Below are 57,671 nucleotides of genomic sequence, written 5' to 3'. Positions count from 1 at the left end.
CCGCGCCGAGGGCGTCTACCACGACTTCGTCGCGGCCGCGTACGCGATGACGGTGGTCGGCGCATGGCTCTCCGACCGCTTCTTCGGGCGCTATCGAACGATCCTCTGGCTCTCCTACGGATACGTCGCCGGCCACGCGACGTTGGCGGCGATGGACCTCGCTCCGGGGGCGCGCGCGAGCCTGCTGTTCCTCGGCATGACGTTGATCGTGGTGGGGCAGGCCGGCATCAAGCCCAATCTCTCCGCGTTCGTGGGAGATCAGTTCCGCCAGGAGCAGCGCGGCCTGCTCGACCGGGTCTACTCGCTCTTCTACGTCGCCATCAACATCGGCTCGGCGACGTCCCAGATCGCTACGCCCTGGCTGCTGGCGGGGTGCGCCTTCGGCGCGATCAAGCTCTGCGAGCGCAGCGCGGTGGCGTGGGCCTTCGGCGTGCCGGGCGTCCTGATGGCGCTCGCGCTCGTCATCTATCTCGCCGGCAAACGCCTGTACGTGAAGGTTCCGCCGGCGGGCCGCGATCCCAACTCCTTCGTCGCCGTGCTTCGCACCCGGTTCCGCGAAGGCGAGGACGCGGCGCGCCGCAAACACGGCGAGGAGGCGGTGACAGGAACGCGCTCGGTCTTCCGCATCGCGATGGTCTTCGCGCCGACGATCACCTTCTGGGCGCTCTATTTCCAGTACGGCTCGTCGTGGTTCAACCAGGCCGAGCAGATGAACCGCGACGTATTCGGCTGGCACATGGAGTCGGCGCAGATGGAGGCGCTCAACGCCATCCTCATCCTGATCATGGTGCCGCTCTTTGCGTACGCCGTGTATCCCGCCCTCGAGCGCGCCGGGCTGCGGCCGACGATGCTGCGGCGCATGACGACGGGGATGTTCATCGCGGTCCCCGCCTTCCTCTCCGCGGCGATGATCCAGCGCTGGATCGATGGGGGCGATCACCCGCACATCGCCTGGCAGTCGATCCAGTACGTGATCATCGCCGTGGCGGAGACCCTCGTCAGCGTGACCGGCCTGGAGTTCGCATACACGCAGGCGCCCAGGCGGATGAAGGGCGCGATCATGAGCATGTACACGCTGAGCATCGGCGGCGGCTCCTTCGTCACCAGCCTGGTGACGCGCAACGTGGAGTTCGCCTCGCGCGCGAACTACTTCCTCTTCTGGGCAGCCTTCATGACCGCCGGCGCCATCCTCTTTGCCGTCATCGCCGCGCTCTACAAGCCGGTCGCCTTCGTCGCCGCGAATCAGGAAAGCGTTCCCGCGTAACGTCTCAGATGAAGTTCTTCAGGCTTGCCCGCCGCCGACCGGCAGGACTTCGCGGGTGAGGTTGCGGATCCCCTGGTCCTGCACCACGACGTCGTCCTCGATGCGGATCCCGCCGAAAGCCGTGAGCGCGTCGACCAGCTTCCAGTCGATGTCGGGCGATTTGCGCAACGGCGCGAGCAGCGCCTCGATGAAGTAGAGCCCCGGCTCGATGGTGAAGACCTGTCCCGGCGCAATGTCGGTCGTATTGCGCAGGAAAGGATTGTCCTCGCGCGGCGGCCGCAGGGCGCAGCCGACGTCATGGCATTGCAGCCCGAGGGAATGCCCGAGGCCGTGCGGATAGAACGCGCGAGTGATCCCGCGCGAGACCAGCTCGTCCGCCGGCAGCGGCGAGATTCCGACCTCGCGCAGGATGGCGGCGACCTGCCGGTGCGACTCGTCGTGGAGCTGCTCGTAGGGCATCCCCACCCGCACCTGCGCGCAGAGTCTCTGCTGCATCGCTTCCATGGCGCTGACGAGTTGCGCGAAAGCGGTCGCGCCCGCTCCGCCACCCTTCACCCAGGTGCGGGTGATGTCGGAGCAGTAGCCGGCAAAACAGGCGCCGGCGTCGACGAGCAATGACTGCGCCGGCTGGGCGCGCTTCGCGTAGCTGACGTGGTGGAGCGTCGCCGCGTGCTTTCCCAGCGCCACGATGTTCTTGTAAGGCGTTTCCGCATCGTCCTGCCGGGTGGCGCCGAGGAACGCGAGATGCAGCTGGAGCTCGCTCGGATCCGCGCCCTGGAACAGGCGCCGCAGCTCCTCGTGCCCGCGCGCCGCTCTGCGATTCGCCTCGGCGAGGCATTCCACCTCGTATGGAGTCTTGTAGACGCGCAGCGCATCGAGCGCGCGCACCAGCGCCGGTGGATTGACGTCGGCGATCTTCAGCGCGGCCGCCGCGGCCGCATCGTCGCCGACGAAAGCCACGCGCCCTTTGGGAAAGGCGGGCGCCGCGTCCATGACCTCGAACGAATCCCAGAAGTGATCCGTTTCCGGCGGAGCCAGCGCTTCCCAGAAGCTCTGCGGATGGGGACGGACGAGGACGGGCTTTCGTCCCGGCACGACGATCAGCAGGCACCCCGGGTCGGCGAGGGGAAGCCAGTGCTGGAAGTGCGGCGTGGGTCGCAGCGGCCAGTACTGATCGTCCGCGTCGGTGCGCTTGAGCGGCGTCCCTGAGTGGACGACCAGCGCCGAAAAACCGCCGTTCTCCAGCAGGGGAGCAACTTGTCGCAACAGTTGCCCGACGTGCGCCCGATGTAGATTACCAAGCTCCATGGTACTCGCTTAAGACGTTGGTTCTAGCAATCCATTGTCGAATCGGCTAGAGAATGAGCCCCACCGGCCAGCTTTCAAGCCGCGTTTCTTGGCGGACGAACATGCCCAAACCCATCCACGGCCTGCTGGACAATTTCATCGAGCAGTTCGCCTCCGCAATCGCAGCGCGCGCAGAGCAGATGTTCGCGCGCTCCGCCTTTGCACGCGGCGGCCGGCGGACCGGCATCCGCATGTGCCCGTTTCCGGGTTGCAAGAACGCCGGCGCAGGTCCCCGCAACCGCTGGTTCTGCCGTGAGCATGCACGGAGCGTTCCCGTCCGGGAGCAGAAGAGGATCCTCGCCGAACGCGCCAAGGAAAACCAGGAGGCGGCCCGTATTGCCCGCGCCAGCCGCGGTGGCGGCGGGCGCCGGCTCGACATGCACTGCCGGGTCGAAGGCTGCAAGAACATGTCGCGCGGCCCGCGGTTCGGCTACATCTGCGACAAGCACCGCAAGGAGCTCTCCGCCAAGGCGCAGCGCGAGGCGCGCGAGAAGTGGAACGCGGCGCACGCAAAGGCGGCGTAAGCTCGGCGAATGCCGTTCCTCCATGAAGTCGAGGTGCTCGAGGCCGACATCGACAACCTCGGGCATGCCTCGAACCTCGTCTACCTGCGCTGGGTCCAGGACGCGGCGCTGGCGCACTCGACAGCGCTGGGATTTTCCGAGCAGGCGTACATCTCGCGCGGCGAAGCGTGGGTCGTGCGCAGGCACGAGATCGAGTACCTGCGCGCGGCGGTCCTGCGCGACCGGTTGCGCATCGAGACGCGCGTCGAGTCGATGAAGGTCGCAAACAGCGTGCGGCGGACCGAGATCTTCCGCGGAAGCGAGTTGCTTTGCCGCGCGGCGACCGACTGGGTGTACGTCGACCTGGCTCGCGGACGGCCTACGCGGATTCCTGGGGACGTGCGCAGGGTGTTCCCGTTGGAGCCCGAGAATGCTCTGACCTGAGTCTGATGCGTCTCTGTACGACTCGACCAGCTTCTGATCGATCGTCCACACCCTGCACAATTCACATCGCGCTACCGACACGCTCGCACCCCTTGTTCACAACCCGACCACAGGCTCCCCCGGAAAATCCCCAATCCGCGCACAGAAATGTGTCCAGATCGTGCGCGTCAGCCTGATCCAGACTTTCAACAATTCCGAGTAGTTACGCCGCGCGCGGCATGGCACGACGCGTGCTCTATGGGTCTGCGTGTCCGGCGGCTCGGTGGGCCGCCTGAAACGAGGCCTCGAACCCGACTTTCGAAAGGAGGACGGGGGTTCAGGCCAGAAAGCTCGAGCGGGTCGGCAGCCTGAATCCAGGCAAGCCAATCCATGCAACGGCGAGACGCCGGGGATCAGCCGGGAGGGGTTCCTCCTGGTCAAGGTCGAGGGCGGAGGGGACGTGAAGGCGTTCCCACGTTGCGCGGGGAGAGAACCCGGAGGAGCTCAAGCCCAGGAGGGGCGCGGATCGGTCGAGGCCCAACCCGTCTAGACCGACACCGCATTCGGAGCGGGGAGCAAAGCCCTGAAGTCGAGGGCGCGGTCGCTGGTCACAGGCGGCTGCGTCCAACGGCAGGAGGGCATGAATCGGCCGGGTAAACCCGGTACGGCTCCGCGGCGAGGGACAAACCCCTGAAGGGCAAACCCTGGACGTGGCAGCGGGATGAAACAAGCCCGCGAAGGCAGTTGGCGGAGGAAACCGTCGAGGACGTGAGAAACGTCGAGGACGGAACGTGACCGCTGGGTCGGGAATCCCCGCGGAATGGTAGACGCCGGCTGCTGAAGTCGCGATGAGGGAAGGGAACCCCAAGGAAGGCGCTCTTCGGCTGTTCGGTTGGGTCGCGAGGTTCAACCAGGCACGAAGGGCGGCGCGCAGGCCGTAGAACTCTGAAGGAGGCGGAAAGCTCGAGGGAGGATGAAACCTCATCGGAAGATGGGGTGGACGGCGGACGAAGAGAGACCGCGTGGGCCCGGGTGAAAATCCGAGGCCGTGGCGGGAGCGGGGAACCCAATGATCCCGCAATTCGTCCGCATACAAGACTCCGGGGAGCGACGAACTTCACGAGAGGCGGCGTAGTTCGGGGTCAACCCGGGCTGCGCGGCGGCAGGCGAGGCTGGAACCTTCGAAGGGGACCATCGTTTCGGTCGGCTTCTGGGTCGCTGGGCACACTCAAAGGGCGCGAACAGCTGTCGGGTTCGCGCCACTTGAATTTGGTTTGCAGCCTGCAGCTCGCGGCCGCCGAAAGGCGGCGAGAACGTTACCGGTGTTTAGTCAGCTTTGGAGCTTGGGGTTCGAGGCGCAAGGTTCCGGGCAGGTCCACCCCCCGGATCAGATTCGGAACCCGCCATCCCAAGCTCCAAAGCACTTTATCCTGGCACTACCGCGCGCTGGTCTCCCGGTACCCCTGGCACTCGTCGCCGTCATGGATGCAAGCCGACGCCATCCGCGGCACGAAAAGAACAGGCCGAAGCTCCAGATGCATCGCCTGAATCTGCGGCTGCACCGCATCGAACTCCGCGCGCACGTCCGCGAGCTCCCTGCGCAACGCCTCCGTCCGCTCCAGCAGATACCGCGCCGGCTTCCCCTCCCACGACAGGAGCGCCGAATAGAGATGGTCTGTGTGCTCCCGGATCCTCTCTTCTCCGGTGATCGCGCCCCCCTCCTTCGTCGCCACGATCTTCTTCTTCATCGCCTCCAGCTTCGCGCCAAGCGGCGGAAGCCGCGCATCCTGCGGCTGCGCCTTCACCTTCTGCGCCACCGCCACGGTGGCGGAATCGATCCCGTCCACCAGGTCGCTCATCTCCCCGAACAGCGCATGCGCCTTCATCGACGCCTCGAAGTGCTGCCGCCGGTCGGCGACCGTCCAGGGCGCCCGCCGGTCGAGTCCGATGTCGAGCCTCGTCTGGTAGACCTGCGTGCCCTTGGTGAGCCGCACCGTATACGTCCCGGGCACGACGCGCGGACCCTGCGAGCCGCCGAACGCCACCGCCGCGGCGCGCGGCACCCGCGGCGGCTTGACCTGCATCGTCCAGGAGACCCGGTTGATCCCCCGCCGCTTCGACGCGGGAATCGTGTCAACGACGTTGCCTTGCGCGTCCAGAACCTCCAGCTTGATCGGCCCGAACAGGTGGCGGGTCCGCTGGTAGTAGCTGATCACCGCCCCGGTCGCCGGGTTCTGGCCGGTGAACGTGGCGTCGCCCTCCGCCCATCCCCCCTGCCCCGCGATCCGCTGTTGCGTAGTTCGCCAAGGCAGGAACGCCGCCTCTTGCGCAAGCGTCTGCTGGGAGAATGCGCGCAGCGGAGCGAGATCGTCGATGATCCAGATCCCGCGCCCGTGCGTGGCAATGATCAGGTCGCCGTCGCGGGGATGGATCTGCAGATCGCGGACCGCTACCGCCGGGAAGTCCGATCCCTTGAACTCGGCCCAGCTCCTCGCTCCATCGACCGAGATCCAGAGCCCGAGCTCGGTGCCGACGAAGAGGAGGTCCTTGCGGATCAGGTCCTCCTTCACCACGTGCGCGTAGCCCCTGACGCCCTGCTCCGGCGCGACAATACGCGTCCAGCTCTTCCCGAAGTCGGTCGTCCGGTACACCCAGGGATCCATGTCGCCGAACGTGTGCCTGTCGAACGCGGCGTACGCGGTAGCCGCATCGTGGCGGCTCGCCTCCACCCAGCTCACCCACGACGCGGGCGGCAGCCCCTTCACGTTGCGCACCAGGTTGTTCCAGGTCTTTCCGCCGTCGCGCGTCAACTGCACGTTGCCATCGTCCGTGCCGACCCAGATGGTGTTCGCGTCGAACCGCGACTCGCTGATCGAGTAGATCGTGGTGTGCTCCTCTTCTCCGGATCGTTGGAGGTCAGATCCGGCGAGATGCGCTCCCAGCTGTCGCCGCGATCGCGCGAGCGGAAGAGGACCTGCGCGCCGATGTAGAGCGTCGCCTTCTGGGTGGGGCTCGCGTAGATGGGCGTGTTCCAGTTGTAGCGGAGCCGTTCCTTGTAGTTCGCCTTCGGCTGGATGTCGCGAGCGATCTGCAGTCGTCGATCGACGCGACCGATGTACCCGCCCTGCGCCTCGGCATAGACCGCTTCCGGATCGGTGGGATCGGGGACCGTCCAGAACCCGTCGCCGCCGTACAGGTTCTCCCAGACGGCGTTCGAGATGCCGCCGCCGTACGCCGTCGGCGCTACCCAGCTCGAGTTGTCCTGGAGGCCGCCGTACACCCGGTACGGATCCCGGTCGTCGATGGCCACATGGTAGAACTGCGAGACCGGCAGGTTGTTGTTCTTCCACCACCGGTTTCCGCCGTCGAAGGAGATGAACACTCCGCCGTCGTTGCCGCCGACGATGTGCTTGGGGTTCTGCGGGTCGATCCAGAGGTCGTGCCAGTCGCCATGCGTGGCGCCGAAGCCGCCCACCTGCGTGAAGCTCTTGCCGCCGTCGTCGCTGGCGATGAGCGCGCCGTCGGTCTTGAACACGCGCTCTGGATTCGCGGGGTCGATGATCAGCCGGGCGAAGTAGAAGGGGCGCCAGACCATCCATTGGCTGTTGTCGCGCTTGTCCCAGGTGTTGCCGCCGTCGGAAGAGCGCCACAGCGCGGACGCGGTGGACTCCACGAACGCGTACACGGCACTCGAGTTGGAAGGCGCGATCGCAACCTCGACCCGGCCCCAAGGCTTCGGGCCGAGACCCTTGACCTCCGTCCAGTTCCTCCCGCCGTCGGTCGACTTGAAGAGCGCGCTGGCACTCGCCGCGGTCGCCCCGTTGCCACCGGAGCGGAAGGTCCACCCCTTGCGCCGGAAGTCCCAGAGGGCGGCGAAGAGCACGTCCGGGTTGCGGGGATCCATGGCGACCGAGCTGCAGCCGGTGGAGAGATTCGGCCCGGTCAGGATCAGGTCCCAGGTCTTTCCCCCGTCGGTGGACTTGTAGAGGCCGCGATCCGGGCTGTCGCTCCACAGCTTCCCGGGCGCGCAGGCGTAGACGGTATCGGTGTTGCGCGGATCGATGACGATGCGCGTGATCCGCTCCGTCTTCCCGAGCCCCATGTTCTTCCAGCTCTCGCCGCCGTCGACGGACTTGTAGATGCCATCGCCGATGGAGACGGAATTGCGCGTCCACGATTCACCCGTTCCCACCCAGATGACCTGCGTATTCTTGGGATCGATCTGCACCTCGCCGATCGACTGCACCGGCTGCTTGTCGAAGACGGGCTTGAAGGTGGTGCCGCCGTCCTGGCTCTTCCAGACCCCGCCGCTGGCCGCTCCCACGAACAGCAAGGTCTTTCCCCCGACGTTTCTCCCGGCGACGGCGGAGATGCGGCCGCTCATCGTCGCCGACCCGATGTTGCGGGCGTTCAATCCGGAGATGACGCCGGAATCGATCGCCGGCGCCTTCGCCGCACTCCTGGGCGCGGGCGCCTGGGCGAGCAGCGGCGCCGGCTTCTTCGGCGGAACGATGGCGCGCGCTCCCGGCCCGGCGGGAAAGCGGAAGATCCCGTCCTCGACGGGGACGTTGACCTCCACGCTGTCGAGCGTGAACCGCTGCGTCTTCGGCGCGCCCTTGCGGCCCGACTCCACCGAGGTGGGAAACCAGACGCCGTTGACCTGCGCGTACGCGCCATAGTCGGTCTCGGTGACCCGCTCCGAGCCGCGCACCAGGCGCTCGCTCACGCGGCGGATCTCGAGGAAATAGTCGGGGTCGAGGTAGACGTACTGCACGTCGCCGTCCTTGAGCGCGATGCGGAGCTTGTGCGCCGGCGTCCCGTCGACGTCCTCGGTTCCGAGATAGCTGACCTGGTTTCCCTTCTCGCGCCAGCCGATCAGCGCGCCGTCGAGGTCGGCGTCCTGCGCGAGCCCGCGCGCTTCGTCGGCGGTGGTGCGGAAGGGATCCTTGCGTCCCTGGAAGGGGTCCACGCTCCAGCTTTGCTGGCCGTCGTACGCGTCGATACCCGTCAGTCCCTGGAGGGTGACCTCGGTGCGGATCTGATTGGCCCGCTTGCGCACCTGGGCGAACTCGGCGGTGATGGTGAAGTCGTCGCCGCCGAAGAACGCCTTGCCGCTGACCTTGAGGTTCTGCACGGCCGCGAGCTTCTGGGCCCCACCGCGCGCCTCGAGATGGCGGGCGACGATTTCGTCGACGGTCATGGGGGTTGCGGCTGCGGACATCGCGACGGCGAGAAGGAGCGCAGGGAGCATGTCGTCTCCGGAAGGGCGCGCATCTTACGCTCCACGACACCCTGCATTTCAAGGGTGTAGAGTCGCGGATCCCGGACGGGAGGCGCCATGGACGGACTGATGATGCAGGACCCGCTCACGCTGGTGCACTTCTTCGATCGCGCGCGCAAGTACTTCGCCGCCACCGAGATCGTCTCGCGCAGGCCGGACAAGTCGATCCAGCGCAGCACCTACGGGGACTTCCACCGCCGCGCCCAGAAGCTCGCCAATGCGCTCACGCGCCTGGGCGTGAAACCCGGCGAGCGCGTCGCCACCCTCGCCTGGAATCACGGCCGCCATCTGGAGGCCTACTTCGCGATTCCGCTCTGCGGCGGGGTGCTGCACACGCTCAACCCGCGGCTTTCCGTGCAGGACATCGCGTACATCATCAATCACGCCGACGATTCGGTGGTGATCGTCGACGACGTGCTGTGGGGACTGTGGGAGCGCATCCGTCCGGAGGTGAAGCCGCGCCACGTCATCGTCTGGGGACACGGCCAGCCGGCGCCGGAGGGCGCCATCGACTACGAACAGCTGATCGAATCGGAGCGGCCGGACTTTTCCCCTCCTCGCATCGACGAGAACGACGCCGCCGGCCTCTGCTACACCTCCGGGACGACCGGACATCCCAAGGGCGTGCTCTACAGCCATCGGGCGCTGGTGGTGCACTCGCTGATGTCGGCGCTGCAGGACTCGATCGGGCTTGCGAAGTCGGATGTGGTGCTGCCGGTCGTGCCAATGTTCCATGTCAATGCCTGGGGCCTTCCGTTCACGGCGACCATGGTCGGCGCGAAGCAGGTCTTCCCGGGGCCGCATCTCGATCCGGTCAGCGTCCTGAACCTTCTCGCGGACGAGGGAGTGACGCTGACCGCCGGCGTGCCCACCGTCTGGCTCGCCATCCTGGATCAGCTCGACTGCAATCCGGGCAAGTGGGACCTGAAGGCGCTGCACACGATGATCGTCGGCGGATCGGCCGCTCCGCAGGCGATGATCGAGGGCTTCGAGAAGCGGCATGGCCTCCGGGTCATCCACGCCTGGGGCATGAGCGAGATGTCGCCCATCGGCACCATCTGCAAGCCGGGTCCCCGCGCGGCCCGGCTGCCCGATTCCGAGCGGTTCCGCCTCCGGGCCACGCAGGGGACGGCGGTGCCGTTCGTCGACATTCGCGCCGTCGGCGATCGCGGCGAAGTGCCCTGGGACGGCAAATCGATGGGCGAGTTGCACGTCCGCGGCCCGTGCGTAGCGCGCTCCTACTTCCGGAACCCGGCGGAGGAAGACAAATTCACGACGGACGGCTGGTTCCGCACCGGCGACGTGGTGACCATCGATCCCGAGGGATACGTGCGCATCACCGACCGCTCGAAAGACCTGATCAAGAGCGGCGGGGAGTGGATCAGCTCGGTCGACGTCGAGAACGCCCTGATGGGTCATCCGGCCGTCAAGGAGGCGGCGGTGGTGGCGGTACCGCACGAGAAATGGTCGGAGCGTCCCGTGGCCTGCGTCGTCCTCAAGGACGGAGCGAAGGCGAGCGACGAAGAGTTGCGCGCCTGGCTCGAGCCGCGCTTCGCGAAGTTCTGGCTGCCGGACGCGTTCGTGTTCCTGCAGCAGATCCCGCGCACGGCGACGGGAAAGTTCCTCAAGGCGGCGCTGCGCGACCAGCTCAGGGACTTCCGGCTGCCTCACGCAGAGAAAGCGCCCTGCTGAAGGCGTCGCGCTGCTCCGGCGTGAGCTCCACCAGCGGTGGCCGGACCGCGCGCCAGGACGGATCGCCCGTGCGCGCGGCCAAGGCTTCCTTGAGACCGGCGATCAGCGGGAAGCGCTCGAACGCAGCGCGGACGGCGTCGATCTCGCGCTGCTGCTCCTCGGTCCGCTCGCGGAAGGCCTGCGCGATGGCCCTGGCATTCAGGTTGGCGGTGGCCGTGATGCACCCTGCTCCCCCTTCGCGCAGGTTGGCGAGGAGGAACTTCTCGCTTCCGACGAACACCTCGAATCCGGGGAAGGCGCGCAGGATCGCGCGCGTGTTCTCGAAGTCGCCGGAACTGTCCTTGATCCCCACGACGATGCCCGGATACGCCTTCAGCAGGCGCCCGATCACCGGCAGCGGGATGCCGGCGTGGGAGACCTGCGGGATGTGGTACAGGTACACGCGCAGCTTCGGCTCTGCGGCGCGGTCGATGGCTTGCGCGAAGCTCCGGAAGAGTCCCTCTTCGGTGAGGTTCTTGTAATAGAACGGCGGAAGCATCAGCACACCGGCGCAACCAGCGCGCGCCGCCTTGCGCGACAGGCGCGCGGTGTCCGGCAGGGCGCAGCAGCCGGTGCCTGCAATCAGCTTCTCCGCCGGAATGCCCGCATCGAGAAGGGCGTCGAGCAGCCGCTCCCGCTCGTCCAGCGAGAGCGAATTCGCCTCGCTGGTGGTGCCGAACGGCGCCAGCCCGGCGCAGCCCTCTTCGAGCAGAGACCGGCAGAAGCGCGCAAACCGCGGCGCATCCGGGTTCAGATCGCGATCGAACGGCGTGAGGACCGGTGCGAGGACGCCCTGCATAGGTCACGAGGTGTGGATCGAATCGATCCACTTCACTTCTTCCGGCGGCTCCGCCGGCGCGATGTCCAGATTCACCACCACGGGCTCCTGTCCCGAGCGCACGACGACGCAATCGAGCGGCTGATCGCGGCTGGCGTTGATCTCCTGGTGCGGAACGTAAGGCGGCACGTAGATGAAGTCGCCCGGTCCGGCTTCGGCGGTGTACTCGAGCTTCTCTCCCCAGCGCATTCGGGCCCGGCCGCGAACCACGTAGATCACCGACTCGAGGGGCCCGTGATGGTGCGCGCCGGTCTTCGCGTTCGCATGGATGGTCACGGTGCCCGCCCAGATCTTTTCGGCCCCTGCCCGGGCACGGTCGATCGCTGCCGCCCTCGACATGCCCTCGGTCTGCGCCGTGTTGGGATCCAGCTCGCTGCCCTTCACCACCCGCACGCCCTGGTCGCGCCAGATGGCTGCCGCGAGCTCGGCCAGCGAATGCACGTGCAGGTCGGGCGCCACCGCCGGCGGTGGCGTCCCGCGGTCGATCCAGGCGACGCTCAGCCCGCTGCGCTTGGCGCCTTCGGCGTCCCAGCCGTTGGCGCTGACGAACAGCGACCGCTCCCGATCGAGAAGCCCGTAGACCGCCGGCTTCGGCTTGTACGCGCGCACGTCGTCCGCGCTGAGCACCTCGTCGACGTCGAGATCCGCGGCTGCCAGCGCTGAGCGGATCATCGCCGGCGTCCCGTTGGAGAGGATGGCGCGCCGGACGCGCGCCCGGTGCAGCGATTCGAGGGCGGCGCCCGCGTCGGGAAAGGCCGGCAGCGACAGCCAGGTCTCGCACATGCGCCGCCGGGTGCTCGCATCGAGGCGGGGCGCGACTTCTTCCAGCGCTCGCGCGGTGACCGCATCGAACGGTTCGTACGACTTCTCCCGCCAGGTCCGCTCGAGCTGGGCGCTTCGCCAGCTTGCGAGCAGATCGGCGGCACCGGGTCCGGCGAACGGCTCCAGCCGCTTCGCAAGACCGCTCACGTCGAGGAGCGTCCCGTACAGATCGAAGGCCACGATCGCGAAGCGCATTTTGGCCTCACACCACGTCGAGCACGCCTCCCTGGAGCAGCGTGCGCGTCTTCGCCGGATCGAGCGGCGGGCTGAAGAAGAAGCCCTGGGCCAGCGAGCAACCCACCTCGCGCACCAGGCGCGCCTGCTCCTTCGTCTCCACTCCCTCGGCGATCACCGTCTTTCCCAGATCGCGCGCGATCTGGACGATGCGTCCGAGCACTTGCCGGTCGCGATCCCCGCCGCCGGCGAGGAAGGAGCGGTCCATCTTGATCGTGTCGACCTCGATCTTGTGCAGGTGGCGCAGCCAGCCCTGCCCGACGCCGAAGTCGTCCATGTGCAACTTGAGGCCACGCTGGTGGAGATCGGCGAGGTTGTCGATGCCGTTGTCGGGCGCCAGCACGCTCTCGTTGATGTCCATGTTCAGATCGGCCGGCACCAGATGGGATTCGCGCAGGACCCGATCGATGTGCGCGCCCACGTCGGCCTGCTCGAGGATATCGCGGGAGAAGTTCACCGAGATGGACAGCCGGTTGGCGGTGGCGATGTCCCGGCGCCAGTCCTGGAGCTGCCGCGACGCGGTCTGCAGCACCCACTGATCGATGGACACGATCAGGCCCGCCTCTTGCGCCAGCCCGAGAAACTTGGAGGGAGGCACGAGCCCGAGCCGCGGATGCTGCCAGCGCGCGAGCGCCTCGACCGCCCGGACCTTGCCCGTCATCACGTCGACGATGGGCATGTAGTGGACGCAGAGCTCGTTGCGCACCAGCGCGCTGCGCAAGTCGCTCTCCATCTGCACATGGGCAGGCGCGCCCTCGATGGCTTCCCGCTGAAACACCGCGGTCCGCGCCTTGCCCAATGCCTTGGCCCGGTACATGGCCACGTCCGCGTCGCGCAGGACGTCCTCGGCCTTCTGGTACTGCGACGATCCCACCGCCACGCCGATGCTCGCGCTGGACTGGACCCGCTGCCCGCCGACCTCGAAGGGCTCCCGCATCACCTCGTGCACGCGGTCCGCCACCCGCACGGCGTCCGCCGATCCGCGCACGTCGTCGAGCCACATGGTGAACTCGTCGCCGCCGTGCCGCGCGAGGGTATCGCCTTCGCGCAGGCAGGACTCCAGCCGCCGTCCGATCTGCTGCAGGAGCTGATCGCCGGCCTCGTGGCCGAAGGCGTCGTTCACCATCTTGAAGCGGTCGATGTCGATGAACAGCACCGCGAAGCGGTAATCCTCGTGGCGCCGGGTGCGATAGAACGAGTGGCGCAGCAGATCGAGGAACAACGTCCGGTTCGGCAACCCGGTGAGCGCGTCGTGCCGGGCGTCGTGCGCCATCCGCTCCACCAGCGTGCGGTGGCGGGTGATGTCGTTCATCAGCCCGGCGGCGCGAACGGCTGTTCCCTTCTCGTCGCGTCGGGCGGCCCCGCGCGCCAGCACCCAGCGCCAGTCGCCGTCGGCGTGGCGGACGCGGTGCTCGTGCTCGAACGAGTCGGTATGCCCTTCGATGTGGGCGGTGAGCGCCGCCCGCAGCGGTGCGGCGTCCTCGGGATGAACGCGGTCCAGCCAGTCGCCCGGATTGCCGGTAGCCGACGGAGGACCGCCCACCAGCTGTTGCCAGCGCGGGGACAGGTAGAGGCGGTTCGCGCGAAGGTCCCAGTCCCAGAGCACGTCGGGCGTGCTGGAGAGCGCAACCGAGAGACGGTCCTCCCGCTCGCGGACCGCGTCGTGCTTCTCCACCGCCTCGGTCTGGTCGCGCAGCACCAGCGTGATCCGGGAGACGGATCCGTCGCGACGGACGCGGGGCAGGAACACCCAGTCGCACGCGAGCGACCGGCCGTCGCGGGTCGAGCACGCCAGCGTGCGGGCCACCGGCTCGCCCTGCCGCAGCGGCGCGCTCCACTTCGACGCCAGGTCCTCCGCGCCGATCGGCTCGAGCACCTCGAAGATGCGCTTGCCCGGCAACTCTTCCGCGTCGGCGCCGCAGAGCCGCGCCGCCGCCGGGTTCGCGATGCGGATCAGCAGCTCGGGGGTGAGCTCGAACACGGCTACCCGGCTCTTCTCGAGCAGGCGCGAGAGGCGCCGCTGCGCCTTGGCAGCCTTCTCCCGCCGTTCGTTCTTCCGCCCTCTCGCGGCCGCCGCGCGGCTCTGCGCGCGATGCAGCAGTGCCGTCACCGAGGCGAGCGACTCCTCCAGCTCCGCCCGCTCCGCGTCGAATTCACGGTAATGGGCGTCGATGGCGGCGATCAGTTGACGGAACGCCGGCGGCAGCTCGGTGCGAAGCGAGGCGAGCTGGCGACGGAGGCGCGGGTGCATCGCTAGCTCCTCACTACCGGAGAAGGCCTGCCGAGCAAGAACCCCTGCACGAAATCGGCGCCGTTGTCGCGGACCCAGGACAACTCCGCCTCCTCTTCGATCCCTTCCACGATGGTGCCGATGCGCATGCCATGGCCGATCTCGAGCAGCTTGCGGGCGATGAGGGCCTTCACCGGGTCGTCGTGCACGCCGCGGATCAACTCCCGGTCCAGCTTGATGAAGTCCGGGCGCACCCGGTGCACCAGATTGAGCGTCGACCACCCTGCGCCGAGGTCGTCGAGCGCCACCCGGAAGCCCGCGCGCCGGTATGCGTTGAGCACCTGCTGCAGGCGCGGAGAGTCGCCGTAACGATCGGCCTCCGTGACCTCGAAGACGACCCGCTCGCGCGGCAGGTCGACCTCCTCGATGGCCATCACCGTCGAGTTCAGGTGCGCCTCGGGGTCGCGGATCGCGGCCGGGGAGAAATTGATGAATACGCACATCCCCGGTCCGTGGCGCGCCGCCTCGCGGATCGCGCTCCGGCACGCCGCCGAGTCGACCTCCGAGAGCAGGTCGGCCTCGCGCGCGAGCGTGAGGATGGGCTGGGCGTCGATGATGGAGCCGTCGCGCTCCACGCCGCGCAGGAGCGCCTCGTGGGCAAAGACGCGGCCGGTATCCTCCGCGTGCACGATGGGATGGAAGAAGCTGACGAATCGCCCTTCGGCGAGCTGATCGAGCAGCCACCCCGACCGCGCGAGAACGTCGAGCGCGTGCAGCGAGGTCATCCGGGCGAAGTCCGGAAGCTGCGGAACGCCCTCTCCGGGGACGAAGAGGGCGCGGGTGGCCTGCGCCTCCGCCTCGCTCAGCGCCGAGCAGAGCTCCGCCGTGCAGACCTGGACGTCGCCGTTGCCGAGCGGGATCCGCGCGCAGGCGTCGATGAAGTCGTGCTCCCACCCGGCGGAGGCCAGCCGCCGGGCGACGCGCAACGCCGTCCGCCCGCGCCGGAGCCACAGATAGAGGGTGCCGGCGCCCCGGATGCGGTCGGGCAGGCGCTGGTGGAGGGCGCGCGCGATGCAGGAAGCCGGCTCCGGCGAGGAAGATGGACGGATCCGGCTCAAGACTTCGCGTGTGTAAGCGATCTGCTGAAGATGCGTCAAGCGAGGTGATCGGCCTCACAAATCTCGTGTCGGTTCCTGAATCTGGACCGCTGGTCGTGGACGGCGGAATGACGATGACATAAAGACGCTCGCATGCGTGGATCCTTTCTCCTCGCCAGCATGTTCGCGTTTTGCGCAAGCACTCCGAAGGTCGCGCCCGAGCGCGTCGAGGCGATGCACGAAGCGAAGGACGAGGAGACGGTGAAGGCCTGCACGATGCTGGGCCGCTTCGTCGGCTCGTCAACCCAGGCGGGCGAGCAGGGGCTCCTGCAGGCCCGGGCGGAGGCGCGCATCAAGTGCGCGGCATCCGGAGCAACGGACTTCGTCTACGACAGCGAGTCCGTCTCTCCCGACGTGGTCACCGTCGCCGCCAAGGCCTACGACTGCGGCACCCCGAAATGACGCCGGACGACTTCCCGCATCTGTTGGAGATCCAGACGCGCTGGAACGACAACGACGTCTACGGCCACGTCAACAACGTGGTCTACTACGCGTACTTCGATACGGTCATCAACCGCTTCCTGGTCGAGGAAGGCGGGCTCGACATCGACCGCGGCGCCGTGATCGGCGTCTGCGTCGAGTCGCAATGTGCCTACAAGCACTCCATCGCCTTCCCTGACACCATCGCCGCGGGACTGCGGGTGGAAAAGCTGGGCAATAGCAGCGTGCGCTACGCGATCGGCATCTTCCATGGCCAGGTGCTCTGCGCCCAGGGGTCGTTCGTGCACGTGTTCGTCGACCGGGCGACCCGCCGGCCGGCGCCCATTCCTCCGCCCATCCGCGAAGCGCTGGCGCGCATCGCCCCTGGAGCCGCGAAATGAAGAGGTTCCTGGTCGTCCTTGCTCTCGCCGCCTGCGCCGGCGCGCAAAGCGGGTCGCCGCGGCAGCTCGACCCGCCGGTGGCGAAGAAAGTCCCCCACCCGACGACGGTGAACGGCGAGACCCTGCCGGACGACTACTTCTGGCTGCGGGAAAAAGCCTCGCCGCAGGTCGTGCAGTACCTGCATGCCGAGGTGGCCTACGCCGACGCGTTCATGCAGCCGACGCAGGGCCTGCAACGGCAGCTCTACCAGGAGATGCTCTCGCGGGTGCAGGAGACGGACGCCAGCGCGCCCTTCTCGAAGGACGGCTACTGGTATTACACGCGGACGGAGAAGGGAAAGCAGTATGTGATCCTGGCGCGGCGCAACGGATCGCCCCACGCCGAAGAGCAGGTGCTGCTCGACGTGAACCAGCTCGCCGAGGGCAAGAAGTTCATGCAGCTCGGTTCGTGGGACGTGAGCGACGACGGCAACCTGCTCGCCTATACGACCGACGAGACCGGCTTCCGCCAGTACGACCTGCACATGCGCGACCTGCGCACGATGAAGGACGGGGCGGAGAAGATCGCGCGCGTCGACTCGATCGCCTGGTCTCGCGACCCACGGTATCTCCTCTACGTCGTGGAAGACCCGGTCGCCAAGCGCGCCTACCAGGTCTACCGGCACGCGATCGGCGCGGCGAAGGACGACCTTCTCTACGAAGAGCCGGACGAGAGGTTCAACCTCGACGTGCGGCGCTCGCGCTCCCGCGACTTCATGTTCGTCGCCTCCGTGTCGCACACCACGACGGAGGTGCGGTTCCTGCCCGCCAGCGACCCCTTTGCCACGCCGGCGCTGGTGCAGGCGCGAGAGGCAGGACACGAGTACTACGTCGATCACCGCGGCGGCCTTTTCTACATTCGCACCAACTCCACGGGTCGCAACTTCCGCCTGGTGACGGCGCCCGTCTGGTCGCCGCGCAAGGAGAACTGGACGGAGCTGGTACCGCACCGCGACGACGTCATGCTCCTCGACATCGATCTCTTCGCCAATCACCTCGTCCGGCACGAGCGCGAGAGTGGCCTGCCGCAGATCGTCGTGCGCGATCTGCGCAACCGGCAGGAGCGGAAGCTTCCCGTTCCCGAGCCCGACTATGAGCTGCGGCCGTATCACAACGAGGACTGGGATCCGCCGTCGCTGCGCGTCGAGTACCAGTCGCCGGTGACGCCGAGAAGCGAGTACGACGTCGACTTCGCTTCCGCGGAATGGAAGCTCGTCAAGCGTGACCCGGTGCTCAACTACGATCCCGGCCGATACGAAGTGGAGCGCGTCTGGTCCATCGCCCGCGACGGCACGCGCGTTCCCGTCGCGCTGGTGCACGCCAAAGGGGCCGCGCGAGACGGCAAGGCGCCGCTCTTTCTCTATGCGTACGGCGCGTACGGCTTTCCGTACCCGGATACTTTCGATTCACGGCGGTTCAGCCTCATCGACCGCGGCGTGACCTTTGCCATCGCTCACATCCGTGGCGGCGGCGAGCTGGGCAAGAAGTGGCACGACCAGGGCCGCATGATGAACAAGATGAACACCTTCACCGACTTCATCGACACCGCCGACTGGTTGATCGCCCAGCGGTACACGGCGCGCGACCGGCTGGCGATCGGCGGCGGCAGCGCCGGCGGCCTGTTGATGGGCGCCGTCCTCAACCTGCGGCCGGATCTCTTCCGGGTCGCCCTCGTCTACGTGCCTTTCGTGGACGTGATCAACACCATGCTCGACGAGAGCCTGCCTTTGACCGTCCCCGAGTTCGAGGAATGGGGCAATCCGAAGAAGCCGGACGAGTTCCGCTACATGCGCCAGTACTCGCCGTACGACAACGTCGCCGCCAAGGCATATCCGGCCATGCTGGTGAGGTCGTCTTACAACGACTCTCAGGTGATGTACTGGGAGCCGGCGAAGTGGGTAGCGCGGCTGCGCGCGACCAAGTCGGATCGCAATCCGCTGCTCTTCAAGATCAACATGGAGCCGGCGGGCCATGGCGGCGCTTCGGGCCGATACGACAAGCTGCGCGACACGGCGTACGACTACGCGTGGCTCCTGACGCAGCTACCGCACTGACCTCATTCCGCCGGCAGCGCGAGCGACCGCGCCGCCGGCGGCAACGTGCCTCTCAGAACCGGTGCTGGATGCGTCCGTACACGTAACGGCCGATGTAGTCGTACGTGCTGGGGTCGGAATTGGCCAAGGCGGCGCTGTAGATGTAGGGCGGCTGCTTGTCGGTCACGTTGATGATGCCCGCGAAGAGGGTTGTCCTCCCCAGCGTGCTCGCGAGCGTGTATCCCGCGTGCACGTCCAGCTGGTAGTACGATTCCACCCGCCGCCGGAGCGGGTTGGAGCTGACGCTGGTCCCGGTGACGGGATCGACGTTGATGACGCTGCAGATGCCGCCCTGGGCCGTCGAGGGATCGTACGGGTTCGCGCACTCGTTCATGCTGCTGACGAACCGGCTGGTCAGGCCCGCGATGAAGCCGCCCACGCTCCAGTCCAGGCTCGCGGTGGCTTTGAATGCCGGCAGCGCGCCGAAGCTGCCGGCGTCGTAGTTGTCCTTGCCCGGGATCTTTGCGTCGCCGCTCTTCAGCTTGAGGGTGATGTAGTAAAAGGCGAGGTAGCTGCCGTCGAATCCCAAGGCGAAGCGCCCGAAGTCGGTGGGCAGCGTGTACCGAGCGGCGAAGTCGATGCCGCCAGTCCTGATACGGCCGATGTTCGCGTAGAAGTCATTGACGTACTGGATGCCGCCGGAGGCGTTGCGGACGATGAGGCCGCAGTACTCGGAAACGCCGCCTACGTAACAACCATTCAGGATGTTGGCCGTGCCGGTGAGCCCGATGGCATCGTCGATGGTGACGTTGAAGTAGTCCAGGGTGAACGTCAGATTGCGCACCGCCTGCGGCTGGAACACAAGGCCGGCAGTGAAGGCCCTCGCCGTCTCCGGCTGCAGCGTCGGGGTGCCGCCGGTACGCGTGAGTTCCTGGAGGCCAGTGTCGCCCGAGCCGCTGCCAGTCACGCCGCCACTCCTGCAGCGCGTGGCGACCGGCCCCGTGGCGCCCCCGGGTGCCGCGCCCAGGTCGGCGCAAGGGTCTGTCGCCGCGGGATCGGTTTCCTTGTTGCCCAGGTACAGCTCGGAGATGCTGGGTGCGCGGAAGGCCGTCGAGTAGGTGCCGCGGACAGTGAAATCGCGCACGGGCGTGTAGCGCGCTCCCAGCTTGTAGGTGAACTTGTCGCCGAAGGTGCTGTAGTTCACATACCGACCCGCCAGGCTTGCCTCGAGCGCTTCGACACCGGGCATGTTGGCGAGGATTGGCACCGACAGCTCAGCGAACGCTTCGTTGGAATGGAACCCGCCGCTCGTCGACTTGAAGTTGAAGTCGGCCGAGTCACCCGCGGCGGCGATGGGATCGGCGATCTGCGAGCCGAGCTGGTGACGGAACTCGTAACCGAGCGCGAGCGACACGGGGCGGTCCGCGGCGAGCGGGAACAGGTCGCCGGCGAGGTCGGCACCCGCGGTGAAGAGCTGATCGTAAGCGCGGGAAGTGCCCGTGAAACCCAGATAGTCCTGCTGCGCGCTCTGGATGCTCCCCGGTCCGCCGAGGAGATTGAGCGGGGTGCAGCCGGCGACCTCCGTGCTGATTTGGCCGGGCGTCTGGACGCATACCGGGCCGTTCGGGCTGGGCACGCTCGGCCCCGTCGCGCTCTGGACCCGGGAGTTGCGGAAGGATCCACCGGTGGTGAACGTGCCCGCGGTGCGGCCGTAATTTGCGGACGCGTTCCAGAACCATCCCTGCGCCGGACCGAAGACATCAGGTAGCGTGCCGTCGATGCCGGTCACCACGCGGAACGTGGACAGGTCTTCGGAATACGTGCGGTTGCCGAACTCGACGAGACGGCGGCCGAGGAAGCTCAGGTCGGTGCCGAAGGGGTTGTAGACGCTGTCCTTGGAGTAGACGATGTTGTTGTAGTCGCCGGGGTTGAGCGGCATCGGCGCCGCGTTCTGTGTCGAGTTGCGCTGCGTGTACGAGAGCTCGTAGTACCCGCGGGCCACCGGGAACTTTACTTCACCCGCCGAGAAGCCCTGGATCGTCGTCGAGGGGATGGTGAGATAGTTCTGGGCGGCGAAGTTGTAGAAGTCGTTGCCGGTCCCATTGTTGTCGGGGGCCGCCGTATTGAATTTGCGGAAGCACTCCGGCTGTCCCAGCACGGTCGTGCAGACGACCGGCGTCGACCCGGCGGACGAGGTGCTGTTGCGGATGTAGCGCTGGGTGACCGACCAGCCCAGGGTGTTGGTCAAGGCGGTGCAGAACGGGTTGCCGTTGCACAGCGGTGTACCGGGGTTGTTCGGGTCCTCGGGAATCCGCAGCGCACCCTGGGGGACGCGGCTGCTGCCGCTCGGGGTCACCCCGCCGCCGGTGTAGTCGTAGTCGAGGGCCTGCTGCGACCAGTTCCGGTCGCGCAGCCAGGAGTCCCGCTGGTTGAAGTAGCGCGCCGAGAAGATGGCACCCGCGGTGTCGCCCTGGGTCCCGGTGGTGACGTGCGCATCGAACGTCTGCGCGTCGCCCTTCCCCGACAGGCCGTACTGCGCGCCGAGGTCGGTACCGTTGAAGCTGCGGCGCGTGATGACGTTCACCACTCCTGCGATGGCGTCGGAACCGTAGACGGCGGAGGCGCCGTCCTTCAGCACCTCGACCCGCTCGATGGCCTCGGTGGGGATGGTGTTCAGGTCCACCGCCGCGGAGGCGCCGAGTCCGCCCGGCACCACGCGGCGCCCGTTGATCAGCACGAGCGTGCGCTGGATCCCGAGGCTGCGCAGGTTGATGCGGGTGGTGCCGTCAGCTCCGTAGTTGATGCCGCCCGTGTTGAGCTGGAAGTTCGGCGCGTTGCCCTGCTCGGGCATCGTCTGCAGGTAATCGCCGATGGTCATCCTGCCGCTGCTCTCGAACTGCTCCCTGGTCACGACCGTCACGGGAGCCGGGGTGGTCAGGTCCTTGCGCCGGATGCGGGACCCGGTGACGACCAATTCCTCCGTCACGGTCTGCCGCCTCTCCGTCGTTGGCGGCGCGCTCGTCGGCACCGTGGGTTCGGTGGCCGCCGGCTGGTCGGCCGGCGGGGGAGCCGTCGTCCCCGGAGCCTGAGCAACCGCAACCCCAGCCGAGAAGAGAAGGATCGAAGCGACCTGGATCGTCGTCCGATGTGGATTCATATGTCGTATCCCCTGTCGATCAGCGGCAGGATCTCGCCGCGCTGCTCGATTCCGCGCGCAGCCTACACTTGCCGACTTGCGAATCGCAAACGGGGGGCTACCGATCCCGCGCGGTCACCGCGCCGACGCCGACGCAACGAGCGGCTGGATCTCCCTTCCGTCGTGCCAGACGGAAACGAGCTTGCGCGTGTTCCGGATGTCGTCGAGCGGGTTCCCGGCAAGCACGAGAAGATCAGCCCGTTTGCCCTTTTCCAGCGTCCCGCGATCGGAAATGCCAAGCATTGTCGCGCTTCCCCGCGTCGCGGCGACCAGCGCGTCCATCGGAGAAAGGCCTGCCTTGACCATCAGTTCCAGCTCGCGATGCTCGCCCCAGCCCTGGATGCGCACGGGATTTGCGCCGGAATCTGTTCCGAAGGCGATGTGCACGCCCCTTGCGTGCAGCGTCTTGAGATTGCGCATCCCGTTCTCGAGCGCCGCGCGCGCTTTGGGCACGTTGGGATCGGCTGCGACCTTCGCCCGATATTCGGGACTCCGGAACTGCTGCACCGAGTCCGGCGGCAGCGCGGCGGTGAGAAACGGATCGTCGAGCAGCGCCGGATCGTCCGCGAAGGCAGAGAACGAGGCGTCGACGTTCAAGGTCGCGACGTAGAACGTGCCGCGCTTCTTCATCATCGCCACCAGCTCGTCGTCCACCGGCTGGTCGCGGACGCTGTGCGCCAGCGCGTCGACGCCGCTCGTGATCACCGCCTTCGCGTCGCCGAGGTAGAACACGTGGGACGCCACCTTGATCGAATGGCGATGCGCGGCATCGATGGCGGCCTTGAACACCGCCGGGTCCATCTTGGGAAACTTTCCGAAGACGTCGTCGACCCAGATCTTGAAGTAGTCGGGCTTGCGCGCGGCGGCCTCCTCGACGTTCGCCACCGCTTCCTCCGGCGTCCTCGGCCGGTATACCTGATCCGGCGCGGACGGCACCGGCGGCGCTCCATCGGGGACGCCGATGCCGCGGCCAGCCGTGAAGAGCGTGGCACCCGGCACGGTCCCGCGGCGCTGCTCATCGCGCACGTCGTAGACGAGATCGCGGTTGAGACCGAGCGTGAGCACCGAGGTGACGCCGTAGCGCTCGTACTGCAGGAGCTGGGTCTGGACGTTCTCGCGCGTGTATCCATCCGCGCGGCTCTGGCCGCCCACCACGAGCCCGACGTGACCGTGCGCATTGATCAAGCCCGGGATGATGGTCCGGCCCTTGAGATCGAGCGCCCGCGCGCCTGGGGGCGCCTTCACCTTGTCCGCCGGACCGACGGCGGAGATGCGCCCTGCGTCGATGACCAGCACCGCGTTCTTCAGTGGAGGCCGTCCCGTTCCGTCGATCAGGGTGGCCCCCTGCAGCACGACCACTTCGGCAAAGGCGGCTTGCGACATCAAGAGCGACAGCGCGACGGGGAGCGTCTTCCTCATACCCGTCCTCCAGGTTTGGGATGGCGCGACTTATAAACCTTCGGACCGGCGATGTCTCTGCGGCGGGTTTTTGATAGCTTCACGCGCCCGTCCCGCTGCCCAGGAGGCGCAAAATGAGATTCGCGGCCGCAGCGCTGATCGCCACGCTTTCCCTCTCCGCGCGCGCCAAGGAGACCGTCCGCATTGCGTTCGTCGGCCCGCTCACCGGCGGCAACTCCGCCATCGGCCTCGGCGGCCGCAATTCCGCCGACCTGGCGGTCAAGCTGCGCAACGCGGACGCCAAGGCGAAGTACCAGTACGAGCTTCTCGTGCTCGACGACGAGTGCAAGCCCGACGCCGGCGTGCAGATGGCCACCAAGGCCGGCTCCGATCGCACCGTCGTCGGGGGCGTGACCCACTACTGCTCGGTGGTGGCCATGGCGACGGTCGACACGTACCACCGCTTCGGGCTTCCGGCGATCGTCTGGGGTGCCGTGCTTCCGGACATCACCTACGCGCACGACTTCAAGGAGATCCACCGCGTCAACGGCCGACTACGGCAAGGGTCACAACAAGTACTTCAGCCAGTTCTTCGGAAAGAGCGGCGGGCAGATCGTGGCCACTTTCGGCGTCACCGCCGACCAGCAGGACTTCACCGCAGAGCTGACGCAGATCAAGGCGCAGAACCCGGAGGCGATCTATTTTGGTGGCCTCACTCCCATCGGCGTCCGCATCCGCGCGCAGATGGACAAGCTCGGCCTCAAGGCGCAGTTCGACGGCACGTCCGGAATCGTCAACGACGACTTCATCAAGGCGCTGGGACCGCTCGCCGAAGGCGCGCTGGCCTTCCGCGAGGGAGCTCCTGCCGAGAAGCTGCCCGGCGGGAAGAAGTTTCTCGAGGACTACAACAAGCAGGGCTATTCGAATCCGCCGGAAGCCTACGGACCGTTCGCCTATGCCGCCGCCGAGCTCCTGATGGACGCCATCGAGAAGGCGGGACCGGATCGCAAGAAGATCATCAAGGAGCTGGCGAACGTGAAGGATCGCGACTCCATCGTCGGCAAGATCACCTTCGACGACCACGGCCAGAACACCGTCCCTGCGATCGCGAAGTACGTGGTGCAGGACGGCAAGTGGCTGACCTGGGAAGAGAGCGAATACGCGAGCGGAAAGCGGAAGCTGACCGGCGGGAAGTAGCGCATGTCCCTGAGCGTCATCGCGCAGTACGTGATGAACGGCGCGATGCTCGGGATGATGTACGCGCTGGTCGCGGTCGGATTCACGCTCTTCTTCGGCGTGCTGGACATCATCCAGTTCTCCCACGGCGACGTGGTGGCGGCGGGCGCCTTCTCCGGCCTCGCCGCCTGGACGTTGCTCACCGCGGCCGGCATGACCTCGCCGGGCTTGCTGCTGATCGCGGTGATCGCGACGGCGGCGATCGTCACCGCGCTGCTCGGCGCAGTCGTGGCACGTTTCATCGTGCTGCCGGTGAAGACCGCGCCGCAGCTCAACGTGCTCCTGGTCACGCTGATGGGGGGCACCGTCCTGCGCGAATGCATCCGGCTCTTCTATCCGGGAGGCTCCCAGCCCAAGCTCTTTCCCGCCCTGCTCCCCACCTCCGGCTGGAACATCGGAGCCTTCCACCTGCGGTTCGACAACGTCATCCTCCTCGTCGCGGGTGGCCTGCTCATCGCCGGTACGCATCTGCTGATCGGGCGCACGCGGCTGGGACTCGCCATCCGTGCCGTCGCCCAGGACGAGGAGACCGCGCGCACCATGGGCATCGATTTCCGGCGCGTGGTGCTGGTCACGTTCGCGCTCGGGTCCGTCCTGGCTGCGTTCGCCGGCGTGATGGACGGCCTCTACTACAACGAAGTGTTCTTCGGGATGGGGTTGCTCCTCGGCGTCATCGGGTTCGCGGCGGCGATCCTCGGCGGCCTCGGGAACATGTACGGCGCGATCGTGGGCGGCTTCCTCTTCGCGGCGCTGCAGACCGTCGGCGCCGTCGCGCTCCCGTTCGCCAGCGCGTACAAGGACGTGTTCGCCTTCGGTGTCGTGATTCTATTGATGGCGATCCGGCCCACCGGCCTGATCGGCGAAAGCGCGAGCGAGCGGGTATGAGATCGCGCGCTCTCGCAATCCTCTTCACGGCTGTAGCCACGGCTTACGTCTGGTTCCTGCTGCGGGCGGAATCGCAACGCGCGATCGCGGCGCTCATCGTTCTCGGCATTGCCGCCGGGGCCGTGGCCATCCGGACCCGGCTGCTGGAGCCGTTTTCGAAGGCGATCGGCAGCAACGAGCGGCTCGCAAGAGGCCTCGCTTTCGCCGCCGTGGTCGCGCTCGCGCTCATCCTGCGCGAGGACGACTTCGCGCTGCTGCTGCTCACGCGGGTGTTGATCGTCATCGTCGCTTGCCTGGGCCTGAACGTGCAGTTCGGCTACGCCGGCGTCGTCAACTTCGCCGGAGCGAGCTTCTTCGGCGTCGGGGGATACACGGCGGCAGTCCTCGCGCGTGCAACGGGACTTCCCCACCTTCTCGTCCTGCTCGCAGGCGGCGCGACCGCGGCCCTGGCGGGAACGGTCCTCCTCCTGCCGATCCTGAGGACCCGCGGCCACTACGCGGCGCTGATCACCATCGCGTTCGCCCTGTTGTTTCGCACCTTCCTGGAAGTGAACGACGCGCTCGGCGGGCCGCAGGGACTGAAGCTGGGCGAGATGCGCATCGGACCGGTGCGATTCAACGACCGCATGCAGATCGGCCCCTTCGAGGGCTCGTTCTATCTGAAGTACATCGCGGTCGCGCTCGTCCTGCTCGCGCTCGCCTTTGCCGTCGTCCAGCGCCTCGAACGCTCCTGGATCGGCGTCGCTCTCGACACCGTGCGTCTGGACGAGATCGCCGCCGCGAGCTTCGGAATGGACATCGCTCGCTGGAAGATCGCCGCCTTCGTCATCGGCAACTTCGTCATCGGAGTCGCCGGCGCGCTCTCGGCGTTCATGATCGGCTTCATCGCGCCGAACAACTACACGTTCGCGGAATCGCTGATCTTCGTCTCCATCCTGTTGCTCGGTGGCATCGGCAATCCCTGGGGACTCTCGCTGGCGACTGCCATCGTCATCCTCCTCCCGGAGAAGCTGCAGATCATCCAGGAGTACCGGTTCCTGATGTTTGCGGCGATGGTCGTCCTCACCCTGCTCTTCCGGCCGATCGGACTCGTCCCCCGTCCACTTCGCCGCCTGATCGGGTCGCCGGAGTGACCGCGCCGCTCCTCAGCTGCCGCGGGCTGACGCGCCGCTTCGGCGGCGTGGTCGCCCTCGATGGTCTCGATCTGGAGGTGGACCCTGGCTCGGTTCTCGGGCTGATCGGACCCAACGGATCGGGAAAGACGACGTTCTTCAACGTGCTGACGGGACTCTTCCCCGCCGACGCAGGCGAGATCCGGTTCGCCGGCGCGCCCATCACCGATCTGCGTCCGCAGGGGATCTACCGCATCGGCATCGCGCGCACCTTCCAGCGCTCGCGCCTGTGCCTGCCGCTCTCCATCTTCGACAACCTGATGGTCGGCAATCACCAGCACCTCGAGCACGGGCTCTGGTTCAACCTGGTGCGGCGACAGGCGCTCCGGCGGCAAATCGACGAGAACTACCGCGCGGCGCAGGAGCTCTTGCACATCTTCGACCCGCCACTGGCCGGCCGGATGATGGAACCGGCCAGCCGGATCCCGATGATCGACAGACGGCGGGTGGAAGTCTGCCGGGCACTGATCAGCCGGCCGAAGCTGCTCTTGCTCGACGAACCGTCCGCTGGAATGACGCATGAGGAGACCCTGCGGCTGATGGACGACATCCTTCAGGTCCAGCAGACGGTGGGCGGGCTGACCATCATCCTCATCGAGCACGAAATGTCCGTGATCGAGCGCGTCACCCGCCGGTGCGTGGTGCTGAACTATGGGCGGAAGATCGCCGAAGGCGCGTACGCCGAAGTTTCACGTGATCCCCAAGTCAGACAGGCGTATCTCGGGCTGGAGTAGCGGATGGAAGAGCTGCGCGTCGAGAACGTCTTCACCGCGTACGACCGCGCCGACGTGCTGCAGGACGTCTCGCTCATCGTCGAGCGCGGGAGCATCACCTGCCTGCTCGGCTCGAATGGTTCCGGCAAGACGACGCTCATCCGATCGATCCTGGGCCTGACGCCGCCGCGGCGCGGACGGATCCTCTTCGGCAAGCAGGATCTGACCGGGCTGCCCACGCACCGGATCGTCGCCCAAGGGATCGCCTGCATTCCCGAAGGGCGGAAAGTGTTTCCCCGGCTGACGGTGGTCGAGAACCTGCGCCTGGGCGCGTACCTCGAGCAGGACCCGCGCGTCATCCAGCAGCGGCTCGAGCGCGTGTTCGCGGCCTTTCCGCGCCTTGCTGAGCGCCGCGAGCAGCTCGCCGGAACCATGTCCGGGGGCGAGCAGGCCATGATCTCCATCGGGCGCGGAATGATGAGCGCGCCGAAGTTGCTGCTCGTCGACGAGCCGTCGCTGGGGCTCTCGCCGCTGTTCGTGATGGAGAACTTCGCCGTGATCCGCCGCATCAACGAGCAGGGTGTCACCGTCTTTCTGGTCGAACAGAACGTGCACCAGACGCTCGCCATTGCGCACCGCGGGTACGTGCTCTCGCAGGGCCGGGTCGTCGCGCAGGGCACGGCGGCCGGCCTGCTCGGTGACGAGCAGGTCCGCGCAGCGTACTTTGGGTCCGGCGGCGCGCCTGCCGGAAGGAGGAACCCGTGAATGCCGTCGAGCTGACGCGCGATCTGGTCCGCATCGACACGGTCAATCCGCAGAGCGCCGAGCGGCCCGCCGCGGAGCGGCTGGGACAGCTTCTCGTCGAGGCGGGCTACAGCGTGGCGACCCACGAGTTCGCCGCGGGGCGGGCCTCCCTCGTCGCGCGGCGCGAGGGGCCCGGGTTGCCCATCTGTTTCGCGGGCCATCTCGACACCGTGCCCCTCGGCGCCGCGCCGTGGACGCGCGACCCCTTCGGCGGCGAGTTGGACGGCGGGAAGCTGTACGGGCGCGGCTCGAGCGACATGAAGAGCGGCGTCGCCGCGATGGTCGCGGCGGCCTTGCGACTGGCGAAGACGCCTTTGCACAAGGCGGGGATCACGCTGGTGCTGGTCGCAGGCGAAGAGACCGGCTGCGAGGGAGCAGCGCACCTCGCAAAGGTGCCGGGGGCGTTGGGTCACGCCGGCGCGCTCGTGGTCGGCGAGCCGACTGGAAACCGGCCAGTGATCGGCCACAAGGGCGCGCTCTGGCTGCGCGCGCGCACCCGCGGCGTGACCGCGCACGGGTCGATGCCGCAGATGGGCGTGAACGCGGTGATCAAGGCCGCACAGGCGGTGCTGGCGCTGAGCGCCTTCCGCTTCGACGTAGCGCCCGATCCGCTGCTCGGCGCGCCGACCCTCAACGTGGGCACCATCAAGGGCGGTCTGAACGTCAACTCGGTGCCGGACGAAGCGGTGATCGGCATCGACATCCGCACCATTCCCGCGCAGCGGCATGCGGAGCTGCGCCAGCAGCTCGAGGCGCTGCTGGGCCCGGACGTCGAGCTGACTCCGACCGTCGACCTGAAAGGCGTGCGCACGCCCGCGGATGATTCCTTCGTCCGACAGGTGGTGGAGGTGACCGCGTCCGTCACGGGCGAGCAGGAGCCGCCAGGTACGGCCACCTATTTCACCGACGCGAGCGTTCTCACGCCGGCGTACGGCGGCATTCCGACCGTCGTCCTCGGTCCCGGCGAGATGGCGCTCTGCCATCAGACGGACGAGCACTGCCGCGTCGATCGAATCGAGCAGTGCGTCGAAATCTACACGCAGCTCGCGCGCGCCTGGTGCGCGGCATGATCGGCGCTGCCGAAGCCGTCGCGCAGCTTTCCCGCCGCGAGATCTCCGCCGAAAAGCTGGTGCGGAGATGTCTTGCGCGCATCGCCGAGCGAGAGCCCGTAGTCCAGGCCTGGGAAGCGCTCGACGCAGAAGCCGCAATCGCCGAAGCGCGGCGCATCGACGCCCTGCGCGATCGGCCGCCGCTGTACGGGCTTCCGATCGGCGTCAAGGATCTGATCGACACGGCCGACCTGCCCACCGCATACGGGTCCCCGATCCACCGCGGCCACCAGCCTTCGCACGACGCCGAGTCCGTCCGCCGGCTGCGGGAGGCAGGCGCGATCGTGCTCGGGAAGACGGTGACCACGGAGTTCGCCGTCTACTCCCCGGGCAAGACGCGAAATCCCCACGATCCCTCGCGGACGCCGGGCGGCTCGTCCAGCGGCTCCGCGGCGGCGGTCGCCGACGGAATGGTTCCCGCGGCGCTCGGGTCGCAGACGGCAGGCTCGGTGATCCGCCCTGCTTCGTACTGTGGCGTGATGGGGTTCAAGCCCAGCTTTGGCCTGCTTCCGCTGGAAGGCGTCCACCCGCTCGCGCCATCGCTCGACACCCTGGGCCTCTTCGTTCGCGCGCTCGACGACATCCCGCTCCTCGTGTCCGTCCTTGCGGCGTCGCCCCTGCAGATCCGGCCGGCGCATCCCCGACTCGGGTTCTGCCGGACGGAGGCCTGGGCCCACGCCGCACTGGAGACGCAGACTGCGGTGGAGCAGGCGGCCAAGGCGCTCGGCGCGCGCGACGTCGATACTGGGGCGTCGTTCGCGGGCTTGATCGATGCGCAGATCGCGATCATGGGCGCGGAGGCGGCGGAGACGCTCGGCGACGAGCCGGAAGAACGCCTCAGCCCGAAGCTCCGTGAGTTCCTCCGCGCAGGGGCCAAGGTGACGCCGAACCGCCTCGCGGCGGCCCGCGAGCAAGCAGAACGTTGCCGCCGCGAGATCGACGCGACGTTCGAGCAGGTCGACGTGCTGCTGACGCCGGCCGCGGTTGGCGAAGCTCCGGAAGGTCTCGGCGCCACCGGCGACCCGATCTTCTGCCGCATCTGGACCTTGCTCGGCGTCCCTTGTCTTTCCCTGCCTGTCCTGAAAGGACCCGCCGGATTACCCATCGGTCTTCAGATCGTCGGGCGCCGCGGGCGTGACGCGGAGCTGCTTGCGGCGGCCGCCTGGATCGAGCAGCACGTGCGCTGACCGTGCTAGAGGTGCGGCATGGGCATCGACCCGGGCAGCAGCGAGCTGGAACGCTTCCGCAAGGGCGACAGCGGCAGGCCGTTCGTGCTCGTGCAGCTACTCCGATTCGCCGAGGGCGGACGTGACCAGTATCTCGGCTACTCCGTGGCGGCGCAGCCCATCGTGAGATCGTTCGGCGGCCAGGTCCTGTACGCGGGCGAGTGCGTGGAGCCGCTGCTCGCCGCGCCGGGGCAGGATTGGGACGCCGTCGTTTTGGTGCGGTACCCGAATCGGGCTGCCTATCTCGACATGCTGGCGACTCCCGCCTGGCGCGCGATCGCGCCGCAGCGCAGCGCAGCCCTGCGCGATGTCGCCCTCCTGCCAATGGACGATTGGCCGGGACGATAGCGCCCGCGCACGGGAGTGCGCGGAACGCTGTACGATGGGTCTTTTCCCGGCGCATGAGGACCGCATGGATCTGGTGCGAGGATTCCCGCCCACCCGGCATTCCGCCCTGGTTTCGGTGCGCAGCGCGGACGCAACCGAGCGCGCCCGCGGGCTTGCCACGCTGTCCTCCGTGTACTGGCGGCCGGTATACAGCTACCTGCGGTTTCGCTGGCGCAGGCCGCACGAAGACGCGGCGGACCTGGCGCAGGAGTTCTTCACCGAGCTGGTGGAAAACGATCTGCTGTCGCGCTTCGATCCTTCCCGGGCCCGCTTGCGGACGTATCTGCGCGTCTGCATCGACGGCCTGGTGAGCAACCACGACAAGGCGGCCGGGCGTCAGAAGCGAGGTGGCGGTGTGGAGCCCGTGCCATTCGACTTCGAGGACGCGCGGGAGGAACTGGAGCGCGTCGCCGACACCGTCCAATCGCCGGAGTCGCTGTTCGAAAAGCAGTGGGCGCGCGGGGTCTTCGCCACCGCGCTGCGGCGTCTGCGCGACGCCTGCGCGCAAGCGGGAAAAGCGGGTCACTACGCCCTGCTCGAGCAGTACGACCTCGACGACGCCCGTCCAACGTACGCCGAGCTGGCGCAGCGATTCGGCATCGCGGTGACCGACGTGACCAATCGCCTGTTCCGCGTCCGGCGCGAGCTGCGGCATGTCGTGCTCGAAGTCCTGCGCGAGCTGACCGCCAGCGAAGAGGAATTCCTCGAGGAGGCCCGCGCGCTCCTGGGGGAGGACGCGGCGTGACCCGACTCGACGACGGCGCGCTCTCACGGTTGCGCGCGGCGGTGCGCGAGCCGGATCTCTCGCGGACGAAGTACCGCCTCGCCGGCGTCGCTGGCACCGGCGGCATGGGCACCGTCTACGTCGTGGAAGATACCGAGCTCAAGCGGCGGGTCGCGCTCAAGGTGATCGACGTGCCGGACGCCGGCATCGAGGCCCGCTTGCGCCGCGAAGCTCAAGTGCTGGCACGACTCGAGCATCCCGGGATCGTTCCGGTCCACGACGTGGGTTCGCTCCCCGACGGGCGGGCCTTCTACACGATGAAATGGGTGCAGGGAGACCGGCTCGACCGGGCCCTGGCGCGGCCGCTCCCGCTGGCCGAGCGCCTGCGCCTCTTCCTGCGGATCGCGGAAGCCGTGGCCTTCGCACACGCGCAAGGCGTCCTGCACCGCGATCTGAAGCCTGAGAATGTGATGGTCGGCGCCTTCGGCGAGGTGCTGGTGCTCGATTGGGGACTGGCCAAGGTGCTGGGAGACGGCGAGCTTTTGCCGGTGCGCGACACTGGCGAGAGCGCAGTCCTGGGAACAGCGGGCTTCATGTCCCCGGAACAACAGTCCGGAGGCAGCGCCGGCGTGGATGCGCGCACCGACGTCTACTCGCTCGGCGCGCTGCTGCGGTGGATGGCCGCGGACCACTCACCCGCGGCCCTGAGAGGCATCATCGCGAAAGCGATCGCCGAGCGGCAGGACGATCGATACCCGGACATCCCCTCCCTCGCGCAGGACGTCAGCCGTTTACTCGACGGCAAGGCGGTATCCGCCTATCGGGAGACGTTCTTCGACCGCGCGGTGCGCGTGGCGAAGCGGCACCGGATCGCGATCGGAATCGTCCTGACGTATCTCGCGGGACGCGCGCTGATCTTCCTCTTCACGGGCCGGTGAAAGGAATCCGCCACGGCGGACAAGGGAAGAAGCAAGGGGCGCAAATTCGCGCCCTTGTTCACCCGGAGCTGACAATGAACCGCATCACAGTGGGAGTCCTGGTTGGCGGCGTGCTCGGAATTCTCGATGGCCTCACCGCCTGGTTCACTCCCGAAGCGCGCTCCCAGATGCTCGGGATCGTGGTGGGCTCGACGTGCAAGGGCCTCGTGGCCGGCGCGATCATCGGTCTTTTCGCGCGCAAGGTGCCGAGCCTGGGCTGGACGCTCGCATTCGGCACCTTCATCGGCGCCTTGCTCGCCTTCTTCATCGCCCAGATGGGCGGGAAGTACTACCTGGAGATCATCCTTCCCGGCAGCCTGGTGGGTCTGCTCACCGGATACGCGACGATCCGGTTTGGCCGGCCTCCCTCCTTGGACCGTCTCTCCCAATCGCGACCCATGTAGCGCCACGCTGGCGCTACTGCCGCACCGCCGCCCTCCTGCCGCCTTCGACTGGAATCAGGCCACTTTGCTCTGGCACGCGGCCTGCTCAGTGCGGGAAAGACGAGGAGGGAATGCCATGGACAGGATGCGCGCATGGGGTTTTGCGGTCGGAATGCTGGTCGCCTGGTTCATCGGTTTCGCGGTCGCTGCGACCCGGTTGGGCGAAGCACGTCGCCAGCATTCCATCTTCGTCGCCGCTCCCAACTCCAGCCAGGAACCCGCCCGTGGCCACTTCGTTCGCTAGGCGGGCATGGACCCCGGTGCCGCTCTCAAACTCGTTGCACGGCGATCTGCGAAAGTTCATCGCCGCGACCGAGCGCCCCTGGACGGTCCTCCGCCACGGCCCCATCGAGAAGCTCGAGGCAAACCTCTGGGCCGTGGAAGGCGTTCTTCCGCGGGGGCACGTGCCGCGCAGGATGTGCATCGCGCGCACGACCGACGGACGGCTCCTCTTCCTCAATGCCATGCCGCTGCGCGAAGAGGCGATGCGCAAGATCGAGACGTTTGGCGACCCCGCCTGCCTCCTTGTGCCGAACTCGTTGCATCGCCTCGACATCGCGGCCTTCAAGCGGCGTTATCCCGAGCTGCGGATCCTGACCGGGGCTGGATCGCGCCACCGCGTCGAGCAGAGGGCCCCGGTGGACGGCGGATGGGAAGACGCGCCCCGTGATCGGAACGTCTCGGTCGTGCCGATCGAGGGCACCAAACTCGATGAGCCGGTGCTGCTCGCGAGCAGCGGAGGACGCTCCTCGCTCTGCTTCTTCGGCGATACCGTCATGAATCTGCCGCACCTGCCCGGTCTCGACGGCTTGCTCCTGCGTCTGCTCGGTTCGACGGGCGGCCCGCGGGTGACGATGCTGGCGCGCTGGTTTGCGCTCCGCGATCGGCGCCGCGTGCGCAATCATCTGCTCCGCCTCGCCGAAACCCCCGGATTGGTCCGGCTGATCCCCTGCCACGGAGGAGTGATCTCGAAGGATCCCGCCGGCGTGCTGCGGCGCGTAGCGAACAGGCTCTGAATCGGCAGCCCGGCGATCCTCTGCCGTTCTCCGCTCCGAAGCGGTAGGGAGCGCTCCACGATGGCTGCGAAAGGAGCGTCATTCATCGAGGGGTAAACTTCGCAAGATCAAAAATGGCGAGGCCCCTTTCCAACTCCGCCACCTCGGCGACGGCCTTCTCGAAACCGTTCTCCCCGAGCAACTCGTGCTCCTTCTCCTCGAATTGCTGGTCCTCCTTGGCTTTCTTGCCGGCGCCGCTCGCGGGAAACGCTGCCAGCGCGATGCCGGCCACCAGCAGATCCCGACGCCTTCTCTGTTCCATGCCGTGCCTCCTCGCCCGCGCAGCTTGCGGGCGCAGCCGCGCCGTGCCAAGCCCACTGTGTTCCTTCAGTGAGGTGATGAGATGGCTCATCCATTCCTCGGTACCGCGGTGGTTGCGCTTCTCGCGGCGGCACCCGTCTCCATCCGCGAGTTCGATCTGCCGACACCGGATGCACGTCCGCATGATCCGGCCGTCGCGCCGGACGGCTCTCTCTGGTTCACGGAGCAGAAGGCGAACAAGCTGGGCAGGCTCGACCCAAAGAGCGGCCGGATCCGCGAGTATCCGCTGCCGACCGCAGACTCTGGCCCGCACGGGCTGATCGCCGACCGCGAGGGCAACATCTGGTTCACTGCCAACTACAAGGGGTACGTGGGAAAGCTCGACCCGAAAAACGGAAAGGTCGCCGAGTTCCCGGTCTCGCTCGCGCACGCGGACCCACATACGCCGGCGATCGATTCACGCGGCCGGCTCTGGTTCACGATGCAACAGGCGAACGCCGTCGGACGGCTCGACCCAGGAAGCGGCAAGATGGAGCTGCGCGAGGTCCCTACGCGCGACTCGAAGCCCTACGGCATGGTCATCACCGCGCAAGGGACGCCGGTCTTCTGCGAGTTCGGCTCGAACAAGCTCGCGACGATCGACCCGCAAACGATGGCCATCCGCGAGTACCCGCTGCCGGACGGCGCCCGCCCACGCCGGCTGGCGCTCGCGGCCGACGGCAGCGTCTATTACAGCGATTACGCGCGAGGTTTTCTCGGCCGGCTGGATCTGACGGCCGGCAAGATCGAGGAATGGGCTTCGCCGGGCGGGCCTTCCTCGCGCCCGTACGGCATCGCCGTCGTTCCGGATGGAAGCGTCTGGTACAGCGAGTCCGGGGTGACGCCCAACACGTTGGTGCGATTCGACCCGCGAACGAAGCAATTCTCCGCCACTCCGATTGCCTCGGGCGGGGGGGTCGTACGCAACATGGTGTCGACGCCGGACGGCCGCCTGTACCTGGCCTGCAGCGGGGTGAACAAAGTCGCCGTCGCCGATCCTGCGCGCTGAGTCTTTTCTCAATCAGTGGCAGGAGGGTCCGCAAGCGCTAGGCGCAACGCATCCTCTGGAGTTACACCGAGGGCTGCATATTACAATGCATCCATGGGACTTGTCGTGCGCATGGTGCTTTGCGGGGCGCTCCTCACGGCGTGCACTGCACAGCAGCCGCAGGGAACCGGACAGGGCGATGGCGGAAGCTCCGGCGGCGATGGAGGCACCGGTTCGTGGTGGCAACCCAGACCGGGGACGTCGTGGCAGTGGCAACTGAGCGGAGCCCTCGACGTGACCGTCGACGCTGGCGCCTACGACATCGACCTCTTCGACAATGCGCCGGCCCAGATCGCGGCCCTTCAGGGCATGGGCCGCAAGGTGGTGTGCTACTTCGATACGGCCTACGAGCCGGGCCGACCCGACTCGTCCCAGCTCGATCCCTACAAGGGCAATCCCGTATCCGGCTGGCCGGGGCAGTACTGGCTCGACATCCGCCAGCCGGCGGTGGTGAACGTCATGAAGGCCCGAGTCGCGCTCGCGCAGCAGAAGGGCTGTGACGCCGTCGAGGCCGATGACGTCGATTCGCGCACCAACAATCCCGGCTTTCCGATCACGGCAGCGGACCAGCAGGGCTTCATCCGCACGCTCGCGGCCGAGGCCCACTCGCGGCGCCTCTCGTTTGCGCTGAAGAACGACCTCGACGAGATTCCGCAGCTCCTGGGCGACGTCGACTTTGCGCTGAACGAGGAATGCTTCCAGTACAACGAGTGCAGCTCGCTCCAGCCGTTCATCGCGGCAAACAAGGCGGTGTTCCAGGTCGAGTACACGTCGGGCGACCTCGCCGCAAAGGGGGCGACCATCTGCCCGCAGGCAAACGCGCTGAACTTCGATACGCTGATCAAGCACGTCGAATTGGACGCGCCTCGCTACTCGTGCCGGTAGATGGGAGGAAGCGAAGATGAACTACGCGGCTTTCCTTCGCGGAGTAGGTCCGATGAACGCGAAGATGCCGGAGTTGAAGACGGCATTCGAGGCGGCCGGATTTACCGACGTGGGGACGGTGCGCTCGAGCGGCAACGTGGTCTTCAGCGCGGCCGCGGCGCCCGAGGCGGCGCTCGAGCGCAAGGCCGAGGCGGCGATGAAGAAACACCTCGGGAGCCCTTTTCTCACCATCGTGCGGCGGATCGACGCGCTCCAGAAAATGCTCGCCTCCGATCCCTACCAACGCTTCCGGCTCGGATCCGACGCGCAGCGCGTGGTCACGTTCGTGCGCGGGAAGCCGCGAGGCAGGCTCCGCTTGCCACTCGAGCTCGACGGCGCCCGCATCCTGCGCATCGAAGACGGCGAGGTCTTCACCGCTTACGTGCCGAGCCCGCGCGGGGCGGTGTTCATGGGGCTCATCGAGAGGACGTTCGGCAAAGAGGTCACCACCCGCACGTGGGACACCATCCGGAAGGTGGTGGAGCGGTCGCGCCAGGATCGCGGTACGTAAGAGCCGGCATGGACCGAATTCTGGTTGCCGGCGCCGGCGTATTCGGCGTCACCGCTGCGATCGAGCTGCGCGAGCGCGGCCACGAAGTCGCGCTGATCGATCCAGGGCCGCTTCCCCACCCGCTGGCCGCTTCCACCGACATCAGCAAGGTGGTGCGCCTCGAGTACGGCGCCGACGAGCGCTATACGGAGCTGGCGGAGCGGGCGATCGAGGGTTGGCGGCGGTGGAACCGCGATCTGGGAACGCTGTACCACGAGACGGGTCTGTTGCTGCTGCGACGGACGCCGCTCGCGCCGGGAACGCTGGAGCAGGACAGCTTCGAGATCGTTTCACGCCGCGGCCACGAGCCTGAGCTGCTCGACAGCGCGGCAGTCCGGGCGAGATTTCCTGCCTGGAACGCAGAGCGCTACGGCCACGGAACGTACGATCGCGAAGGCGGCTACGTCGAGAGCGGGAAGGCGATCGCGCGCCTGGTCACGGAAGCGCAGCGGCTGGGCGTGGAGCTGCGCGAGGGTGTCGCCTTCGCGCGGTTGCTCGACGCCGGGATCGGAATCATGTCGACTGCCGGCGAGAAGATGGCGGCCGATCGAGTGGTTCTCGCTCTCGGCGCCTGGACGCCACATGCGCTTCCCCGGCTCGCGGCGGAATTTCGCTCGACGGGACATCCCGTCTTCCATCTGGCGCCCCGCGATCGCGACGCCTTCCTGCCGGAGCGCTTCCCGGTCTTCTGCGCGGAGATCCAGACCACCGGCTATTACGGCTTTCCGGCTCACCCGGAGAACGGAGTGGTCAAGATTGCCCGGCACGGCGCGGGACGGCCCATGCATCCCGAGTCGGCCGAGAGGTTCGTCACGGCGGAAGAGACGCGGCAGCTTCGCGAGTTCCTGGCGGCCACCTTCCCCCTGCTGCAGGACGCTCCCATCGTCTACACGCGGATCTGTCTCTACTGCGATTCCCGGGACGGCCATTTCTGGATCGCCCGCGATCCGGATCGCCCCGGCGTCGTCGTCGCAACCGGCGACAGCGGTCATGCGTTCAAGTTTGCCCCCGTGCTGGGATCCCTGATCGCCGACGTGGTCGAAGACCGGGGCCATCCGCTCGAGGCGAGGTTCGCCTGGCGGCCTGGCTTGTATCCGGCGCGCTGGGAGGAAGCGACGCGGTCCCAGACATGCTGTTCCCTCGCGCCTGTTTCCGGATCGCTTGACCCACTGGCGCGACCGGTCTAAGCAAACGTCGCGACCGTTTCTTGGGGCGTCGCCAAACGGTAAGGCAGCGGGCTCTGACCCCGCCATTTGTAGGTTCGATTCCTACCGCCCCAGCCAACCTCACTGATCTGCTAGGTTGCCCGCCCGTCTCGAGCAGGGACAGCGGGAGCCGCCACGCGATGGACGAGACGCGTCCGACCAACTTCATCCGCCAGATCATCGACGCCGATCTTGCCGCCGGAAGGCACTCGCTGGTGGTCACCCGCTTTCCGCCGGAGCCCAACGGCTACCTCCACATCGGCCACGCCAAGTCGATCTGCCTCAACTTCGGCATCGCCCGCGACTACGGAGGCCGCTGTCATCTCCGGATGGACGACACCAACCCGGCCAAGGAGGAGCAGGAGTTCGTCGAGTCGATCAAAGAGGACGTCCGCTGGCTCGGCTTCGACTGGGGCGAGCACTCGTACCACGCCGCCGACTACTTCGATCGCCTCTACGACTGGGCCGAAAAGCTCGTGCGCGAAGGAAAGGCGTTCGTCGACGACCAGAGCGCCGACGAGGTGCGGCGGACCCGCGGTTCTTTGACGACGCCGGGGACACCCTCGCCGTTCCGCGACCGCTCGCCCGAGGAGAACCTCGACCTCTTGCGGCGCATGCGAATGGGGGAGTTCCCTGACGGCGCGCGCACGTTGCGCGCGAAGATCGACATGGGCTCGCCCAACCTCAACCTGCGCGATCCGGTGATGTACCGGATCCGCCGCGAGCACCACGACCGCACCGGCGACAAGTGGTGCATCTACCCGACCTACGACTGGGCCCACGGACAGTCCGATGCCATCGAGGGCGTCACCCATTCGCTCTGCACCCTCGAGTTCGAGGCGCACCGCCCGCTCTACGATTGGTACCTGGAGCAGATCCAGGTTCCCCACAAGCCGCGGCAGATCGAGTTCGCGCGGCTCAACCTCACGTACACGGTGATGAGCAAGCGCCTTCTCGGGGCGCTGGTGACCGAGGGCCTCGTCTCCGGCTGGGACGACCCGCGCATGCCGACCATCGCGGGGCTGCGGCGGCGCGGTTACACGCCCGAAGCGATCCGTCTCTTCTGCGATCGGATCGGCGTTGCCAAGGCCGACAGTACCGTCGAGGTGGAGCTGCTCGAAAACACGCTGCGCGAGCTGCTCAACGTTTCCGTCAAGAGGGCGCTCTGCGTGCACCGACCCCTCAAGATAACGATCGAGAACTGGGAGGAAGGCAGGGTCGACGAGATCGAGGCGCCGTTCCTGGCGGATGCGCCCACGGCCGGCTCGCGCAAGCTTCCCTTTACCCGGGAGCTGTTCATCGAGCGGGACGATTTCATGGAGGTGCCCGCCAAAGGCTGGAAGCGTCTGTCGCCCGGCAAGGAAGTGCGGCTCCGCCACGCCTATGTCCTGCGCTGCACCGGCGTCACCAAGGACTCGCGGACGGGCGAAGTGAAGGAGCTGCGCGCCACGATCGATCCCGGGACGCGCTCGGCGAATCCGGCCGACGGGCGCAAGGTCGGCGGCACCATCCATTGGGTCTCGGCACCGCTCTCGAAACCGGCGACGCTGCGTCTGTACGACCGGCTCTTCGATGTCGCAAACCCGGGCGCGGGGGATGCGGACTTCCGCACCCAACTCAACCCGCGTTCGCTAGAGGTCATCGAGAGCGCGCGCGTCGAGCCCGCGCTGGCGACGGCGAAGGCGACAGAGCGCTACCAGTTCGAGCGCAAGGGGTACTACTTCGCCGATCCCAAGGACTCGAAGGACGGCGCGCCCGTGTTCAACCTGGTCGTGCCCCTGCGCGACACATGGGGAAAGGCATCGGTCATCGGAGGGAAGTGACGTACTCCGCGGGCAGCCCGACTTTCTCCGCAGTGGCGCGGAGCCTGGCGGCATATCCTGCATTCCGTTCGCTCGGCGAGGGCGCCTCAGGGAGGTTGTAGCAAAGCGCGCCGATCACCGCGCCGCTGGCCAGGTGCGCGAGAACGGCCTGCGGCTTGTACGCCTGGACGCTCGGCTCCGAATAGAGTTGGTGCAGCTCGGAGGACGTGAGCGACATCGCGACGCCATGCACCCGGGCGCCGGCGACGGGAACGAGCGCCGCGCGCTGGCCGATTCGCAGGGCAAAGCCGTCGACCGTCGCCAGCTCGACGCCTTTCGGCTCGACTCCTTTCGCGCGCAGCAACTCGACGTCCATGAAGAGCCCGTAGAAGAAGACGTCCACGCGCCGCGACGACACCTCGCGGACCGCGAACGTCGCCGCTACCTCGACCGCGGCGCCCGCAGGCAGCGAGGCGACGCCGACGGCGAAGCGCGCGTGACGTCCCGCCTCGCCGAAGACGTCCACGAAGAGGTCGGAGGCTCCGTTCACCACCGCCGGCTGCTGGGTGAAGCCCGGCGCCGCATTCACGAACCCGCGCACTTCGACGACGCGCTCGACGCGATCGAGGTTGCCGAGAAAATCCTTCACCTGTGCAAGCAGATTCAGCGCACACAGCTGCGCGCCTGCGCGGGCTTCGTCGAGGGACACCTGAGCGCCGACCTGGCCGACGTGGCGAAGCTGGCCGTTCCAGGTCGTGATCTGGCCGGACACGAAAAGCAGCGACCCGGCCTGAACGCAAGGCACGAAGTTCGCGACCGGGCGGCCTGCCTCGGGCAATATGAGGTTCAGCTCTCGAAGGCGAGTCTCGATTCGGGAAGCCATGCTTCCTGCCCTTCAGGCGAAGTTCACGGCAGAGGTATTTCCGCCGCTGATCACGACCGCCACGCGGGACCCGGTCTGGACCTCGAAGCGCCGCGAGAGCAACGCTGCGAGGGCTGCGGCGCCGCCAGGCTCCGCCGCGACGCGCAGAGTGCTCCACAGAGCCTGCTGCGCTTGCGCGATGGAATCGTCGCTGACGAGGACGACCTGCTTCACGTAGCGCTGCGCGATGGGGAAGACTCTCTCGCCCACCCGGCGCGGCGCGAGCGAATCGGCGGCGATCCCTCCGGCAGGCGCGTCCACCGGCTTGCCGGCCTCGAGAGCGCGGGTGAGCGTAGGGGCCAGCTCGGGCTCCACTCCCACGATTCTCACCCGATCGCCAAACCAGGCGGCGATGCCGCCGATGAGGCCGCCTCCACCGACCGCGGCAAGGACGGCGTCGAGCGCGGGTGCCTGCTGCTCCAGCTCCAGACCGAGGCTCCCGGCGCCCATCAACGTCTCGTCCTGATCGAAAGCGTGCACCTGCAGGGCGCCGGACGACCCGGCCCACGCCTCGCTCGCGGCGAGCGCATCGGCGTAGCGCTCGCCGACCAGCATCAGCTCCGCGCCGGAAGCGCGGATTCGTTCGATCTTCGCTGGATTCGAGATGCGCGGCACATAGAGGCGCGCAGGTACCTTCAGCTCCTTGGCCGCGTGCGCCACGGCCGCGCCGTGGTTGCCGCCCGAGGCGGCGACAACTCCGGCGGCGGGGACGCTCCGCAACAGCAGGTTGGCAAAGGCGCCGCGCGCCTTGAACGAGCCCGATTGCTGCAGCAGCTCGAGCTTGAGGACGATGGTGATGCCCTCGAGGCCGAAGTCGCGCCCTTCCACCTCGACGATCGGCGTGCGCCGGATGTATCGCCGGATCACCTTTTCGGTGGCTTCGATCTGGGTCCGACCGACGTTAGAAGGACTCACGGAGCACCCGGCGGGCCTCGGCGATGCGCTTCTCGTCGCGGCGATAGAAGGTCCACTGCTTGATCCGTTTCGGCCTGATGAGCCCGAGCCGCGCGAGGATCTTGAGGTGTTCGTGCGCGCTCGCCTGGGTGACGCCCAGCTTGTTGGCGATGAAGACGCTGCACACTCCGTCCTTGACCAGGTCACCGTCGACCTGGGGCGGAAAGTGGTCGCGGGGCTTTTTCAGCCAGTTGAGAATGGAAAGCCGGCGGTCGCTGGCCAGGGCCGCCGCCAGATCGCCGGGAAGCACTTAGGGAGTTTCCTAAGTACCTAAGTGATTGTCAAGCGACAGCGAAGGGCCTCTTCGCGCCGCACCGCCCGGCGCACCGAGGGATCTCCCAGGCTGCTCGCTCTCCCGGCGCCCGTCCGTCGCCCTGGCGGGGTTTTCGGTCGATCGGGGCGTCCCTACATTGCCGGGATCCGCAGGGCTCGCGCCTGGAGCGCCGCATGAACAAGCCGCTCGCTGCCTTGGTGACCTCCGTTCTCTCCGTCATCATTTGCGTCGCGCCTCACGTGCGCGCCGCCACTCCGCCGAGCGGCTCGGTCAGCTCGACCACCACCGCCGTCTGGGACTTCGCTGCGGTCGTAGCCGGACAGTTCACCGACGTCGGCGTCGAGGACGCCTGTCCGCCGGGGCTCTGCGACAACTACGATCTCACCGTCACGCTGCCCCAGCCAGCCGCCCAGTTCTACGTAAGCAACACGGCCACGTTGACGCTGCACTATGAGTGGACCAGCAACCAGCCCACCGACATGGATGTGTTCGCCTTCGCCCCGAATGGCGCCAAGTACGGTCCGGGATCTCCCGATGGTCTCGTTACGGGACCGGGCTACGCCGACATCGTGGTCAGCGATCCCGTGGAAGGCGTCTGGCACGTCCGCGAGACCGCCGCGCTGGTGCCCGTACCCACGGCCGCACACGCGACGGCGACGCTCACCGTCGGCACGCGCACCAGCCCGCCTACTCCGCGCATTCCGCCGAGCGCGGCCAGATATACCAACTACCCGGCGGACGATCAGATGGCTCCCGCACTCGGCTCCACGACCAACGGCGCGCACGGGGCCGGCGAGCCATCCGTCGGCGTGAACTGGAAGACCGGCGCCACCTTCATCGAGGCCGGCAATCACACGCTGCGCGCCATCTTCGATGACAGCGTCTCTCCGGCGAAGGTCACCTGGGCAGACAAGCGCTCGCCGTTCGCCCGCGTTTCGCTCGACCCCATTCTCTGGGCGGACAGCAGCACCGGCCGGGTGTTCGAATCGCAGCTCGACGGCGCCTGCAGCACCACGTCCTATACCGAGGACGACGGCGAGACCTGGTTCCTGTCGCAGGGCTGTGGGACGCCCGCCGGACCGGACCACCAGACATTGGGCGGCGGCAACTTCGCAACGCCCCAGCCCGCGGTCACGACCTATCCACATGCCATCTATTACTGCTCGCAGGGTGTCGTCACGGCGGTCTGCGCCCGCAGCGACGACGGCGGCCTTACGTTCGGTCCGGGCGTGCCGATCTACAACCTCACCCAGTGCGGTGGGCTCCACGGCCACATCCGCGTCTCGCCCGATGGGACGGCCTACGTTCCGAACGAGGATTGCACCGATGCCGCGGGAGTGCAGCGGCCGGCGGTGGTCGTCAGCAACGACAACGGCCTGACGTGGAATGTCCGCACCATCAGCCGTGCAAAGTCCAGCAGGCCAGGCGGAGATCCTTCGGCGGCGGCAGGCGCGAGCAACACGCTGTACGTCGGCTACGTGAACTATGACGGACACCCGAACATCGCCATCTCGCGCGACCACGGCCTGACCTGGTCGAAGCCGTTCGACGCGGGCGCCGGTTACGGGATCCAGAATGCCGAGTTCGCGGAGGTGATCGCCGGCGACGACGACCGCGCTGCGTTCGCCTTCCTGGGCACTCCCACCCCTGGAGATGACCAGTCGAGCGGCTTCAACGGCGTCTGGCACCTCTACGTCGCGACGACCTACAACGCCGGCAAGACGTGGGTGACTGCGGACATCACACCGGCGGATCCAGTGCAGCGCGGCTGCATCTGGAATGGCGGCGGCAGCAATCCCTGCCGTAACCTGCTCGACTTCAACGACATCACCGTCGACAGGATCGGCCGCGTGCTGATCGGCTATGCCGACGGCTGCACGGGCTCTTGCGTCGACGACCCCACCGCGAACGCCTCGTTCGGTCCCGCGAGCGCGCAGGACGCGCTGGCCACGATCGCGCGGCAGGCGAGCGGCAAGACGCTGTTCCGCGCCTACGACGGCACGCTGCCGAAATAGTCCGCCTCACAGGCGCGGCAGCGCCTTGTGCGCGAGCCGCCGCAACTTTCGCAGCTTGCTCTCGACGCTTTCCCCTCCGCCCACGGCCAGGCGGAGCATGGCGTCCGTCCGAAGCACGTAGAGGCCTCCCAGGCGCGGAGTGCCCACCCAGAACGCTTCATCGCCGAGCCCGCGTACGGGCCTCGGAGGCGGCTGGTCCTTCTCCTCTTCCTCCTGCCGCCCGGCCCCGCGGTCCTCGTGAAAGGATCTCCGCCAGAGCGCGCGGACGCCAGGACCGCGCGTGACTTCGAGCGAGATCGATTTCGGGAACGAGCGAAGCTCGAAGAAACAACGCTCCACCGCGAGCCCCGGGCTCTCGGTCGCGCTGGGCTTGGTTCGCATCGGCGCCTCCCCCTGGACCGCGGAGATCTCGGCGGAACTGAGCAGCGCGCAGACAGCGGTGGCGAGGAGCACGGCGCCGCAGTCTACCGGACGGTACAGGAACGCGCGCCAGTCGAGCGCGCTCGAGTTGAGCGCCGGCCCCGCCGTCATCACAGACATCACACGTGATGTTGACACTGGTTCGGCCGGCCCCATGCTTGCGAAGGTGGACCGGACCCGGACGGTACGAGAGGCGATTCGCGAGGAGTTGCTGCGCAGACCCGCCACAGCGCGTGAACTGTCCGACCGAGTTTCCATCCGCGAAAAGGACGTCGCCGACCATCTCCGGCACCTGGAGCGGTCGCGAGGACATGACGGTCACGACCGTGTACTGAGAACTATCGGGCGGCTTGATCCGCGGCGTGCGTCTCGCGCGTCACCCGAGGTGGCCCTCCGTCGTCCGGCTCCACCCAACGTTCGCCGGTGTAGAGCGCGAAGACCCGACCCTGCAATCCGCTCTTCTCTACGGCTTGCGCCAGTTGCTTGCGCGGCTCGCCCAGAGGCACCGCCATCGAGTGGTACGCCTCGAAATGGATCGGCACCATGTACCGGGCGCCGAGGTCGCGGAAGATGCGGAGGGCCTCTTCCGGACTGGCGTGGTTCGGGTTGCCACCGCGGGCGGGAGCGATGGGAAGCAGTGCCAGATCGATCCCCGGATACCGTTGCCCGATCTGCGCGAAGATCTTCTCGTCGTAGCCCGTATCCCCGGCGAAGAACACGCGCCGGCCGCTGCCTTCGATCACGTAGCCGGCGGAGGACCGATTCCACAGCGCATCGACCACGAAACGCCCGCCTGCGTGTCGCACCGGGACCGCGGTGATCTTCAACCCGCCCCGCTCGATCGGCTTCCAGAACTCCATCGCCTGCTTCCGCTGTTGCCGGATCAGGTGCAGGTAGCTCGCGGCATCGGGTGGGAAGAGGACCTCGGTGTTGCGCGGTAACTTGCGCAGCGTAGGCCGGTCGAAGTGATCGATGTGCAAGTGCGAGAGCAACACGAACTGCACCGGCGGAAGTTGGTCCGCGGTCAGCGAGGGCGGCGTGATGCGCGGCACGACCACCATGGAGCCGCTCAGATTCGGGTCGGTGAGAACGAATCGGTGCCCGAGGCGGATCAGGACCGTCGCGTGACCGACCCAGACGACGCTCAGTGTCGCGCTCGGGTCGTCCCTCGGCAGGCCGCGGACCGCGGGCTCCTGGCGGGGGCTCGCGCACGCAGCGAGCAGGCTGGCGAGCAAAGCGGTGTTCAGGAGCTCGCGCATACCTGTCAACTTGCTGCGGAAATTACGGGTGCGCACCATGTTCACGTGCTGCGCTTGCTCGCTTCTCTCGCATGCCTCTGGCTGGCCGCCTGCTTCGGGCGCAGCAGCCCGAAGGGCGAGTTCCGGCTCGATCGAGCGGCAATCGCGCCGCAGGATTTCGACAACGCCCTCTTTCAGACGGTAGGCGTCCAGCTCCGGCCCGGAAACCAGGTGGAGGTGGTCAACAACGGCCGCGTCTTCGACGTCGCCATCGAGGAGATCGCACGGGCGCGCAGCAGCATCCATGTGGTGAGCTTCATCTGGAGCGAGGGGAAGGTCTCCAGCCGGATCGTCACCGCACTCGCGGGCAGGACCCGCGACGGAGTCCCCTGCCGGGTGATCGTCGACGCGCTGGGAAGCCCCAATTTCGCGAACGTGCAGAAGCAGCTCGAGGGCATCGGATGCGCGACGCATCGTTTCCGTCCCATTCCTGGGCAGGACGACGCGGCCCGCGAGCACCGGAAGATGTTCATCCTCGACGGGCGCGTCGGAATCACCGGCGGGTTCGGCATCGACGACAAATGGGACGGCGACGGCCGCACGGACCAGCCGCCGCAGTGGCGCGACTCCAACCTGCTCGTGCGTGGACCCGCCGTGCTGGAGATGCAGCAGGCCTTCGCGGAGAGCTGGGAGGAAGCGACCAGGACCCTGCTGCCCCGCGACACGTTTCCGGCTTCGGAGGATGCCGGCCGGTCGCTCGCCGCTTTCGTGAGCAGCAGCGAGAACAGCGTGGCGACCAGGAGCGATCGTCTGACGCAGCTCCTGATCGGAGCCGCGCGCAAGCGCCTTTGGATCAGCAACGCCTACTTCGTGCCATCGGTTCCGATCCTCGATCTCCTCATGCGCAAGGCGCGCGAGGGAGTCGACGTTCGCGTCCTGGCTGCCGGCGAGCGTACGGATACCAAAGCGTATCTGTCGCAGCAGCGGGCCAGGATGGATCAGCTCGTCGGCGCAGGAGTCAAGGCATACGAGTACGGTCCGACGATGATGCATTCGAAGTTCATGGTGGTCGACGAGCGCATCACGGCGGTGGGATCGACGAATCTCGACGCACTGTCGCTGAACAAGCTGAACGAGGGCACCGTCGTCGTCGTCGACGAGAACCTCGCCCAGCGCGAGGCCGCCGTGTTCCTCGAGGACCTGGCCCTCTCGAAGGAAGTCGGGTCGTCGAAAGCGCGTGTGACCACGCGCTAGATTCCCAATCGTTCCCTGACGTACTTCGGCGCGGCGTTGCCGAAGGAAAGCATCGCATCGTGCAGCGCGCGCAGGTCGGGATACTTGCCGTGGTTCTTCTCCCAGGCCGTGCGGATGTCGTTCATCTCCGCATTGCCGACGTAATACGTGGAGAGCTGCGTGGAGGTGAGCTGGGCGCGCTTCCACTTCCCCACGGCCTCGCCCTCCTCCTGGTAGCCGTCGTTCATCATCCGCGCGATCGCTTCCTTCTCGCTCATCCCTTCGGTGTGGATCTTCTGGTCGATGATGGCGTTGAGGATCATCCGCAAGCGCATCTTCAGCTGCTGCATGCGAACGTCCGCTCCGCCGTACCCGGCGTCCGCCATCAACTGCTCCGCGTACGTCGCCCAGCCTTCCACGAACGTGCCGGAAAAGACCACGCCGCGCACCAACGTCGGCGCCCGGAAGCGATTCGCATGCGCCAGTTGGAGATAATGGCCCGGCATCGCCTCGTGGATGGTGATCTCCTGCAGCATGGAATCGTTGTACTCGCGGAAGAAGGAGTCCACGCGCTCCGGCGTCCAGTCCTCCGGCGTGGGAGAGATGTAATAGAAAGTCTTCTTGTTCTTCTCCAGGGGTCCCGCCGGGCTGCAGGATGCGACCGCGACTCCCCGCTGGAACTCCGGTGTGGCGACGATGTCCAGCGGTTCCTCGAGCACCGTGACGAAGCCTTTCTCCTTCACGAACGCGGTGGTCTGGGCCAGCGCCTTGGTCGCCTGCGGAATGACGGTGTCGTTGTTCGGGTGCTTCTTCGCCGCCTCGTCGAGGACGGCCTTGATCGCGGCGCCCTGATCCGCCGGCGGCGGCTTCTCCGGAAACAGCTTCGGCCACATCTGCATCGCGGTGAAGTACATCGCCGACCGCGTCGACTTGAGGTCGGCTTCCGCGCGGTGGAGGATCTCCTCTTTCGACAGGTCGGAATCGAGAGCGAACCTCAGCTTCTTGCGGAACTTCTCGTCGCCGAGGCGAAAATCTCCGTTGGAGCGCGGCAGCAGCTCCTTCTCCAGCCACTGCTGGTAGTCCGCCAGCGCCGCCAGCGCCGTCGACTGCGCCGTCCGGAACTCCTTCTCCAACCCCGGCGCCTGCTTCACCAGCGGCTCCAGCTGCTCCTTCACCAGCTTCGACGTCCCTTTGTTCTGCTGGATGGCAGTCTCGGTATGCACCTTCGGCGGAGACTTGAGATTCGCCTTTGCCGCGGCGACTACCGCCGGAACTCCATTCAGGCGCCCGATGACCGATCGCAGCCCCTGCTCCGGGGGCGCGAACTCTCGTGAGATCAGCGCGTAGATCGCGCCACCGACGTTGTACTGCAGCGGATTCCACTGCCACCCTCGCAGCGTTTGCAGCTCGTAGACCTGTGACTCGAGCCGGTTCTTCAGGATGCGGTAATCGACTGCGTCCTCGGCGGACAGCTTCTTCGGATCGATGCGCGCCAGCTCCGCGAGCCCACTTTTCGCCGCCGCCAGATCGCGCTCCACCCCCTTCGCGCTGTAATCGTCGAGGCGCGCGTCGTTGCGGTGGTCACCGAGGCGCGTCGCAGTCTCCGGGTCGCGGTCGAGGAGCTCCTGGACGTACTTCTGTGCGAACACGTCGAAGCGGGCGTCATCGGTTGCAGGAGCGGCAGCGAGCAGGAGGGCGCAGACGATCAGGTTCATGCGGCGCACTCTAGCGCTCCGGTGGACGGCCGAAGACCTGCCGCAGTAGAAGCGTCGGATATCTCAACCGGAAAGCAGCTTTCTCGATGACGTTCCGATCGATCCGCTTTCTTCGCGATCGGCTGAAGCTGCGGGGATGGATCGCATTGTGCCTGATCCTCGCTGCCGCGGTGGGACTGCCTCGGTTCCTCTCGTCGCGATTCATGTCAGAGCGCCGCCTGGCGAGCAGCCTCGAGCGCGCCCGGACACATCTGGCAGCGCGGGAGCTCGATCAGGCTCGGCGCGAGCTGCACGAGGCACTCGGCTTGGAGCCAGGCAATGCCGAGGCGCGCACCCAGCTCGCTACGATGGAGCTCGGTCTGGGAAACCGGGAGGTCGCCTTCCTGGAATTTCAGACCCTCACCGAGATGCAACCGCAAGATCCAAACGGCTGGATCGGGATTGCCGACCTGATGGTGAAAGGCGGTTTGCACGATGCGCCCGAGGCCGCCCTGGACAAGGCGATCGCGGCAGCGCCGACGCGTGCCGATGCGCACTTGCTTCGAGGCGAGATCCGTTTCCGCGTCGGTCGCTACCATGGCGCCCACGTCGATGCCCAGACGGCGGTAGCGGAAGCGCCCCAGGACGCTGCGGCTCGGGCGTTGCTCGTGCGGAGCGCGGCGGCGCGCGCTGAACCCGAAGCCGCGGATGGTCGATTTCAGGAATCCGTTGGGAGATTGGGGCCGATCCCTTCGACCCGCTTTCGCGCCGAGACGCAGTCGACCGGCAACCGATTTGCGTCCGTCGCGCGCGAGCACTGGCCAGGACGGCTCGCACAGATCCGGCAGGCGCTCGAAATCGAGATGCGGCAACAGAATTGGGCCGCGGCGCAACGCATCGTCGACTCTGCTCGGCAGGGATATCCCGACACGGCATTTGGTCCCTTCCTCACGGGCATCGTCGAGCTTGCACAAGGCCACGCCGGCGAAGCGGAACGATACCTGTCCGAGTCACTGAAGTCGGCGCCGCGTTCCCCCGTGATCGCCACCGCTTTGGCGAAGGCCTGGTCGCGCAAGAGCGGCGCCGCGTTTGCCGGTGAACGGTTGATGGGCCTTGCGGAACGCGACCGCGGGTTCGCGTTTGCGCGCTATCTGGCTGCTCACGCTTTCGTGGATGCTCGCGATCCGGCCGCCGCGGAGGCCGCGCTCCGGCGCGGCCTCGTGTTGCAACCGGATTCGTCGGTGCCCTGGCAACATCTTGCGGATTACTACCTGGAAGTCGATCGCAGTGCCGAGGCGATGAGCCTCTTGCAACAAGCGCTCGATCGGTTCCCGCGCGATCCCGATCTCCAGATCATGGCGGCACAAGTGAGCGCTCAACTCGGCAACTCGAAGGAGGCTATCCGGATCTATGAGGAGGTTCTCTCGCGGAGACCGGACCTGGACGTCGTCGAGTACAAGCTCGCCGGATTGCTTGCTTCCGAGGACGAGAATGGCGCATCGTCGCGGCGGTTGCTGCAGCTCCTGCAGCATTTGCGTTCGGATCACCCTTCCGATCCCTTGCTTCTCGATGGGTTGGGATGGGCGCTGTACCGCGCCGGCGATCCGACCCGCGGCCGCGCCTCGCTGGAAGCCGCCGTGAACGGCGCGCCGGATGAGCCAAGCCCGCATTACCATCTCGCGGCGATCTACGCCCGCGAAAACAAGACGGAACTCGCGCGCACCGAGCTGAAGGCCGCGCTCGATTCGAAGCGACCCTTCGCGGAGCGGTTCGAAGCCCTTCGTCTGATGCGAGACGCGCCTCGACGCAGCGCTCCTTGACTTTGTGATGACCGACCTTGCACGGTCGCGGCCCGGATAGGCAGCGCTTCGACGGAAAGGACATCTGCCATGCGGAACCGCTCGGCGTATGGTCCGGTGACGGTCGGATTGCGCAGACCAGCCATTTTCATGCCGTTGCTCGCGCTCGTGCCGTTCATCGTCACTTGCGGCGGGAGCAGCTCTCCGGCCGCATGGACGCGGCCGGTGCCCAAGGCCCTGTGCGGCGCGAGCGACCGCGTCGAAACGGGGCTGCAGGGTCAGACGACGTTGGCGGAGCGGACGGGTCATCCGAGCGCTTCGGAGACGGCATACAACTGCAACCTCCAGCTGGTCAGCCAGATCCAGGAAGAGGGCGCCCAGTGGCAGCTCACCTGGTTCAACGACTGCGCTTACTTCGGTACCTACAACAACCCAACGAAGACGCACCCCGGGGTCCCCGTGGTGGACGCCTCCAACCCTGCAAGCCCGAAAGTCACCACCTACCTGAACGCCAGGGCGATGATCGACCCGTGGGAGTCCTTGAAGGTGAACGAGCCGCGCAAGCTGCTCGGGGCCACCAAGGGTCCCGGGTTCGGGCCTTCCCAGCCCACGGATCGGCAGTTCGCCTTCTACGACATCTCGTCCGACTGCGCCCATCCGACGCTGCTCTCGGACGTAGATGTTCCGGGGCACACGGGGCATGCGGGCGACTTTGCCCCCGATGGCATGACGTACTACGGCACCGGCGCCGGCGGCACCGGATTCACCGCGATGGACATCAGCGATCCGAAAGTGCCGAAGCTGCTCTGGCATGGCGCCGGCGACATCAACGAGACGCACGACATCTCCATCAGCAACGACGGGAATCGCGCCTATCTGACGCACTGGGGAAACTTCGTTCCCTTCGGCCTGCCCGGGCCCAATGGGTTGGTGATCCTCGACACGAGCGACATCCAGAAGCGTGTCGCCACGGCGCAGCCCAAGTTCGTCAGCGCCTTCTACTGGGACGACGGTGGCGTCGCGCAGCAGTCGATCCCCGTCACATGGGGTGGAAAGCCGCACATCATCTTCACGGACGAGACCGGAACCAGCAAGCTCGCCTCTCCCGCGGCTGGCCGGCAGGATTCATGCTCGAAAGGGCTGAACGTATTCGGGTTCGCCCGAATCATCGACATCAGCGACGACAAGAATCCGAAGCTCGTCGCCAAGCTGATGCTGGAGGTCAACGACGCGTCGCTGTGTCACCAGTACGTGGGCGACTACCCGACGGACACCGCCGATCTCGACAACTACGGATACTCCGCCCATTACTGCACCCCCGACTCCAGGACGGATCCGAAGATCATGGCGTGCGGCTATTGGGGAGCCGGGCTGCGCGTCTTCGACGTCCGCAATCCGTATCTTCCGAAGGAGATCGCGTACTACAAGCCGCCCGCACAACGGACCAAGACGCTGCCGGGGTCCTCCTTGTGGACCGATTACGGCGGAAAGGACCGGACCACCGACCGCGTCTCGGCCAACGTGCGCTTCCGCACCATCGGCTCCGAGAACTATCTCTGGTTCGCAGGGCAGGACAACGGGTTCATGATCGTGAAATTCACGAAGCCGCTGTCACAGCTCCTCCCGTGAGGGTCCTTGCGCGCGGAGACCGTGGTCTTTGCGGCGATCGCGATCGGCGCCGTCAGCGCTGTGCACGCGGACGGCGCCTTTCCCGACGAGTTCAGCATCCATTTTCCAGTCAGCTCTCCCCACAGGATCTTCATCGGAGCCAACTTCGGCCTGCTCGTCTCCGAGGATGACGGGCTGACCTGGCGCTACAGTTGCGAGCCGTGGGTGGTCGCGGGATCCAACGCGGCGCTCGCGTTCGCCAGCGTCAGCTTCTACAACCTCACCGCGGACGGCGCCCTCCTCGCGGACGCGGGCGCTATCAGGAACATGACGCGCTCGAGCGACGTCGCGTGTACCTGGCCGTCGTCCACAGGCTCGATCACCGACCAGCTCGTGGCGGATTTCTTTCCCGATCCGAGACGCCGACCGGCAGCTACATGGTCGCCTCGCACGACGGCGGCAAGACCTTCGATGCGCCCCATCTCTACGAAACTCAGCAGATCCTGACGGGCGTGGAAATCGCGCGGTCCAAGCCGGGGGCCGCGTACGCGACCTCGTTTTCGAGCAGTTCGGGGACGTTCGTGGCCAGCTCCGACCGGTTCACGACGCCCGGCATCGCGAAGACGTTCCCGCTCGACCCCGCGACGGAGCCGCGGATCCTCGCCGTGGACCCGGATGACGAGAAGAAGGTCTACCTGCGCATCGTCGGGGCTGTCTCCGACTCCATCAGGGTCACGCTCGACGGCGGGCAGACTTTCCAGACCATCCTGGACTCCACCGAGGCCCCACTCTCCTCGTTCTTGCGCGCGAGCGACGGCACACTGTACGCGGCCACGCGCAGCGGCAAGCTGTACATCCGCAAGCCGAACGCGATCGCATTCACGGTGCAGGACGCTCCGCACCTGCGCTGTCTCGGCCAGCGTCCCGGAACCACGCGCATCTACGGCTGCACGGACCTGGTGGTAGACGGCTACAGCCTCGGTGCCAGCGACGACAACGGTGCGACGTTCCAGCGGGTGATGAGCTTCCGGGAGCTGTTGGGACCGCTCACCTGTACGCCGGTGCAGACCAACTGCCAGGCGCATTGGGAACGGATCCAGGGGGTCCTCGGAATCGGAACGCGGGACGCCGGCCAAGGCGGGTCGACGCCGTCTGGCGGATCGCACTGCGCCAGCGCTGGCGCCGATGGGTGGAGCCTCTGGTTGCTCGCTGCCTTCGTTTGGCGCCGGCGCCGCGTGATCACATCGGCGGCACCTGGCCCTTCATTCCGACGTTCACACGCGCAGCGGTCAGGCCTCCATCCGACTGCTTCTGCGACACCAGGAATACGCGGGCGCCGGGCTTGAGCTCGCTCTTGTCGACGGGGGTGTAGGTGACGACGACCGTGTCCTTGGTGACGAGGATCTTCTTCTCGCCGCCTTTGTACTGCACGGTCATCACGCGGTCGTTCGCCACGCTGACGATGTTGGCGACGTTCGCGTTGGTCATCTTGCTCTCGGGCTTGAGATCCCAGTCGTAATGCCCTTCGCCGGTGCCTCGCATGTTCTCGGGGAAGATGTGCACTTCCTGCGCGACCAACGCACCATCGCGCTCGCCCACCGTCGTGGTGCCGATGAACTTGCCGCTTGCAATGTCGGCGACGCTTCCCTTGAAGATCCCCACGACCACGAAATTGTCGGCGAGCTTGACGTTCATGCTCTGCCCGCTGCGGTCCTTGACGGTCAGATTCTGCCCGTCGAGCTTCTCAACGGTCCCGCGGATTCTCACGGGCGGATTGGCGGGCGCCTGCGCGAAGGCAATTGCGGGGACGGCAGCGGCAAAGAGTCCGACAGCGAAACGCGTCATTGTGTCCTCCGGATGCGGAGCAATACCTCAACCTCGAGCGCAGCGCCTCTCAGCGCTACGACTCCGCAGCTCATCTGCCGTTCCCCGGAGATGTTCGTCAGTTGCGCGGATAGCTACCCAGCCCGCCCACCAGGACGTTCGGGGGCGGGGATCCGGTGCGGCCGCCGCTCTCGCGGTAGTCGACCCACGCCTCGAGAGCATTGAACATGGCGGGGAGCGCGGCGTCGTATTCGGCTCCGCCGTGCCCCATGCCCGGGATGAAATACACGGCCAGGAGCTTGCGGGCGCCGGCGACGCCGAAGCGCGCCTCGACCAGGCGCTTGTACACCAAGGTCTCGCCCGGCGAGACGATGGGATCATGCGAGCCGTGACCGATGATGATGGGGTGCTGCAGGTCCCCGGTATTGTCGAACCTGCGCAAGTCGTTCGCGACCGGGGGCGGGCTCAGGTTCGGATCCCATGCCTTGATCTCGTCGAGCGAGAGGACGCCGTCGCCGTTCGGGTCGTAGAACCGGTCGAACTTCGCGACCGAGGTCGTCGCGTACCCGAGGATCGCGGTGTACGAGCCGAGCGGCCATTTCGCCGAGGCCGGCGGCCACCTGTACTCGGATCCCGGTACACGCCCGATGTTGAAGGCCAGGCCGCCCACATGCGCCGGCATGTTGTAGATGTTGAGCAGCGCCTGGAGTTGGTCCGGAGTGAGCGGGGGACTGAGCGGAGTGGTCGCCGGATCCCAGTTCGGCCTGGCGGTCCGCTTGGCGATGATGTCGTCGATGCGCGATGCGATGACGTCGAAGTTGCGGACGAACCTCGTGTTCGAGCCCATCCACTCGATGTGCGAGGTGATGCCGTACCCCGCGAGGCCGCCGTCGTATTCCTCCGGGTAGTCCTCCACCATCATCTTGGTGTTGTGGCCGCCGTTCGAGCCACCCACCATGAACGTGCGCCGCGCTGGCTTCCCGTAGTAGCGGCTGATCAGGGCCTTCGTGTACTGCGTGAGCTGCAGGATCCGGCGCCTCGACTCGTAGTACTTGTCCTCGGGCTGATCGATGATGGTGAAGCGGTTCCAGCCCTGATCGCTGAGGGCGTACGCGTAGCCCTTCTGCAGTCCCACCGTCTTGAAGGCGCCCGAGGCGTTCTCGTCGCCCGAGAATCCGCGCGCGCCCATGGCGAACTCTCCGTTCCAATTGTCCGGCAGGGCGATCTGGAATTTCGCGTCGCCGAGGATGCCGTGGATGTAGCGGTGGGGCACCGGCGTCGTGCGGCGCTCGTCGACATCGATGTTGGCTTGCGCCCGCGCGCTCGTGGCGAACGCCGCGATCGCTACCGCGATGAAGTAAGAAGCGATGAATCGGACAATGGAGATCCTGAACCGATGACCGGTCATGCGATCCTCCCAGCGTGAACGACATTGAGCGAGGTTCGGTGGGCCCCCCATCGCTCTCGTGCGACGAACGACCTAGCACAACGCCTGGGCCTGTCACGCCGCGCCGCGCCGGTCGGCGGCGCACGGAGATGATGGCGCAGCACTTTTACAAGACGAACTACACGCATCTCGAATTGGAGCGCTGTCGGCGGCGTTCCTGGCAGTGCGGATGGCGCCCCGCGCGAGGAGCAAGCGTACCGTGCCGGCGTAGCCCTTGTACGCGGCGATGTGGAGCGGCGTGTTCCCTTGACTGGTGCGCGCGTTAACGTCGGCTCCTGCGTCGAGCAGGATGCCGATCAGCTCCGCCGAGGGCTCGGCATCGCTCTGACTCGTCGCTACCGCACCAGACTGCGTCAGGACCCATTATCGCGCATCCCGTTCCGGACGATCGACGGCTGCCTGAAATCGATGATCTACCTAGCCCAGCCGTCAATGACTCAACCGTGCCAGACCGCAGGGAACAGGAATCGACTCGACAGACTTGTACCTCCAACTTGGTCGGAGTAGACAACTCTCAAGCAGGTCGCCGACTCTGGCACGCGGGGGTTCGCAAACAGATCTTGATCCACGCCCAACTGGCCGCGTGTCTCAGCCTTCGATGATGGAGGCGTTCTGGAAGCGATGTCGGATTCAGATCTGGTTGCGAACCACCTCGCTGAGGGTGGCGGTGGGGGGAGCATCTGGCTTCAGGAGCTCTTCCGCCGGCACTACACACGGGTGGTGACCTGGTGCCTTCGGGTTGCCGGGAACCGCGAGGAAGCCCACGACCTCGCGCAGGCAGTGTTCGTGAAGGCGCAGCGCCATCTCGAGGCCTTTCGGGGAGAGTCGAGAGTATCGACCTGGCTCTACTCGATCACCCGAAGCGAGTGCCTGAACTATCTCAGATCGCGCTCCCCGCTCGACAATGCGCTGGACGACAAGGCCGCTGAGGCGCTGCCCGACGATCCGGAATCGCGCCCGGAGCGATTGTTCGAGTTGCACTCCTCGGTGCAGGCCGCGCGCGCTCTCCTGGATCGCGAGCTCAACGAGATCGAGAAGCGCGTTTTCACGCTGCACTACGGCGACGACGTGCCGCTGCAGACCATCACCCGCCTGCTCGGGCTGCAGAACGCGAGTGGCGCGAAGGCGTACCTCGTCAGCGCGAGACGCAAGCTGGCCCGCGCCCTGCAGCGATGGCGAGCGAGCGAGAAGCTGACGGCGTAGCAAGGGAGAACGGACATGGCAGAACCGAGATCGCGGGAACGCTCGCTGCTGACGAAGGCCTTGTCGCCTTCCGACGTCTGTGCGACTCCGTTCGAACTGACCAGTCTGGGCGAAGGGTCGCTCGCGGAGCCCGCAGCTGCGCGACTGCGGGATCACCTGTCGGGCTGCCCGCGTTGCCAGACCGAGCTGACGCTGTTGAATTACTTCGAGAACGCCGCTCCCAGGCCCGACGAGGAGCGCACGGTGCGTTGGATCTCGACGCGTCTGGAGGCGGAGACGATCGGAGGGCCTTCACCGTTGCAAGCCCGCCAGAGCGCCGAGCTGCCCCGGCGCTCCGTAGCCAAGGGCCTGAATCTCGGTGGATTCGCCCTGGCGGCCGCGGCGCTTGGCGCGGCCATGACCATCGGAGTGCGGGAGCGCCACGCACCGGAGCTCAGGCAGCCCTCGCCGGCCGCGCCCACCATCCTGCGGTCAGCCGGAATCACGATCCTCTCTCCTGCCGGAGATCTCCACACGGCGCCTGACGAGCTGCGCTGGGAGCCGCAGACCGACGCCACGTCCTATTCCGTCCAGGTGATGGAAGTCGATCACGTCGCGCTGTGGAGCGCCGAGACCCGCGATGCGAGCATCGCCTTGCCCCAGGTGCTCCGGGCGCGGATCATTCCTGGAAAGCCGCTGCTCTGGGAGGTGGTCGCGAAAGATGGGGCCGGCAAGGCGGTGGCGTGGTCCGGCAAGCAGCGCTTCAGCGTCAGCAAGTAGTCGCGGCACCAAGGGGGAAAGATGCGCACCATGGTGACGAAGCAGCCAATGCATCGGTCGCGTGATCGTTCGATCGCGGCGATCCTTGCGCTGGCGGCTTTGGCGGTGCCGTCGATTGCGCTTGCCGACGATGGCACCTATTGCGTGCCCGTGCTCCCCAGTCGGATCCTGCAGCTGAGGGTGCGTCCAGCCGTCCCCAACGACCCTACGCCGATCATCGTCGACCAGCTTGGCCCTGACTTTGGAGGGGTCGGAATCGTAATGCTCGGCGCGCCGGAAGCAGCAGGTACCGCCCTGATGATCGGGGGCTCAGCGGTCATCCGCACGGTTTATCCGCCTGAAACCCCGGAGCTTTCCAGCGACCCGATGCTCGCGGTGACCATCACCGCCTCCGATCAGGTCCG

The 57,671-nt window shown here is 67.0% G+C and carries 49 protein-coding genes, 1 tRNA gene and 2 pseudogenes (1 of these 52 running past the window's edge); 33 read left to right on the top strand and 19 right to left on the bottom strand.

All coding sequences use genetic code 11. The annotated features are described in order from the left end of the window. A protein-coding gene (locus tag E6J58_04275; protein ID TMB41069.1) for a POT family MFS transporter crosses the window boundary here: on the top strand, positions 1 to 1,264 show its 3' portion. 53 nt of this gene lie to the left of the window's left edge; the window shows 1,264 of its 1,317 coding nt (coding positions 54–1,317); the start codon falls outside the window, past its left edge; the stop codon is at positions 1,262 to 1,264. An 18-nt stretch (positions 1,265 to 1,282) separates the two neighbouring features. On the opposite strand, the gene pepQ is transcribed toward E6J58_04275, so the two are convergent. Next, positions 1,283 to 2,572 carry a Xaa-Pro dipeptidase gene (gene pepQ, locus E6J58_04270; GenBank protein ID TMB40923.1) on the bottom strand — a complete coding sequence of 430 codons (1,290 nt, stop codon included), beginning with the start codon at positions 2,570 to 2,572 and terminating at the stop codon, positions 1,283 to 1,285. Between the two features lie 101 nt (positions 2,573 to 2,673). On the opposite strand from pepQ, the gene E6J58_04265 reads away from it, so the two are divergent. Then, the gene (locus E6J58_04265; protein ID TMB40922.1) at positions 2,674 to 3,135 is read left to right on the top strand and encodes a hypothetical protein; all 462 of its coding nucleotides are present in this window, start codon (positions 2,674 to 2,676) and stop codon (positions 3,133 to 3,135) included. Between the two features lie 9 nt (positions 3,136 to 3,144). Next, complete coding sequence (locus tag E6J58_04260) at positions 3,145 to 3,558, top strand: acyl-CoA thioesterase (protein TMB40921.1); 414 nt, start codon at positions 3,145 to 3,147, stop codon at positions 3,556 to 3,558. 1,415 nt (positions 3,559 to 4,973) lie between these two features. Here the strand turns inward: E6J58_04260 and E6J58_04255 are convergent. Together E6J58_04255 and E6J58_04250 are read right to left on the bottom strand one after the other, a co-directional pair. Then, positions 4,974 to 6,353, bottom strand: a complete 1,380-nt coding sequence (locus tag E6J58_04255; GenBank protein TMB40920.1) for a hypothetical protein — start codon at positions 6,351 to 6,353, stop codon at positions 4,974 to 4,976. Next, positions 6,344 to 8,788: a hypothetical protein gene (locus E6J58_04250; protein TMB40919.1), complete on the bottom strand. Its 2,445-nt coding sequence runs from the start codon at positions 8,786 to 8,788 to the stop codon at positions 6,344 to 6,346. The genes E6J58_04255 and E6J58_04250 overlap by 10 nt, the downstream gene beginning before the upstream one ends. Before the next feature lie 87 nt (positions 8,789 to 8,875). Between E6J58_04250 and E6J58_04245 the strand changes: the two genes are divergently transcribed. Next, complete coding sequence (locus E6J58_04245) at positions 8,876 to 10,510, top strand: long-chain fatty acid--CoA ligase (GenBank protein TMB40918.1); 1,635 nt, start codon at positions 8,876 to 8,878, stop codon at positions 10,508 to 10,510. Here the strand turns inward: E6J58_04245 and E6J58_04240 are convergent. From E6J58_04240 to E6J58_04225, 4 genes are read right to left on the bottom strand one after another with little or no spacing between them, the layout of a single operon-like run. After that, positions 10,467 to 11,348: a dihydrodipicolinate synthase family protein gene (locus tag E6J58_04240; GenBank protein TMB40917.1), complete on the bottom strand. Its 882-nt coding sequence runs from the start codon at positions 11,346 to 11,348 to the stop codon at positions 10,467 to 10,469. The genes E6J58_04245 and E6J58_04240 overlap by 44 nt on opposite strands. Before the next feature lie 3 nt (positions 11,349 to 11,351). Next, a complete protein-coding gene (locus E6J58_04235) occupies positions 11,352 to 12,404 on the bottom strand; it encodes a haloacid dehalogenase type II (protein TMB40916.1) in 1,053 nt (350 codons plus the stop codon). 7 nt (positions 12,405 to 12,411) lie between these two features. Beyond that, positions 12,412 to 14,694 (bottom strand): EAL domain-containing protein, encoded by a 2,283-nt coding sequence (locus E6J58_04230; GenBank protein TMB40915.1) that lies wholly within the window; start codon positions 14,692 to 14,694, stop codon positions 12,412 to 12,414. A gap of 2 nt (positions 14,695 to 14,696) precedes the next feature. Then, positions 14,697 to 15,791, bottom strand: coding sequence for an EAL domain-containing protein (locus E6J58_04225; GenBank protein TMB40914.1), 1,095 nt, complete (start codon positions 15,789 to 15,791; stop codon positions 14,697 to 14,699). 159 nt (positions 15,792 to 15,950) lie between these two features. Here E6J58_04225 and E6J58_04220 point away from each other — a divergent pair, with 159 nt between their 5' ends. From E6J58_04220 to E6J58_04210, 3 genes are read left to right on the top strand one after another with little or no spacing between them, the layout of a single operon-like run. Then, positions 15,951 to 16,232, top strand: a complete 282-nt coding sequence (locus E6J58_04220) for a hypothetical protein (GenBank protein TMB40913.1) — start codon at positions 15,951 to 15,953, stop codon at positions 16,230 to 16,232. Then, positions 16,229 to 16,651, top strand: coding sequence for an acyl-CoA thioesterase (locus tag E6J58_04215; GenBank protein ID TMB40912.1), 423 nt, complete (start codon positions 16,229 to 16,231; stop codon positions 16,649 to 16,651). Before E6J58_04220 ends, E6J58_04215 begins: the two co-directional genes overlap by 4 nt. Further along, positions 16,648 to 18,744 carry a S9 family peptidase gene (locus E6J58_04210; GenBank protein TMB40911.1) on the top strand — a complete coding sequence of 699 codons (2,097 nt, stop codon included), beginning with the start codon at positions 16,648 to 16,650 and terminating at the stop codon, positions 18,742 to 18,744. Before E6J58_04215 ends, E6J58_04210 begins: the two co-directional genes overlap by 4 nt. 52 nt (positions 18,745 to 18,796) lie before the next feature. Here the strand turns inward: E6J58_04210 and E6J58_04205 are convergent, their stop codons facing one another. Both E6J58_04205 and E6J58_04200 read right to left on the bottom strand, forming a co-directional pair. Next, on the bottom strand, positions 18,797 to 21,880 hold the full coding sequence (locus E6J58_04205) for a TonB-dependent receptor (GenBank protein ID TMB40910.1): 3,084 nt from the start codon (positions 21,878 to 21,880) through the stop codon (positions 18,797 to 18,799). A 114-nt stretch (positions 21,881 to 21,994) separates the two neighbouring features. Continuing rightward, a complete protein-coding gene (locus E6J58_04200) occupies positions 21,995 to 23,338 on the bottom strand; it encodes an amidohydrolase family protein (protein TMB40909.1) in 1,344 nt (447 codons plus the stop codon). 113 nt (positions 23,339 to 23,451) lie between these two features. Here E6J58_04200 and E6J58_04195 point away from each other — a divergent pair. From E6J58_04195 to E6J58_04140, 12 genes and pseudogenes are all read left to right on the top strand, one after another. Further along, positions 23,452 to 24,514: pseudogene (locus E6J58_04195) on the top strand (branched-chain amino acid ABC transporter substrate-binding protein). A gap of 9 nt (positions 24,515 to 24,523) precedes the next feature. Further along, the gene (locus tag E6J58_04190; protein TMB41068.1) at positions 24,524 to 25,438 is read left to right on the top strand and encodes a branched-chain amino acid ABC transporter permease; all 915 of its coding nucleotides are present in this window, start codon (positions 24,524 to 24,526) and stop codon (positions 25,436 to 25,438) included. Further along, complete coding sequence (locus tag E6J58_04185) at positions 25,435 to 26,571, top strand: branched-chain amino acid ABC transporter permease (GenBank protein ID TMB40908.1); 1,137 nt, start codon at positions 25,435 to 25,437, stop codon at positions 26,569 to 26,571. The genes E6J58_04190 and E6J58_04185 overlap by 4 nt, the downstream gene beginning before the upstream one ends. Continuing rightward, a complete protein-coding gene (locus tag E6J58_04180; GenBank protein TMB40907.1) occupies positions 26,568 to 27,344 on the top strand; it encodes an ABC transporter ATP-binding protein in 777 nt (258 codons plus the stop codon). The genes E6J58_04185 and E6J58_04180 overlap by 4 nt, the downstream gene beginning before the upstream one ends. 3 nt (positions 27,345 to 27,347) lie before the next feature. Next, complete coding sequence (locus E6J58_04175) at positions 27,348 to 28,088, top strand: ABC transporter ATP-binding protein (GenBank protein ID TMB40906.1); 741 nt, start codon at positions 27,348 to 27,350, stop codon at positions 28,086 to 28,088. Then, entirely contained in the window at positions 28,085 to 29,197 is a 1,113-nt protein-coding gene (locus E6J58_04170; protein ID TMB40905.1) for a M20 family metallopeptidase, read from the top strand. The genes E6J58_04175 and E6J58_04170 overlap by 4 nt, the downstream gene beginning before the upstream one ends. Beyond that, entirely contained in the window at positions 29,194 to 30,423 is a 1,230-nt protein-coding gene (locus tag E6J58_04165; protein TMB40904.1) for an amidase, read from the top strand. Before E6J58_04170 ends, E6J58_04165 begins: the two co-directional genes overlap by 4 nt. Before the next feature lie 18 nt (positions 30,424 to 30,441). Next, on the top strand, positions 30,442 to 30,810 hold the full coding sequence (locus E6J58_04160) for a DUF1330 domain-containing protein (GenBank protein TMB40903.1): 369 nt from the start codon (positions 30,442 to 30,444) through the stop codon (positions 30,808 to 30,810). Then, positions 30,770 to 31,594: a sigma-70 family RNA polymerase sigma factor gene (locus E6J58_04155; protein TMB40902.1), complete on the top strand. Its 825-nt coding sequence runs from the start codon at positions 30,770 to 30,772 to the stop codon at positions 31,592 to 31,594. Before E6J58_04160 ends, E6J58_04155 begins: the two co-directional genes overlap by 41 nt. Beyond that, the gene (locus tag E6J58_04150; protein TMB40901.1) at positions 31,591 to 32,511 is read left to right on the top strand and encodes a serine/threonine protein kinase; all 921 of its coding nucleotides are present in this window, start codon (positions 31,591 to 31,593) and stop codon (positions 32,509 to 32,511) included. The genes E6J58_04155 and E6J58_04150 overlap by 4 nt, the downstream gene beginning before the upstream one ends. A gap of 74 nt (positions 32,512 to 32,585) precedes the next feature. Continuing rightward, the gene (locus tag E6J58_04145) at positions 32,586 to 32,954 is read left to right on the top strand and encodes a hypothetical protein (GenBank protein ID TMB40900.1); all 369 of its coding nucleotides are present in this window, start codon (positions 32,586 to 32,588) and stop codon (positions 32,952 to 32,954) included. A gap of 299 nt (positions 32,955 to 33,253) precedes the next feature. After that, positions 33,254 to 34,009, top strand: a complete 756-nt coding sequence (locus E6J58_04140; protein ID TMB40899.1) for a hypothetical protein — start codon at positions 33,254 to 33,256, stop codon at positions 34,007 to 34,009. 82 nt (positions 34,010 to 34,091) lie between these two features. Here E6J58_04140 and E6J58_04135 read toward each other — a convergent pair. Beyond that, a pseudogene (locus E6J58_04135) lies at positions 34,092 to 34,217 on the bottom strand (hemerythrin domain-containing protein). A gap of 174 nt (positions 34,218 to 34,391) precedes the next feature. Here E6J58_04135 and E6J58_04130 point away from each other — a divergent pair. The 6 genes from E6J58_04130 (at position 34,392) to E6J58_04105 (ending at position 39,898) form a co-directional block, all read left to right on the top strand. After that, positions 34,392 to 35,357, top strand: a complete 966-nt coding sequence (locus E6J58_04130) for a lyase (protein ID TMB40898.1) — start codon at positions 34,392 to 34,394, stop codon at positions 35,355 to 35,357. A gap of 93 nt (positions 35,358 to 35,450) precedes the next feature. Then, the gene (locus E6J58_04125) at positions 35,451 to 36,281 is read left to right on the top strand and encodes an endo alpha-1,4 polygalactosaminidase (protein TMB40897.1); all 831 of its coding nucleotides are present in this window, start codon (positions 35,451 to 35,453) and stop codon (positions 36,279 to 36,281) included. A 16-nt stretch (positions 36,282 to 36,297) separates the two neighbouring features. After that, positions 36,298 to 36,831 carry a DUF1697 domain-containing protein gene (locus E6J58_04120; protein ID TMB40896.1) on the top strand — a complete coding sequence of 178 codons (534 nt, stop codon included), beginning with the start codon at positions 36,298 to 36,300 and terminating at the stop codon, positions 36,829 to 36,831. An 8-nt stretch (positions 36,832 to 36,839) separates the two neighbouring features. Beyond that, on the top strand, positions 36,840 to 38,057 hold the full coding sequence (locus E6J58_04115) for an FAD-dependent oxidoreductase (protein ID TMB40895.1): 1,218 nt from the start codon (positions 36,840 to 36,842) through the stop codon (positions 38,055 to 38,057). Positions 38,058 to 38,078: 21 nt separating this feature from the next. After that, positions 38,079 to 38,153 (top strand) — tRNA-Gln (locus E6J58_04110). 62 nt (positions 38,154 to 38,215) lie between these two features. Then, on the top strand, positions 38,216 to 39,898 hold the full coding sequence (locus tag E6J58_04105) for a glutamine--tRNA ligase/YqeY domain fusion protein (GenBank protein ID TMB40894.1): 1,683 nt from the start codon (positions 38,216 to 38,218) through the stop codon (positions 39,896 to 39,898). Here the strand turns inward: E6J58_04105 and E6J58_04100 are convergent. The 3 genes from E6J58_04100 to E6J58_04090 are packed head-to-tail and all read right to left on the bottom strand — an operon-like array spanning position 39,882 to position 42,003. Next, positions 39,882 to 40,760, bottom strand: coding sequence for a hypothetical protein (locus tag E6J58_04100; protein TMB40893.1), 879 nt, complete (start codon positions 40,758 to 40,760; stop codon positions 39,882 to 39,884). The two genes, E6J58_04105 and E6J58_04100, sit on opposite strands and share 17 nt — an antisense overlap. A 12-nt stretch (positions 40,761 to 40,772) precedes the next feature. Further along, positions 40,773 to 41,714: a threonine/serine dehydratase gene (locus E6J58_04095; GenBank protein TMB40892.1), complete on the bottom strand. Its 942-nt coding sequence runs from the start codon at positions 41,712 to 41,714 to the stop codon at positions 40,773 to 40,775. Then, positions 41,701 to 42,003 carry a winged helix-turn-helix transcriptional regulator gene (locus E6J58_04090; GenBank protein TMB40891.1) on the bottom strand — a complete coding sequence of 101 codons (303 nt, stop codon included), beginning with the start codon at positions 42,001 to 42,003 and terminating at the stop codon, positions 41,701 to 41,703. The genes E6J58_04095 and E6J58_04090 overlap by 14 nt, the downstream gene beginning before the upstream one ends. 197 nt (positions 42,004 to 42,200) lie before the next feature. Between E6J58_04090 and E6J58_04085 the strand changes: the two genes are divergently transcribed. Then, on the top strand, positions 42,201 to 44,042 hold the full coding sequence (locus tag E6J58_04085) for an exo-alpha-sialidase (GenBank protein ID TMB40890.1): 1,842 nt from the start codon (positions 42,201 to 42,203) through the stop codon (positions 44,040 to 44,042). A gap of 6 nt (positions 44,043 to 44,048) precedes the next feature. Here E6J58_04085 and E6J58_04080 read toward each other — a convergent pair whose 3' ends face one another. Then, positions 44,049 to 44,582: a hypothetical protein gene (locus tag E6J58_04080; GenBank protein TMB40889.1), complete on the bottom strand. Its 534-nt coding sequence runs from the start codon at positions 44,580 to 44,582 to the stop codon at positions 44,049 to 44,051. 218 nt (positions 44,583 to 44,800) lie between these two features. Beyond that, positions 44,801 to 46,006 (bottom strand): hypothetical protein, encoded by a 1,206-nt coding sequence (locus tag E6J58_04075; GenBank protein ID TMB41067.1) that lies wholly within the window; start codon positions 46,004 to 46,006, stop codon positions 44,801 to 44,803. Between E6J58_04075 and E6J58_04070 the strand changes: the two genes are divergently transcribed. Then, complete coding sequence (locus E6J58_04070; protein ID TMB40888.1) at positions 45,428 to 46,954, top strand: cardiolipin synthase B; 1,527 nt, start codon at positions 45,428 to 45,430, stop codon at positions 46,952 to 46,954. The genes E6J58_04075 and E6J58_04070 overlap by 579 nt on opposite strands. On the opposite strand, the gene E6J58_04065 is transcribed toward E6J58_04070, so the two are convergent. Then, the gene (locus E6J58_04065) at positions 46,951 to 48,648 is read right to left on the bottom strand and encodes a DUF885 domain-containing protein (protein TMB40887.1); all 1,698 of its coding nucleotides are present in this window, start codon (positions 48,646 to 48,648) and stop codon (positions 46,951 to 46,953) included. The genes E6J58_04070 and E6J58_04065 overlap by 4 nt on opposite strands. A gap of 86 nt (positions 48,649 to 48,734) precedes the next feature. On the opposite strand from E6J58_04065, the gene E6J58_04060 reads away from it, so the two are divergent. The 4 genes from E6J58_04060 to E6J58_04045 all read left to right on the top strand — a co-directional run bounded on the left by E6J58_04060 (position 48,735) and on the right by E6J58_04045 (position 53,380). Continuing rightward, positions 48,735 to 50,447: a tetratricopeptide repeat protein gene (locus tag E6J58_04060; GenBank protein ID TMB40886.1), complete on the top strand. Its 1,713-nt coding sequence runs from the start codon at positions 48,735 to 48,737 to the stop codon at positions 50,445 to 50,447. A 69-nt stretch (positions 50,448 to 50,516) separates the two neighbouring features. After that, positions 50,517 to 52,055 carry a hypothetical protein gene (locus E6J58_04055; protein TMB40885.1) on the top strand — a complete coding sequence of 513 codons (1,539 nt, stop codon included), beginning with the start codon at positions 50,517 to 50,519 and terminating at the stop codon, positions 52,053 to 52,055. A 6-nt stretch (positions 52,056 to 52,061) separates the two neighbouring features. Further along, positions 52,062 to 52,541 (top strand): hypothetical protein, encoded by a 480-nt coding sequence (locus E6J58_04050; GenBank protein ID TMB40884.1) that lies wholly within the window; start codon positions 52,062 to 52,064, stop codon positions 52,539 to 52,541. 5 nt (positions 52,542 to 52,546) lie between these two features. Beyond that, positions 52,547 to 53,380 carry a hypothetical protein gene (locus tag E6J58_04045; GenBank protein TMB40883.1) on the top strand — a complete coding sequence of 278 codons (834 nt, stop codon included), beginning with the start codon at positions 52,547 to 52,549 and terminating at the stop codon, positions 53,378 to 53,380. On the opposite strand, the gene E6J58_04040 is transcribed toward E6J58_04045, so the two are convergent. From E6J58_04040 to E6J58_04030, 3 genes are all read right to left on the bottom strand, one after another. Then, complete coding sequence (locus E6J58_04040) at positions 53,274 to 53,795, bottom strand: hypothetical protein (protein TMB41066.1); 522 nt, start codon at positions 53,793 to 53,795, stop codon at positions 53,274 to 53,276. The two genes, E6J58_04045 and E6J58_04040, sit on opposite strands and share 107 nt — an antisense overlap. Before the next feature lie 181 nt (positions 53,796 to 53,976). Next, positions 53,977 to 55,317: a tannase/feruloyl esterase family alpha/beta hydrolase gene (locus E6J58_04035; GenBank protein TMB40882.1), complete on the bottom strand. Its 1,341-nt coding sequence runs from the start codon at positions 55,315 to 55,317 to the stop codon at positions 53,977 to 53,979. Between the two features lie 42 nt (positions 55,318 to 55,359). Beyond that, entirely contained in the window at positions 55,360 to 55,662 is a 303-nt protein-coding gene (locus E6J58_04030; GenBank protein ID TMB41065.1) for a hypothetical protein, read from the bottom strand. 264 nt (positions 55,663 to 55,926) lie between these two features. Between E6J58_04030 and E6J58_04025 the strand changes: the two genes are divergently transcribed. Together E6J58_04025 and E6J58_04020 are read left to right on the top strand one after the other, a co-directional pair. Further along, a complete protein-coding gene (locus E6J58_04025; protein ID TMB40881.1) occupies positions 55,927 to 56,508 on the top strand; it encodes an RNA polymerase sigma factor in 582 nt (193 codons plus the stop codon). A gap of 15 nt (positions 56,509 to 56,523) precedes the next feature. Continuing rightward, the gene (locus E6J58_04020; GenBank protein ID TMB40880.1) at positions 56,524 to 57,267 is read left to right on the top strand and encodes a hypothetical protein; all 744 of its coding nucleotides are present in this window, start codon (positions 56,524 to 56,526) and stop codon (positions 57,265 to 57,267) included. Positions 57,268 to 57,671 lie beyond the last annotated feature (404 nt).

It is taken from the genome of Deltaproteobacteria bacterium (genome assembly GCA_005879535.1).
Classification (GTDB): domain Bacteria; phylum Myxococcota; class Myxococcia; order Myxococcales; family 40CM-4-68-19; genus 40CM-4-68-19.
Note: the sequence above shows the minus strand (reverse complement) of the source record. Positions and strands in the feature narration are given on the sequence as shown.

Bases quoted from the DNA above. Each gene is read 5' to 3' on its own strand.
- E6J58_04130 (TMB40898.1), top strand. From the start codon at position 34,392: ATGGCTCATCCATTCCTCGGTACCGCGGTGGTTGCGCTTCTCGCGGCG.
- E6J58_04230 (TMB40915.1), bottom strand. From the start codon at position 14,694: ATGCACCCGCGCCTCCGTCGCCAGCTCGCCTCGCTTCGCACCGAGCTG.
- pepQ (TMB40923.1), bottom strand. From the start codon at position 2,572: ATGGAGCTTGGTAATCTACATCGGGCGCACGTCGGGCAACTGTTGCGA.
- E6J58_04020 (TMB40880.1), top strand. From the start codon at position 56,524: ATGGCAGAACCGAGATCGCGGGAACGCTCGCTGCTGACGAAGGCCTTG.
- E6J58_04235 (TMB40916.1), bottom strand. From the start codon at position 12,404: ATGCGCTTCGCGATCGTGGCCTTCGATCTGTACGGGACGCTCCTCGAC.
- E6J58_04215 (TMB40912.1), top strand. From the start codon at position 16,229: ATGACGCCGGACGACTTCCCGCATCTGTTGGAGATCCAGACGCGCTGG.
- E6J58_04065 (TMB40887.1), bottom strand. From the start codon at position 48,648: ATGAACCTGATCGTCTGCGCCCTCCTGCTCGCTGCCGCTCCTGCAACC.
- E6J58_04265 (TMB40922.1), top strand. From the start codon at position 2,674: ATGCCCAAACCCATCCACGGCCTGCTGGACAATTTCATCGAGCAGTTC.
- E6J58_04085 (TMB40890.1), top strand. From the start codon at position 42,201: ATGAACAAGCCGCTCGCTGCCTTGGTGACCTCCGTTCTCTCCGTCATC.
- E6J58_04115 (TMB40895.1), top strand. From the start codon at position 36,840: ATGGACCGAATTCTGGTTGCCGGCGCCGGCGTATTCGGCGTCACCGCT.
- E6J58_04200 (TMB40909.1), bottom strand. From the start codon at position 23,338: ATGAGGAAGACGCTCCCCGTCGCGCTGTCGCTCTTGATGTCGCAAGCC.
- E6J58_04100 (TMB40893.1), bottom strand. From the start codon at position 40,760: ATGGCTTCCCGAATCGAGACTCGCCTTCGAGAGCTGAACCTCATATTG.
- E6J58_04025 (TMB40881.1), top strand. From the start codon at position 55,927: ATGTCGGATTCAGATCTGGTTGCGAACCACCTCGCTGAGGGTGGCGGT.
- E6J58_04210 (TMB40911.1), top strand. From the start codon at position 16,648: ATGAAGAGGTTCCTGGTCGTCCTTGCTCTCGCCGCCTGCGCCGGCGCG.
- E6J58_04260 (TMB40921.1), top strand. From the start codon at position 3,145: ATGCCGTTCCTCCATGAAGTCGAGGTGCTCGAGGCCGACATCGACAAC.
- E6J58_04105 (TMB40894.1), top strand. From the start codon at position 38,216: ATGGACGAGACGCGTCCGACCAACTTCATCCGCCAGATCATCGACGCC.
- E6J58_04155 (TMB40902.1), top strand. From the start codon at position 30,770: ATGTCGCCCTCCTGCCAATGGACGATTGGCCGGGACGATAGCGCCCGC.
- E6J58_04240 (TMB40917.1), bottom strand. From the start codon at position 11,348: ATGCAGGGCGTCCTCGCACCGGTCCTCACGCCGTTCGATCGCGATCTG.
- E6J58_04060 (TMB40886.1), top strand. From the start codon at position 48,735: ATGACGTTCCGATCGATCCGCTTTCTTCGCGATCGGCTGAAGCTGCGG.
- E6J58_04075 (TMB41067.1), bottom strand. From the start codon at position 46,006: ATGGATGCTGCTGCGCGCCCGTGCGATCTCCTCGATGGCGACGTCGAA.
- E6J58_04220 (TMB40913.1), top strand. From the start codon at position 15,951: ATGTTCGCGTTTTGCGCAAGCACTCCGAAGGTCGCGCCCGAGCGCGTC.
- E6J58_04145 (TMB40900.1), top strand. From the start codon at position 32,586: ATGAACCGCATCACAGTGGGAGTCCTGGTTGGCGGCGTGCTCGGAATT.
- E6J58_04160 (TMB40903.1), top strand. From the start codon at position 30,442: ATGGGCATCGACCCGGGCAGCAGCGAGCTGGAACGCTTCCGCAAGGGC.
- E6J58_04080 (TMB40889.1), bottom strand. From the start codon at position 44,582: ATGTCTGTGATGACGGCGGGGCCGGCGCTCAACTCGAGCGCGCTCGAC.
- E6J58_04245 (TMB40918.1), top strand. From the start codon at position 8,876: ATGGACGGACTGATGATGCAGGACCCGCTCACGCTGGTGCACTTCTTC.
- E6J58_04250 (TMB40919.1), bottom strand. From the start codon at position 8,788: ATGCTCCCTGCGCTCCTTCTCGCCGTCGCGATGTCCGCAGCCGCAACC.
- E6J58_04165 (TMB40904.1), top strand. From the start codon at position 29,194: ATGATCGGCGCTGCCGAAGCCGTCGCGCAGCTTTCCCGCCGCGAGATC.
- E6J58_04185 (TMB40908.1), top strand. From the start codon at position 25,435: ATGAGATCGCGCGCTCTCGCAATCCTCTTCACGGCTGTAGCCACGGCT.
- E6J58_04125 (TMB40897.1), top strand. From the start codon at position 35,451: ATGGGACTTGTCGTGCGCATGGTGCTTTGCGGGGCGCTCCTCACGGCG.
- E6J58_04175 (TMB40906.1), top strand. From the start codon at position 27,348: ATGGAAGAGCTGCGCGTCGAGAACGTCTTCACCGCGTACGACCGCGCC.
- E6J58_04055 (TMB40885.1), top strand. From the start codon at position 50,517: ATGCGGAACCGCTCGGCGTATGGTCCGGTGACGGTCGGATTGCGCAGA.
- E6J58_04035 (TMB40882.1), bottom strand. From the start codon at position 55,317: ATGGGGGGCCCACCGAACCTCGCTCAATGTCGTTCACGCTGGGAGGAT.
- E6J58_04205 (TMB40910.1), bottom strand. From the start codon at position 21,880: ATGAATCCACATCGGACGACGATCCAGGTCGCTTCGATCCTTCTCTTC.
- E6J58_04120 (TMB40896.1), top strand. From the start codon at position 36,298: ATGAACTACGCGGCTTTCCTTCGCGGAGTAGGTCCGATGAACGCGAAG.